We start from the raw sequence: 56,775 nt of genomic DNA, 5'->3' as shown, positions 1-56,775 counted from the left end.
ACACCTTCGCCATCACTGTGGAGACCGTGGTGGTGGGCGACCGGGAGACTGACGAGAAGGTCGGCGCGCTGGTCGCCGCCGCGCGCGAGGCGCTGGTGAACGCGGCCCGGCACGCAGGTGTGCAGACCGTGTCGCTCTACGCCGAGGTGGAGCCCGAACAGGTCAGCGTCTTCGTCCGGGACCGGGGCAAGGGCTTCGATCCGGATACGGTGGAGGACCACCGGCACGGCGTACGCGGTTCGATCATCGGACGGATGAAGCGGCACGGCGGACGGGCCGAGATCCGGTCCGGCCCGGGGGAGGGGACCGAGGTCCGGTTGATCCTGCCGATCTCCCGGGACTCGTCCGCAGCGGAGAGGAACAAATGACCATGGCCGAGCAGCCGATGGAGCACCTCGACCCGGCGACCAGCCGCCCGGAACGCCTGCGGGTGTTCCTGGTGGACGACCACGCGATGTTCCGCGCCGGGGTGCGTGCCGAGCTGGGCGCCCATGTCGAGGTGGTGGGTGAGGCGAGCACGGTGGCCGAGGCGGTCACCCGGATCGCCGCCACCGGCCCGGACGTGGTGCTGCTCGACGTCCACATGCCCGACGGCGGTGGCCGTGCCGTGCTGGAGGCGATGCGGCGCAGCCATCCGCAGGTCAAGTTCCTGGCGCTGAGCGTCTCCGACGCGGCGGAGGACGTGATCGGGTTGATCCGGGCCGGCGCCCGGGGTTATGTCACCAAGACCATCTCCCCGGACGAGCTGGCCGCGGCGATCCGTCGGGTCGCCGACGGTGACGCGGTGTTCAGCCCCCGGCTCGCCGGGTTCGTGCTGGACGCCTTCGCGGCCCGGCCGGACGCCCCGGTGGCCGACCCGGAGCTGGACCAGCTCACCAACCGGGAGCGGGAGGTGCTGCGCCTGCTCGCCCGGGGGTACGCGTACAAGGAGATCGCCAAGGAGCTGTTCATCTCCATCAAGACGGTGGAGACGCACGTGTCGAACGTGCTGCGCAAGCTCCAGATGTCCAACCGGTACGAGCTTTCGCGCTGGGCGGCGGACCGCCGGCTCGTGTGATCTATTCCTCCGCCCCGGCATTTCGGGCAGATGCCACGGATGCCGCTGGGCGGGGCTGACAAACGATCAGCCGTCGTCCCATACTGCCCCGGTCCCGTTTCCGCGCGTGGGTGTCGCATCCCGCGGAAACGACGGCTCACGCGCGTGCCCGCGATGGCGGGTCACCCCTGGGGAAGAGGTACCACTTCGATGTTGGGACAACGAGGACGACACTGGGCGCGGGTCGCCCTGGCGGCTGTCGCCGGCGGCGCCCTGGCGCTCGGCGTGGCGGGCGCCGCCGCCGCGGCCCCGGCCACCGGTGTGGCCAAGGCGGTCGAGGGCAGCCAGGTCACCCTGAAGCTCGACGGCAAGACGCGCACCACGTCTGCGCTCGCTCTGAAGATCGACGGCAAGCTGGTGCCGGCGTTCTGCATCGACTACCACACCAGCGTGAAGCTCGACGGCAAGTACGAGGAGGGCACCTGGGACGAGTCCCAGGTGAAGAACCTCGCCAAGGTGCAGTGGGTGCTGACCCACGGTTACCCGAACGCCGACTCCACCAAGCTCCTCGCCGCCGCCGGCGTGGACACCAAGATCGGCAAGAAGCAGCTCGACAACCTGCTCTACTTCGGCACCCAGACCGCCGTCTGGCACTTCAGTGACGGCATCGAGCTGGGCGCCTGGGAGAAGGGCCTGCAGGCCCCCAACCAGTACGAGGTGATCACGAAGGTCCGTGACTACCTCATCAAGAACGCCACCGACCAGCCGGAGCCGCGTGCCGAGCTGTCGGTCAGCCCGGCCAGCGCCACCGCGACGGTCGGCGGCAAGGCCGGTCCGTTCACGGTCAGTGGTCCGGCGGGCGCCATCACCGTCGCGGCCACCGGCGGCACCGCCGTCGACGCCGAGGGCAAGCCGGTCACCACGACCACCAACGGCGGGCAGTTCTGGCTGGCCGCCGAGGCCGCCGGCACGGTCGACGTGACCCTGACCGCGCAGGACGCCGTCTCCTTCGGCCGGGTGTTCCTGTTCACCGGCCCGAAGAAGGCGCAGAAGCTGATCCTCGGCGGCAGCACCGGCGCCACCGTCACCACCCGGGTCTCGGCCACCTTCACCGCCGTTCCCACGACGCCGCCGGCCACCCCGTCGGCGACCCCGAGCGCGTCGGCCTCGCCGACCACCCCGTCGGCCACGCCGTCGGACTCGGCGCCGCCGGCCAGCCCGGCCCCGTCCACCTCGCCGGCGAGCAACGGTGGCGGCCTGCCGCTGACCGGTTCGCCGATCGCGGCGGCGGCGACCGCCGGTCTGCTGCTGCTCGCCGCGGGTGCGGTCGCCGTCCTTGTGGTGCGTCGTCGCAAGGTCCGCTTCACCGCCTGATCCATCCCCGCCACACCACCGGCCCCGGCCCCGCCTCCAGGCGGCGCCGGGGCCGGTGTCGTCGTAGCCGCCGTGGTCGCCACTTTGATGATCAGAAAAACGCCCGCGGCACCCTCGGCCACCCAGCCGACCATGGTGCCCGTGCAGCCGACGTCGACCTCGTCCGGACGGGCAAAGAAAGTCGAGCCCGCGACAGACGCCGGAACGCGTGGTCGTCAAGCGAAAAACCTCACAGAAGCCGAGCCTGAGCGGGGCGCGAGCGTCCGAGCAGGTCATGTACTTCCAGGTCGGAGACACCCACCCCGACCGTTTTATGATCATTTTTCAAGTATCGGCAACGTGGCGGGCAACTAACGGCTTGATAACGGCACCTTCACGGAAGAGGCCAGTGGGTGTCACAGTGGCAGCACCTCACCCTCGGTGTGTGGCACTCCGTACGGCCCACGACCACGACCTCCGCTGTTCCCGGCGGGTTCGTGGCTGTGTCGCCTGCGTAGGGTCGTGCCTCGTCGGGTGAGGGAGCCCGGCGGATCGGAACATCAGGGGTGTCCCCAAACTTCCCTGTGGTCCCGGCGACCCCCGCCCCGGGGTGGTCGGGCGGTGTCACCCCCAAAACGTGCGTGAAACCCACGACGGAACCAGGTTAGAAAGAGGAGGCCCCTCGGAATGAGAGTCTCGAAGCGGGCGACGAGCGCGATCGCGCTCAGCGCGGCTGCCGCGCTTGTCGCGAGCGGTTGCTCGAGCGGTGACGGCGACGGCGACGCCGCCGCCAGCAAGGATGGCGCGATCGTCATCCACGGCGTCCAGCCGGAGAACCCGCTGGTTCCGTCGAACACCACGGAGACCGGCGGTGGCAAGGTCATCGACTGGCTGTTCACCGGCCTGGTCGAGTACCCCAACGACGGTGGGGCCCCGCGCAACGCGCTGGCCGAGTCCATCGACACCAAGGACTCCAAGGTCTTCACGATCAAGATCAAGAAGGGTACCAAGTTCCACGACGGTACCGAGGTGAAGGCGAAGAACTTCGTCGACGCCTGGAACTGGGCCGCGTACTCGCCGAACGGCGCGCAGAACGGCTCCTTCTTCTCGGACATCGCGGGCTTCGACAAGACCTACACCGAGGACCCGGACGGCCCGGACGGCCCGCAGAAGGCCCCGGCCCCGTCGGCCAAGGAGCTCTCCGGCCTGAAGGTCATCGACGAGCAGACCTTCGAGGTCACCCTCGCCGCGCCGACCGCGGTCTTCCCGACCAAGCTCGGCTACAGCGCCTTCATGCCGCTGCCGGACGCGTTCTTCACCATGAAGCCCGAGGAGTTCGGCAAGAAGCCGATCGGCAACGGCCCGGTCAAGTTCGTGTCGTGGCAGGACAACGTCCTCATCAAGCTGACTCGTTTCGACGACTACAGCCTGCGCGACAAGATGAAGATCAAGGACGTCGACGTCAAGCTGTACCAGGACGAGACGGCGGCCTACGCCGACCTGCTCGCCAACAACCTTGACTTCATGGAGGTCGTCCCCACCTCGGCGCTCGCCGGCGACAAGTGGAAGACCGACCTCGGCGACCGTGGCCTGAACACCGTCACGCCGTCGACCGCGCTGATCGCGTTCCCGATCTACGACAAGCGCTTCCAGAACCCGAAGCTGCGTCGTGCGGTCTCGCTGTCGATCAACCGGCAGGAGATCTCGGACAAGATCTTCTTCGGCACCCGCAAGCCGGCCGACAGCTGGGCGAACCCGCTGACCCCGGGCGCCAAGCCGGGTAACTGCACCGCCTGCAAGTTCGACCCGACCACGGCCAAGCAGCTGCTGACCGAGGCCGGTGGCTTCACGGGCGAGATGGTCTTCTACTACAACTCGGACTCCAGCCACAAGGACTGGATGGACGCGGTTGCGCAGCAGGTCAAGACCAACCTCGGCATCGAGGCTCGCGCCGAGGGCATCCCGACCTTCGCGGTGTTCCGTCAGAACATCAACGCCCACAAGATGACCGGCCCGTACCGTGCCGCCTGGCAGCAGGACTACCCGGACGTGGAGAACTGGGTCAACCCGCTCTACGTCAAGGGTGGCTCGTCCAACGACGGCCTGTACAGCAACCCGGAGGTCGACACCCTGGCCAAGCAGGCCAGCGCTGCTCCGAGCCTGGAGGCTTCGCACGAGGCCTTCGCCAAGGTTCTCGAGAAGGTCGACCAGGACGTCCCGAGCATCCCGATCTACTTCTACGGCCAGCAGTCCGGCCACTCGGAGAAGATCAAGAAGCTCGAGCTGAACAACGTCGGCGAACTCGACATCACCTCGGTCGAGCTCTGATCCGAACGGTCTGACCCCGGGTCGGGCTCGCCACATCCGGTGAGCCCGACCCGGGGCCGTTCCGCGAGTGGATGCCACAGCACTCCACTCGCCACGTTGTCACCACCGTGTCGGCCGTCCGACGCGCCCCCTGTCTGGAGGACCACCCCATGGGCCGTTATCTGTTGAGACGGCTGCTCCAACTCGTGCCCGTCTTCATCGGCTCGACCTTCCTGATCTACTGGCTCGTCTGGTCCGTCCCGGGCGACCCGTTCGCCGGCAAGTGCGGCGAGCGCCGCTGCCCGGACCAGTACGTCGCGTACATGACCGAGAAGTACCACCTGGACCAGAACGTCTTCGTGCAGTACGGCAACTACATGAAGAACCTGCTCCAGGGCGACTTCGGCCAGACGTTCTCCCAGCGCGACATCGGCGACATCATCGCCACGGCGTACCCGAACACCCTGAAGCTGGCCCTGGTCGCGCTCGCCATCGAGGCTGTCATCGGCCTCGGCGCCGGCATCCTGACCGGTCTGCGCCGCAACGGCTTCCTGGACAACCTGGTCCTCGTTTCGACCCTCTTCCTGCTCGCGCTGCCGGTGTTCGTCGTCGGCTTCGTGCTGCAGTGGCTGCTGGGTGTGCAGTGGGGCATCGTCAAGCCGACCGTCTCGTCCGAGATGCGGTTCTCCGAGCTGATCGTGCCGGGCTTCGTGCTCGGTAGCGCATCGGTGGCGTACATCGCCCGGGTGGCCCGAACGAGCATCGCGGAGAACCGCCGTGCCGACTACGTGCGCACCGCCATCGCCAAGGGCCTGCCGATGCGCCGGGTCGTGGGTGTGCACCTGCTGCGCAACTCGCTCATTCCGGTCGTCACCCTGCTCGGCACCGACCTCGGCGCCCTGATGGGCGGCGCGATCGTCACCGAGGGCATCTTCGGCATCAACGGAATCGGGCGCGAGGTCTACCGCGCGATCGTCACCAAGGAAAGCGCTACCGTGGTTGGCATCGTGGTCGTACTGGTGGTCGTCTATCTGTTGATGAACCTGTTGGTCGACCTGCTCTACGCCGCCCTGGACCCGAGGATCCGTTATGAGTGACCCGAGTACCGCTTCGATTGTCAGCACCCCTGCTGCGCAGCCGACCGACACCCCCGCCGCCCCCGGGCCGCAGAGCAACGAGAAGCCCCGTGGTCTGCTCGGTGACGCCTGGCGGGACCTGCGCCGTAAGCCGCTGTTCTGGATCTCGGCGACGATCATCGTCATCTTCCTGTTGATGGCGGCCTTCCCGTCGCTGTTCGCCCCGGGCGACCCGGTCAACGGAGCGCTCTCGCGCAGCCTCAACAAGGCGTCCGGCGACGCGTGGTTCGGGTACGACCTGCAGGGCCGGGACGTCTACGCCCGGGTCATCTACGGCGCGCGTGCCTCCATCGTGGTCGCCGTGCTCTCCGTGGTCGGCACCCTGCTGGTCGGCGGCGCCATGGGCATCATCTCCGGATACCTCGGTGGCTGGGTCGACACGATTCTCAGCCGGGTCGCGGACGTGTTCTTCGGAGTGCCGTTCGTGCTCGGCGCGATCGTCATCCTGACCACGTTCAACGGTTCGGGCAGCAGCAACAGCAAGGCCGAGATCATGGGCCTGGTGATCATCTCGCTGATCGTGCTGAGCTGGCCGGTCGTCATGCGGTTGATGCGCTCCTCGGTGCTCGCCACCAAGGAGGCCGACTACATCGTGGCGGCGCGCGCGCTGGGTGCCGGCAGTGGCCGGATCATCCTCAAGCACCTCCTGCCGAACTGCCTGGCCCCGCTGCTGGTCTACGGCACGATCATGGTCGGCTCGTTCATCGGCGCCGAGGCCACCCTGTCCTTCCTGGGTGTCGGCCTGAAGTCGCCGGTGGTGTCCTGGGGCATCATGATCAGCGAGGGTAAGGATTTCATCCGGGTCGCGCCGGGGCTGGTGTTCTTCCCTGCCGCATTCCTCGTCGCCGCGGTGCTGAGCTTCGTGATGCTCGGTGAAGCGGTCCGCGAGGCCCTCGATCCGAAACTCCGCTAGGGGAGATCCAGTGTCCGACATTCTCGTGTCTGAGCAGTCCGCGCCGGGATCCGGCGGGTCCGGGCGCCCCTCCGGCCGGCTGCTCGAGGTCGACGACCTGCGGGTGGAGTTCCGTACCCGGGACGGCGTCGCAAAGGTCATCAACGGGGTCACGTACCACGTCGACGCGGGGGAGACCCTCGCCGTGCTCGGCGAGTCCGGCTCCGGTAAGAGCGTCACGGCGCAGACGATCATGGGCATCCTCGACACGCCCCCCGGCTTCGTCACCGGTGGGCACGTCCGCTTCCACGGCAAGGACATGCTCCGCATGTCCGCCGAGGAGCGCCGCCGCATCCGCGGTGAGGGCATCGCGATGATCTTCCAGGACGCGCTCTCCGCCCTGAACCCGGTCTTCACCGTCGGGTTCCAGATCGCCGAGCAGTTCCGCGTTCGGCGGGGTCTGGGTCGCGCGGAGGCCAAGAAGCGCGCGATCGAGATGCTCGACCAGGTCAAGATCCCGAACGCCAAGGGCCGGTTCAACAACTATCCGCACCAGTTCTCCGGCGGTATGCGGCAGCGCGCGATGATCGCGATGTCGCTGGCGCTCGACCCCGAGGTGCTGATCGCGGACGAGCCGACCACCGCGCTCGACGTGACGGTGCAGGCCCAGATCATGGACCTGCTCGCGGAGCTCCAGCGTGAGCGGCAGATGGGCATGATCCTGATCACCCACGACCTCGGTGTGGTCGCCGACGTCGCCGATCGGATCGCCGTCATGTACGCGGGCCGGATCGTCGAGGAAGCCGACGTGTACGACCTGTACGCCAAGCCGGCGCACCCGTACACGATGGGTCTGATCGACTCGATCCCGCGTCTGGACGAGAAGGGGCAGCAGCTCCGGACGATCAAGGGCCTCCCGCCGAACCTGATGAACATCCCGCCGGGCTGCCCGTTCAACCCGCGCTGCCCGATGGCGCAGCCGGTGTGCCGGGAGAAGGTCCCCCCGCTGCTCCAGGTGGGCCCCGCCCGGGCCAGCGCCTGCCACTTCGCCGAGGAGCTGGTGAACCGTGTCTGAGAACATCCTCGAGGTCCGTGACCTGGTCAAGCACTACCCCGTCACCCAGGGTGTGGTGTTCAAGAAGACCGTCGGTCAGGTCAAGGCCGTCGACGGGGTCTCGTTCGGTCTGCGGGCCGGCGAGACGCTCGGTGTCGTCGGCGAGTCCGGCTGCGGCAAGTCGACCCTCGCCCGGGTTCTGATGAACCTGGAGAAGCCGACCGCCGGCAGCGTGGTCTACAAGGGCCAGGACATCTCCAAGCTCTCCGGTGGGGCGCTGCGTCGGCTGCGTCGGCAGATCCAGCTGGTCATGCAGGACCCGTACACCTCGCTGAACCCGCGGATGACGGTCGGTGACCTGATCGGGGAGCCGTTCGAGATCCACCCGGAGGTGGCGCCCCGGGGTAGCCGTCGGGCCAAGGTCCGCGAGCTGCTCGACCTGGTCGGGCTCAACCCGGAGCACATCAACCGGTACCCGCACCAGTTCTCCGGCGGTCAGCGTCAGCGCATCGGCATCGCCCGCGCGCTGGCGCTGCGGCCCGAGGTGATCGTCTGCGACGAGCCGGTCTCGGCGCTGGACGTCTCCATCCAGGCCCAGGTGATGAACCTGCTGGAGAAGCTGCAGAGCGAGCTGGGGCTGTCTTACATCTTCATCGCCCACGACCTGTCGGTGGTTCGCCACCTGTCGGACCGGGTGGCGGTGATGTACCTCGGCAAGATCGTTGAAATCGGCACCGAGGACGAGATCTACGAGCGGCCGACCCACCCGTACACCCAGGCGCTGCTCTCGGCGGTGCCGGTGCCGGACCCGACCCAGCGGAACAACAAGACGATCATCCGGCTCACGGGTGACGTGCCGTCGCCGATCAGCCCGCCCTCGGGCTGCCGGTTCCGGACCCGCTGCTGGAAGGCGCAGGAGGTCTGCGCCGAGCAGGTCCCGCTGCTGGAGATCCGGCGCGACTCGGACCACCCGAGCGCCTGCCACTTCGCGGAGCGTCGCGAGATCGTCGCCACCCACGAGGTGTGAGTCACCGGAACCGCCTGCCGACGTCACCACGACGACGGCAGGCGGTTTCGTCTGTCCGGGGTCCGCTGAGCGGGCCGCCGGTGGGGTCACCGACCGGCGGCTCGCCGAGGCGCCTCAGAGCGGCCCGCGGCCCGCGCGCAGCAGCAGCAGCGCCAGTTGGGTGCCGTCGGCGCCGAGCGCGAGCCGGAAGCGCTCCAGGATGTCCCGTTCGCGCGAGAGCACCAGGCGGGTGCCTCCGGAGGCCATCCGGGTCGCCCCGACCTCCTGGGACAGCGCGGCCCGCTCCTGCCAGAGCGCGATCAACGCGTGGTCGATCTCGTCGATCCGTTCTCTGATCTGCACGATCCGCGCAGCGGCGGTCGGCTCCACGGTGCCGGTCCGTGCGTCGGACGGGTCGCCGCCGAGCACCGAAGGCACCACCTCCGGCACGCTCCCGCTCGCCGGGGGCTGTCCCGCCTCCGGCCCGGCCGGGCCACCGTTCTGCTCCACCACGTCTGTCATCATCGGGTACCTCTCGTGCTGTGGTGCCCGGTGCCCGGAACCCGGGACGGAAAAAGCCCCGGACTCCAGGAGCCCGGGGCTTTTCGCAGGTCTGTCGATCAGGCGCGACCTACGGCAGCCGGACTCCCGGTGCCGTAGTAAAAGTAGTAGCGCGCAGCGATCACGCCGTCGAGTATGCCCACGACGGTGGCCGGCGCGCAAGGATTCCGGCGCAAAAGGGCGGCCCCGCTCGGGTGCTTCCGGCGCCGGCACGGCGGCCCGGCCCGACGGACGGCGCGGTCGGGAAGTGTCCGGCTGGCGGCATAGACTTGGCGCGCGATGCATCCTCTCTTCGACATTCCCGCGTCCCCGCCCGCGCCGGAGTCCGCGCCGGCCCGTCCGCACCGGCCCGGGTCGGCCCCCGTCCGCCTCGATCCGCAGCAGCTCCTCGCCGGGCTGAACGGGCCGCAGCGCGACGCCGTCAGCCACGCCGGCTCCCCATTGCTGATCGTGGCCGGCGCCGGGTCCGGCAAGACCCGGGTGCTCACCCACCGGATCGCCCACCTGCTCGCCGCACGGGACGTGCATCCCGGTGAGATCATCGCCATCACCTTCACCAACAAGGCGGCCGGCGAGATGAAGGAGCGGGTCGCCGCGCTGGTCGGCCCGCGGGCCCGACTGATGTGGGTGTCGACGTTCCACTCGGCGTGCGTCCGCATCCTGCGCGCCGAACACGAGCACGCAGGCCTCAAATCGACGTTCTCGATCTACGACGCGGACGACTCCCGCCGCCTGATGCAGCTGGTCACCCGCGAACTGGATCTCGACCCGAAGCGCTACCCGGCGCGTGGTCTGGCCGCCCAGGTCTCCAACCTCAAGAACGAGCTGGTCGACCCGGAGCAGTTCGCCGCACGGGCCAGCGGGCCCAACGAGCGGGCGCTCGCCGAGGCGTACACGCTGTACCAGCGCCGGCTGCGCGAGGCGCACGCGCTGGACTTCGACGACCTGATCATGACGACGGTGCACCTGCTCCAGTCCCACCCGCACGTCGCGGAGAGCTACCGGCGGCGGTTCCGGCACGTCCTCGTCGACGAATACCAGGACACCAACCACGCCCAGTACGTCCTGATCAAGGAGCTGGTCTCCGGCACCGACGGGCTGGAGCCGGCCGAGCTGTGCGTGGTCGGTGACGCCGACCAGTCGATCTACGCCTTCCGGGGCGCGACGATCCGCAACATCCTGGAGTTCGAGCGGGACTTCACCGACGCGCGGACGATCCTGCTGGAGCAGAACTACCGCTCCACCCAGACCATCCTCAACGCGGCCAACGCGGTGATCGACCGGAACACCTCCCGCAAGCCGAAGCGGCTGTGGAGCGAGGCAGGTGACGGCGAGCGGATCGTCGGCTACGTGGCCGACACCGAGCACGCCGAGGCGGACTGGGTGGGCCGGGAGATCGACCGGCTGGTCGACGCCGACGAGACCCGCCCCGGTGACGTCGCGGTCTTCTACCGCACCAACGCGCAGTCCCGCGTCTTCGAGGAGGTGTTCATCCGCGCCGGCCTGCCGTACAAGGTGGTCGGCGGGGTGCGCTTCTACGAGCGCAAGGAGGTCCGCGACGCCCTCGCGTACCTGCGCTCGGTGGTCAACGACGACGACACGGTGAGTCTGCGGCGGGTGCTGAACACCCCCCGCCGGGGCATCGGCGACCGCGCGGAGGCGTGCGTCGAGGCGCTGTCCAGCCGTGATCGGATCTCCTTCGGCGCGGCGCTGCGCCGGGCCCGGGAGGCGCCCGGCATCTCCACCCGGGCGGCCAACGGCATCGCCGACTTCGTGGCGCTGCTCGACGGCGCTCGGGAGCTGGCCGAGACCGGCACCCCGGAGGAGGTGCTGGAGGCCCTGCTGACCCGCTCGGGCTACCTCACCGAGCTGGAGGAGAGCCTGGACCCGCAGGACGCGGGCCGGGTGGACAACCTCCAGGAACTGGTCAGCGTCGCCCGGGAGTACACCGAGCGGATCGAGGCGACCGGCGCCGACGGGGACCGGGCCACCCTGGCGGGCTTCCTGGAGCAGGTCGCGCTGGTGGCCGACGCCGACCAGATCCCCTCCGACGACCCCGACCACCAGGGCGTCGTCACCCTCATGACGCTGCACACCGCCAAGGGCCTGGAGTTCCCGGTGGTCTTTCTGACCGGGCTGGAGGACGGCGTGTTCCCGCACCTGCGCTCGCTGGGCGACACCCGCGAGCTGGAGGAGGAGCGCCGACTGGCGTACGTGGGCATCACCCGCGCTCGGCAGCGGCTCTACCTCTCCCGGGCGGTGACCCGTTCGGCCTGGGGGCAGCCGTCCTACAACCCGCCGTCGCGGTTCCTGGAGGAGCTGCCACCGGAGCTGGTGCGCTGGGAGCGCACCGAGGGGTCGTACACCTCGTGGGTCGGCGGGGGCGGCGGCGTCGGCGGTCGTGCCGATCGTGCGCCCGGCGGCCGCGGCACCTTCACCGGGGGTACGCCGAAGGCGGCGCAGCTGGCCCAGCGGCTCGGCGTGGACGCCAGTCGCCTCACCACGGCCAGCGAGCTGCCGCAGGGGCCGAAGGTGGCCGCCGGCGACCGGGTCAACCACCAGCGCTACGGGCTGGGGCGCGTGCTCGCCGTGGAGGGGCACGGCCCGGGCGCCCGCGCTCAGATCGACTTCGGCGACCAGACCATGTGGCTGGTCCTCCGCCATGCCCCGGTAGACAAGCTGTAACCCGCGCCGATCTTGCAGTTCCGGTCGTCGACATGGGCGGTTGTGCCCTTGATGTCGGGACAGAAAGTGCAAGATCGGCCCGGTGGGGGCGGGGACGGGGGAGCTAGCAGCCCAGGTTGACGCCGTGGGCGCGCATGTACGGCGCGGGGTCGATCTGGTTCCACATGCCCTGGTGCACCTCGAAGTGCAGGTGCGGGCCCGTGGCGTCGCCCGTGGCGCCCTCGTAGCCGATCACCTGACCGGCCTTGACCTTCTGCCCGACGGTGACCGCGATGCGGCTCTGGTGGGCGTAGTGGGTCAGGTAGCCGTTGCCGTGGTCGATGAAGACGGAGTTACCGTACCCGTCCGCGGCGTCGCCGGCCTGGGTGACCGTGCCGGCGGCCGCGGCGTGGATGGGGGTCCCCGAGGGCAGCGCCAGGTCGATCCCGGCGTGCAGGGTGCCCCAGCGCTGGCCGTAGCAGGAGGTGACCGAGGCGCCCGGCATCGGGTCGACCCAGGCGGCCGTCGGCCGGGTGGTCTTCTTCGGCTTCGGCTTGGCGGTGGCCGTCTTCGTCGGTGTCGGGCTGGCGCTTGCCGTCGACGGGCTCACGGTCGGGCTGGCCGACGGAGACGCCGGCGCGCTCGACTCACGGGCCGAGCGGTCGGCCCGGCTGGCGGCCTCGGCGCGGGACTGGGCGTCGAGCGAGACGGCGGTGGGTGCCGGGCGGTCGGGGCCGGAGGTGGCTACGGCGACCCCGCCCAGGCCGAGGGCGACCAGCGCGGCCGCGCCGACCACGATGAGGCGGTTCCGCCGGCGGGCACGTCCCGGCTGCTCGACGGTGGTGTCGGGGGTGTTCTCGTTCTGGACGGGGCTGTCTTCCTGCACGGCGGACCTTCACAGTCGAGGGGCACTTGACCTCGAAATACTGGTGTCGGGCCGAGCTGGACGACCGTCCGGGACCGCGCGTCCGAACCGGGGGCGGCAGGCCGACTGACCTGCTATGCACCGGTCTGACGCGGTCCGTCCGGAAAAGTGATCATGCCGTGCCGTGCTGTCGGTCACAGTCCGTCCTGTGATCCAGCAGACATCAGCCGTGGACCGAGCCGAAAAAACCGCCCGGATCAGCAGATCCGGGCGGTCAACGGGCGGTACGCAGCGTCAGGAACCCGCTACCTCGCTGTAGATTGCCTCGACTTGCAGCTTGATGTCCACTCCGCGCTCCTGCAGGTACGGAACGGGGTCGATCGGGGCGCCCTTGACATGAAGCTCAAGGTGCAGGTGCGTGCCGTAGGCGTGGCCGGTCTGGCCCACCAGGCCAAGCTGGTCGCCGGCCTTGACCTGCTGGCCCTCCTTGACGCTGAGCGCGGAGGAGTGACCGTAGATGGCCTCGCTGCCGTCGGCGTGCTGGACGATCACCGCGTAGCCGTAGCCGCCGAACCAGCCGGCCTTGGTGACCAGGCCATCGTGGACCGCCACGTACGGGGTGCCCTCGGGGACGACCAGGTCGACGCCGGTGTGCAGCTTGCCCCACCGCATGCCGTACGGGGAGTTGAAGTCGTAGCCCTGCAGCGGCAGCATCCAGACCTCGGGCTCGGCCGCTTCCTTCGTGCGGCTGTCCCGGGAGGCGCGCTCGGCGTTGTCCGCACGGGCCGCGACGTCCTGACTGGTGATCGACGCCTGCTTGAGCTCGTCGAGCACGGTCGGGCTGACGTCCTTGGCGTCGGGCAGCGCCGACGCGCCCAGCGCGACGATGCCCGCGCCGACGAAGGCGGTGGTGACGACTGCCGCGTAACGGCTACGCGGGGGGGTGGGTACGCGGCGGCGACCGCGATATCGATCGGGCTCAGACGACAGGCGCTGGCGCACGCACACCCTCCGTTGTCGGGGTTCCGAGGCGGCCGGTGGGACGTCCGTGAAGCTCAGATGAACGTCTGCCGACCGCGTCGTCACCCGTCCATGGACCTGATGACAACCGTGGACACGTTAGCCAACCACCAGGCGACCCACAAGCCGAAGCGCCGAATTGGCGTGTCGATCTGTCCGTTTGCGTCCAAGATTGTCACGCATCGTGCCGTCGAACGGTGCCCCCGTAACCACCCGTTCGTCGCCGAGCGTGACCGATCCGGCGGAGTCGTCCGGCTTGACGCCGGGGCCCGGGCGGGACGGCCTCGATCGACGGTGCCGACGGCGGTGTCCGGGCGCGGCAGAATGTCGGACGGGTTTCCAGCCCCGATTTCCCGGGCCCGGCCGGGCGGGTTACCGTTCGTTCAGGTGAAGGCCGTGGAGCCGGTGAAAGGTGTGCGCTGATGAGCTCTCGTATTCGGGTCGTCGTCGCGAAGCCAGGTCTGGACGGCCACGACCGCGGCGCGAAGGTCGTCGCCCGCGCCCTGCGCGACGCGGGGATGGAGGTCGTCTACACCGGCCTGCACCAGACGCCCGAGCAGATCGTGGAAACGGCCATCCAGGAGGACGCCGACGCGGTGGGTCTCTCCGTACTCTCCGGTGCGCACATGACGCTCTTCCGTCGGGTGCTGGAGCTGTTGACCGAGCGCGACGCCCGGGACATCGTCGTGTTCGGTGGCGGCATCATTCCCAACGGCGACCTCCCCGAGCTGGAGAAGCTGGGCGTCGCGAAGATCTTCACGCCGGGCGCCACCACGCAGGCGATCGTGGAGTGGGTCCGGGAGAACGTCGCGCAGCCGGTCGCCTGAGACAGCGGTCCGCTGCGCCGAGCCGACCACGTCGGTCCACCGCGTCGATTGCGTCGGTCTGCTGCGCCGACCGGATCTGGGCACGGGGGAGGGGCCGGACGCACCCCTCACACGTCCGGCCCCTCTATGCACGATGCCCCGCCGCCACCCCTCGACCGACAGGGCATCGGCCGTATCCCGTCTTTGCGCTGCTCAGCGCGCCGACACCTGACTCAACGACGCCCCGACGGGCGGGTTACGGACCCCCGGCAACATCGTCCGGACGATTGACGCCGCGCACGGCGCGGCCGGAATCCGCCCCACTCGACACGGAGTTGTGCATTACCGCACACCGTGCACCCGCTCGGTTGCCGGCCGTGCCCACCTCGCTAGGCTGCCGCCAATGGCCTGTTTCAACTGATGACAGGCGTCAAACTGTTTTCTGAACGCTGGTGGCGGCGCGACGGCGCGCCGCGGAGACGGGACGGGACGCGCAATCGTGGACCTGTACGAGTACCAGGGGCGGGACCTGTTCGAGCGGCACGGCTTGCCCGTGCTGGCCGGCGGCGTCGCCACTACCCCGGAAGAGGCCCGCGCGATCGCCGAACGTCTTGGCGGCCGTGTGGTCGTCAAGGCGCAGGTAAAGGTCGGCGGCCGAGGTAAGGCCGGCGGCGTCAAGCTGGCCGAGGGCCCGGATGAGGCGGTGGCTCGGGCCACCGACATCCTCGGCATGGACATCAAGGGTCACACCGTCCACAAGGTCATGATCACGGTGACCGCGGACGTGGCCGAGGAGTACTACTTCTCGTACCTGCTCGACCGGGCGAACCGCACCTTCCTCTGCATCGCCAGCGTCGCCGGCGGCATGGACATCGAGCAGGTCGCCGCCGAGACGCCCGACAAGGTCGTCAAGGCCCCGATCGACGCCGTGAAGGGCGTGGACGAGGCCAAGGCCCGCGAGATCGTGACCGCTGCCGGCTTCCCGGCCGAGGTCGCCGACCAGGTGGTCGAGATCGCCGTCGGCCTCTGGCAGGCGTTCGTCGCCGAGGACGCCACGCTGGTCGAGGTCAACCCGCTCGCCAAGAACGGCGACGGCCGGATGCTCCTGCTCGACGCCAAGATCAGCCTGGACGAGAACGCCGGGTTCCGGCACCCGGACCACGAGGCCCTGGTCGACCAGGCTGCCGTGGACCCGCTGGAGCAGGCCGCCAAGGCCAAGGACCTCAACTACGTCAAGCTCGACGGCGAGGTCGGCATCATCGGCAACGGCGCGGGTCTGGTCATGTCGACCCTCGACGTCGTCGCGTACGCCGGTGAGCGGCACGGCAACGTCAAGCCGGCCAACTTCCTCGACATCGGCGGCGGCGCGAGCGCCGCGGTGATGGCGAACGGGCTGGAGATCGTGCTCTCCGACCCGGCCGTGAAGAGCGTCTTCGTCAACGTCTTCGGCGGCATCACCGCCTGCGACGAGGTCGCCAACGGCATCATCCAGGCGCTCGCCCTGCTCGAGCAGCGCGGCGAGCAGGTCACCAAGCCGCTCGTCGTCCGCCTCGACGGCAACAACGCCGAGGCCGGCCGGGCGATCCTGGACGGCGCGAACAACCCGCTCGTGCAGCGGGTGGACACCATGGACGGCGCGGCCGAGCGGGCCGCCGAGCTGGCAGCTGCGGGGGTCTGATCATGGCTATCTGGCTGACCAAGGACTCGAAGGTCATCGTTCAGGGGATGACCGGCTCCGAGGGCTCCAAGCACACCCGGCGGATGCTCGCCGCCGGCACCAACGTGGTGGGCGGCGTCAACCCGCGCAAGGCGGGCCAGAAGGTCGACTTCGACGGCACCGAGCTGCCGGTCTTCGCGTCCGTGGCGGACGCCATGGCCGAGACCGGGGCCGACGTCACCGTCATCTTCGTGCCGCCGCAGTTCACCAAGGCCGCTGTGGTCGAGGCGATCGACGCCGCGATCGGCCTGGCCGTGGTGATCACCGAGGGCGTGCCGGTGCACGACACCGCCGCGTTCTGGGCGTACAACCTCGCGCAGGGCGAGCGGACCCGGATCATCGGGCCGAACTGCCCCGGCATCGCCTCGCCGGGCGCCTCCAACGCCGGCATCATCCCGGCCGACATCACCGGCTCCGGCCGCATCGGCCTGGTCAGCAAGAGCGGCACGCTGACCTACCAGATGATGTACGAGCTGCGCGACATCGGCTTCTCCACCTGCGTCGGCATCGGTGGTGACCCGATCATCGGCACCACGCACATCGACGCCCTCAAGGCGTTCGAGGCCGACCCGGAGACCGACGCCATCGTGATGATCGGTGAGATCGGTGGCGACGCCGAGGAGCGGGCCGCCGAGTTCATCAAGGACAACGTCACCAAGCCGGTGGTCGGTTACATCGCCGGCTTCACCGCGCCTCCCGGCAAGACCATGGGTCACGCCGGGGCGATCATCTCCGGCTCGGCCGGTACCGCCGAGGCGAAGCAGGCGGCGCTCGAAGCCGTCGGCGTCAAGGTCGGCAAGACGCCGACCGAGACCGCGAAGCTGATGCGGGAGATCATGTCCGGCAACTGAGCCGGGACGGCAACACCGAAGGGGTCGACCGGAACCGGTCGGCCCCTTCGTCGTACCGCCGGGTCAGTCGTTGTTCCAGAAAGGGTAGTTGCCGGTGAGACGCAGGATCGCGCCGCCGATGATGTTGATCACGCCGAACACGATGGCGAGGTAGCCGAGAACCGGCGACTGGCCGTTGCGCCGGGCGTCGCGCAGGGACAGGTAGCCGAAGATGATGCCGAGGATGCCGCAACAGATCAGGCCGAGGACGATGCCCAGCACGCCCCAGAGCGTGGTGCGGTCGCGTCCCCTGGCCGGCGGTGGTGGGGGCGGTGGGTATGCGGTCGTCACGGCTACCTCCGGGCGGTCGTGGGCGGCGGACCCCGGGCCGCGACCGGCGAGCGGGACCCGGTTGGCGGCGACGGCCACCCCTCTGGCCCGACGCTAGACCCGACCGGGCGGATCCGGCCCCGGTTCGCCCAACTCGCCGCCCTCCGGGGCGGGTTAACGGACTGCCACCGCCCGCGCGACGTGCCAGAGTAGAGCGGATGCCCCCCGTCACCCCTGACCCACCCAGCCGTGCCGGCGGTGTACGCGCCGACGACCGGCCGGTCGACCGCGCCGCGCCCCGTCGGCGGGTTCCCGCGCCGCGCGCCGGTGGGTCGCCGCGTGGGCGTGCGCCGCTGGCCGTCGCCGCACTGGTGGCCGCGGTCGGGGCGGCTCTCACCTCGTACCTGCCGGTCGCCATCGTGCTCGGCCTGGTCCAGCTCGGCGCCGACTCCACCACGCTGGGCGGCACCCTGCGTACCGCGCTGGCCGGTTGGCTGGTGGGGCACGGGGTGCCGCTGCACACCGAGGCGGGCCCGTTCGGGCTCGCCCCGCTGGCGCTCACCGTGCTCGCGCTCTGGCGACTGACCCGGGCCGGCGTGCACGTGAGCCGCGCGATCGGCGCCCGCGACACCCGCTCACCGCGCCGCGCGCTGATCGCCGCCGCAGCTGTCGGCGTGGCGTACGCGCTCCTCGGCGCGCTCGCCGCGGTGCTGATCGGCGCGGGCGGGCCGCAGGTCTCCCTGGTGCGGGCGGCGGCCACGTTCGCGGTGGTCGGCACGCTCGGCGCGCTGGTCGGCGCGATCCGGATCACCGCCGTGACCCGGCTGCTCGTTACGCGGATACCCGGCCCGCTGCGCGACGGCGTACGCGCCGGGCTGGTGGCCGCGCTCCTCCTGCTCGGGGCGGGCGCCGGCGCGGCCGGCCTGGCCGTGGCCATGGGCGGCGGTGACGCCGCGGACATGATCGGCGCGTACCGGACCGGGGTGGCCGGGCAGGCCGGGATCACCCTGGTCAGCATGGCGTACGCGCCGAACGCAGCGGTCTGGTCGACCAGCTATCTGCTCGGGCCGGGCTTCGCCGTCGGCGTCGACACGGCCGTACGCACCAGTGAGGTGTCGGTCGGCGCGCTGCCGGCCGTACCGTTGCTCGCTGGCCTGCCGCGCGGCCCGGTGGACGGCCTCGGCGCGCTGCTGCTCGCGGTGCCGGTGCTGGCCGGGATGGTCGCCGGCTGGTTGCTCGCCCGTCGGCTGGCCCGGTCAGCAGGGCCGGAGCGGCCGCCGCGGCGCTGGGCCGAACTGTTGGCGCCGGCGGCGCTGGCCGGGCCGGTGGCCGGCGTGCTGCTCGGCGTCGCCGCCGCGGCCTCCGGTGGGCCGCTCGGGGCGGGGCGCCTGGCGCAGCTCGGGCCGGTGGCCTGGCAGGTGGGCGCGGTGGCGGCAGGTGTCGTCGCGGTCGGGGCGCTGCTCGGCGCGGCTGCCACCCGGGTGCTCGCCCGGAGCCCGCGCGCCGCTCAGACCCCGCCGGTGCGCCCCGGAGCCTGATTGGCCGCTGCCGCTGCCGCTGCCGCTGCCGACGCTCGGCACGGCCGATGCGGGGCACGGCCGACGGTGGGGACTACCCACGGGGTGCGGAGACGGCGCGGGGCGCCCCGGACGGATCCGGAGCGCCCCGTCGGGAGCAGGGGGCTGCTCAGGGCTCGGTCGGCAGGTTGACGTTCGCCACGATGCTGATGATGAGCACCAGGATGCCGAGGCCGACGCCGACCGCGCCGCAGATCAGGCCGGTCTTGGCCTGGCCGGCGTTGTTGGCCTGGCCCTGGGCGACCTTCTGCTTCGCGAGGTAACCGGTCACCACGCCCGCGATACCCACCGGGATGCCCAGGTAGAGGCAGCAGATCAGCGGGATCGACGCGATGCCGAGGATCATCGACACCAGGCCGAGGGTGTTGTTCTGGCCCTGCTGCTGGGGGTAACCGGCGTTCGGGTACGTCGGGGCGCCACCGTAGGGCTGCTGCTGGCCGTACGGGGCCTGCGGTGCGCCGTACGGGTCCTGCGGCTGCTGGCCGTACGGGGCGCCGGGCTGCTGACCGTACGGAGCCGCCGGCGGCTGGCCGTACGGCTGGCCCGAGGTGGGCTGACCGTAGGGCTGACCCGAGGTGGGCTGCTGGCCGTACGGGGCGGCCGGCGGCGGGGCGTACGGGTCGTGCGGCGGCTGGGGCGCGGTCGGATCCTGGTTGGGCTGCTGGCCGTACGGGTCCTGACCGGGGTTGCCGGGCTGCATTCGAGAAGCTCCTTGGACTGGTTCCGTCAGTTGCTGCTGTTGTTCCCATCCATGATCGCGGTCAGACCACCTAAGGCACAGCACAGCAGCGTGACGACATACCGCGCATCACCCCCGATACTGGTTTATTTTGCTCGGCGCGCACTGTCACAGATCGGCGAACCGCCCAACCGAGGGGCATCCTGACCTGCCCGATAGGGTGGCCCGGTGACCGAGCCCGCGTCCGCCGCCCGCATCGTCGTCCTCATCTCCGGCTCCGGGAGCAACCTTCAGGCCCTGCTGGACGCCGCCGCCGATCCCGCGTACGGCGCAGAGGTCGTCGCCGTCGGCGCGGACCGCGACGGCATCGCGGGCCTGGAGCGCGCCGAGGCCGCGGGGGTGCCGACCTTCGTCGAGCGGGTCCGCGACCACGACAGCCGCCAGGACTGGGACCGCGCGCTCACCGCGCACGTCGCCAAGCACGAGCCCGACCTGGTCATCTCCGCCGGCTTCCTCAAGTTGGTCGGCCCGCACTTCCTCGCCGCCTTCGGCGACCGCTACCTGAACACCCACAACACCCTGCTGCCGGCGTTCCCCGGCATCCACGGCCCGCGCGACGCCCTCGCCTACGGCGTGAAGCTCACCGGGGCCACGCTCTTCTTCGTCGACGCCGGCATGGACACCGGGCCGATCGTGGCGCAGGTCGCGGTGCCGGTGCTCGACGACGACGACGTGGACGCGCTCACCGAGCGCATCAAGGAAGCCGAGCGGCGTCAGCTCGTCGAGCAGGTCGGCCGTCTGGTCCGCGAAGGCTGGACCATCACCGGAAGGAAGGTCACGGTTCCGTGAGTCCCACTCAGGACGGGCGTCGCCCGATTCGGCGGGCGCTGGTCAGCGTCTACGACAAGACCGGGTTGGTCGAGCTGGCCCAGGCCCTGCACGCGGCCGGTGTGGAGATCGTGTCCACCGGCAGCACGGCGGGCACCATCGCCGCCGCCGGGGTGCCGGTGACGCCGGTGGAGACGGTGACCGGGTTCCCCGAGGTGCTCGACGGCCGGGTGAAGACCCTGCACCCGAAGGTGCACGCCGGTCTCCTCGCCGACCTGCGCAAGGACACGCACGTCGCACAGCTCGACGAGCTGGGAGTGGCCGCGTTCGACCTGCTGGTCTCCAACCTCTACCCGTTCCAGGCGACAGTCGCCTCCGGAGCCGGTGTCGAGGAGTGCGTGGAGCAGATCGACATCGGTGGCCCGGCCATGGTGCGGGCCGCCGCCAAGAACCACGCCTCGGTGGCGGTGCTCACCGATCCGGCCGGCTATCCGGCGCTGCTCGGCGCGCTCGACGAGGGCGGCTTCACGCTGGCCCAGCGTCGCGCGCTCGCCGCCCGCGCGTACGCCGACATCGCCGAGTACGACGTGGCAGTGGCCCAGTGGTGTGCCCGCGAGCTGGCCCCGGCCGACGACTCCTGGCCGGCGTTCGCCGGGTCGGCGCTGCGCAAGTCGACGGTGCTGCGCTACGGGGAGAACCCGCACCAGCCCGCCGCGCTCTACACCGACCCGGACGCCCCGGCGGGGCTGGCCCAGGCCGAGCAGTTGCACGGCAAGGAGATGTCGTACAACAACTACGTCGACGCGGACGCCGCCTGGCGGGCCGCCAACGACTTCGCCGACCAGCCGGCCGTGGCGATCATCAAGCACGCCAACCCGTGCGGTATCGCGGTGGGCGTGGACGTGGCCGAGGCGCACCGCCTGGCGCACGCCTGTGACCCGGTGTCGGCGTTCGGCGGCGTGATCGCTGTCAACCGGCCGGTCTCGGTCGAGTTGGCCCGGCAGGTCGCCGACATCTTCACCGAGGTGGTGGTCGCCCCCGGCTTCGACGAGGGCGCGGTCGAGGTGTTGCAGGGCAAGAAGAACATCCGGCTGCTTCGCGCGCCGGCCTGGAGCCCGGCGAAGCTCGAGTGGCGGCCGGTGACCGGTGGCGTGCTGTCCCAGGTCGCCGACCGGGTGGACGCTCCCGGCGACGACCCGGTCAACTGGCAGTTGGCGACCGGCGAGGCCGCCGACGAGGAGCTGCTGCGCGATCTCGCGTTCGCCTGGCGGGCGGTCCGCGCGGTGAAGAGCAACGCGATCCTGCTCGCCAAGGACGGCGCCACCGTCGGTGTCGGCATGGGTCAGGTCAACCGGGTCGACTCGGCGCAGCTGGCGGTCCAGCGCGCCGGCGCTGACCGGGCGCGGGGCTCGGTGGCCGCCTCGGACGCGTTCTTCCCGTTCGCCGACGGCCCGCAGATCCTCATCGACGCAGGCGTCCGTGCCATCGTCCAGCCCGGTGGCTCGATCCGCGACGAAGAAGTCATCGAAGCGGCCAAAAAAGCCAACGTGACGATGTACCTAACGGGAACCCGCCACTTCTTCCACTGACCGCAAGACCCCATCGATCATGAAGTTATTGCCCTGACACGCCGATGTGCAGGGCAATAACTTCATGATCAACCACCCCGGGCCGGGTGGGGGATCAGGCCGCCGGGGTTGCCGGGCGGAGTTCGGCGAAGTGGCAGGCGGACGGGTGGGGGTCGGCCGCCCTGGGCACGGTCGCCGGGTCCTCTACCGCGCAGATGTCCTGGGCCTTCCAGCAGCGGGTGCGGAAGTGGCAGCCGCTCGGCGGGTCGGCCGGGCTGGGCACGTCGCCGACCAGCCGGATCATGTTGCGCTGGTCGCGTACCTCCGGGTCCGGCACCGGCACGGCCGAGAGCAACGCCTGGGTGTACGGGTGGGTGGCGCGCTCGTAGATCTCGTCCTCGGTGCCGATCTCGACGATCCGACCGAGGTACATGACCGCCACCCGGTCGGCGATGTGCCGCACCACGGACAGGTCGTGCGCGATGAAGATGTACGACAGCCCGAACTCGTCCTGGAGCTGCTCCAGCAGGTTGATCACCTGGGCCTGGATGGAGACGTCCAGCGCGGAGACCGGTTCGTCGCAGACGATCACCTCGGGGCGCAGGGCGAGCGCGCGGGCGATGCCGATGCGCTGACGTTGGCCGCCGGAGAACTGGTGCGGGTACCGGTTGATGTGCTCCGGATTGAGCCCGACGACGTCCAGCAGCTCCTGGACCCGCTTCTGCTTGCTGCCCTTCGGCGCCGCGTCCCGGTGGATCTCGAACGGCTCACCGATGATGTCGCCGACAGTCATCCGCGGGTTCAGCGAGGTGTACGGGTCCTGCATGACCATCTGCATGTTGCGGCGCAGCCGGCGCAGCTCGCCACCGGAGGCCTTGAACAGGTCCCTGCCCTCCAGGGTGGCCCGCCCGGACGTGGGTGTCTCCAGCCGCATGAGCAGCCGGGCGAGGGTGGACTTGCCGCAGCCGGATTCGCCGACCACGCCCAGCGTCTCGCCCCGGCGCAGCTCGAAGCTCACGCCGTCGACGGCCTTGACCGCGCCGATCTGCCGCTGGAACAGCACACCCTGACTGATCGGGAAGTGCTTCACCAGGTTGTCGACGGAGAGGATGGTCTCGCCCCGGACCTTGGTGGAGCTAGCGGGCGCTGTCATCACGAACCTCCTGCGCGAAGTGGCAAGCGCTGGTCCGGCCGTCGCCGAGGACCAGGTCGTGCGGCACCACGTCCACGCAGACCTGCTGGACGTACGGGCACCGGGGGTGGAACGGGCAGCCGGAGGGGATGCGCATCAGGTTCGGTGGCAACCCCTTGATCGTCGACAGTTCCTGGCCGCGGACGTCCATCCGCGGAATCGACTCCAACAAACCCTTGGTGTACGGGTGTGCCGGCGCCTTGTAGAGGGCGCGGACGTCGGCGTGTTCGACGATCCGACCCGCGTACATGACCGCGATCCGGTCCGCGACGCCGGCGACCACACCCAGGTCGTGGGTGATCAGGATCATCGCCATGTTGAGGTCGCGGCGCAGGTCGGCCAGCAGGTCCATGATCTGGGCCTGCACGGTGACGTCGAGCGCGGTGGTGGGCTCGTCGGCGATCAGCACCTTCGGGTCCAGCGCCAGCGCCATCGCGATCATGACGCGTTGCCGCATGCCGCCGGAGAACTGGTGCGGGTAGTCGCCGATCCGCTTGGCGGCACCCGGGATCTTGACCAGGTCCATCAGCTCGACGGCCCGGCGGCGGGCGTCGCCCCGGGACATGCCGGAGCGCTGGCGCAGCGTCTCGCCGATCTGCCAGCCGACCGGGAAGACCGGGTTCAGCGCGGAGAGCGCGTCCTGGAAGATCATCGCGATCTCCTTGCCGCGGACCTGCCGGCGCTGCTCCTCGGATGCCGTGAGCAGGTCCTGACCCCGGTAGAGGATCTGGCCGGAGCGGACGAACGCGGGCGGGGTGTCCAGGATGCCCATGATCGCCTGCGCGGTGACCGACTTGCCCGAGCCGGATTCGCCGAGCACCGCGAGGGTCTCCCCGGCGTCCAGGTGGTACGACACGCCGTTGATGACCTGGGCCACGCCCTCGTTGGTCCGGAACTCGACGTGCAGGTCCTTCAGTTCCAGCAGGTGGCCGCCGTCAGGGGTGGCGGAGGCGGGCGTGGGTTCGACTGTTGCGTGGGTCATGAGGGTGTCACCGCAGCTTCGGGTCGAAGGCGTCACGGATCGCGTCGCCGAGCATGATGAACGCCAGCACGGTCAGCGCGAGGAAGGCCGACGGGACGATCAGCGGCGTCGCCGCCTCCCGCATGTGGATGCGGCCGGTGTCGATGTCCTGGCCCCACGAGATGGTCGGCGCCTTGAGGCCGATGCCCAGGAAGGAGAGCGTCGCCTCGGCGGCGATGAACGAGCCGAGCGCGATGGTCAGCACGACGATGGCCGGGGCCAGCGAGTTCGGCAGGATGTGCCGCCACATGATGCGGCCGTTGCCGGCACCGAGCATCCGGGCCGCCGCCACGTAGTCCTGCTCCTTGGCGGTGATCACCGAGGAGCGCACCACCCGGGCGGCGGTGGTCCAGCCCAGGATGGCCAGCACGAAGATCACCGCGGCGATACGCGCGTTGTCGCTCTCGCTGGACACCCGCTTGAGCAGCACGATCGCGGCCAGCAGCAGCGGGATGCCGAGCACCACGTCGATCACCCGGGAGAGCACGGCGTCGACCCAGCGGCCGAAGTACCCGGCCAGCATGCCGATGACCAGCGCGATGATGCCGGTGCCGAGCGCGGCGAGCGCGCCGACCAGCAGCGAGGCCCGCGTGCCGTAGACCGCCCGGGAGTACGTGTCGCAGCCCTGGAAGTCGTACCCGAAGATGGCCCCGCCGGACGGCCCGGCGTGCTGTCGGGACAGCAGGCAGTCGTTCGGGCTGTTGGCGGTGAACACGCCGGGGGCCAGCGCCATCAGGGTGAAGATGACGACCAGCGCCAGCGAGATCCAGAAGATCGGGTTGCGGCGCAGGTCGCGCCACGCGTCTCCGGCCAGGCTGCGGGGCTTGTTCGGGGCCCCGACCTGGTTGGGCGTGCCCGGCTCGCCCGAGGGGCCACGTCGTGCAGCCTGGTTCTCGGTGGCCGCCACAGTCTCGAAGTCACTCATGCCGGCACCTCGCTGCGCTCACTCGTGCCGCCGCCTCGCTGCGCTCGGCGCCGGCACGAGAGGCCAAGCACGCTGCGCTGATGATTCGTTCGCTGCGCTCACTCATAGCGGATCCTCGGGTCGAGTACGGCGTACAGGACGTCCACCACCAGGTTCGAGACCAGGTAGACCACGACGAGCACGCTGACGATGCCCACCACCAGGGGGCCGTCTTCGGTGCGGATGCCGCGGAAGAGGTTGAAGCCCACGCCGGGGATGTTGAAGACGCCCTCGGTGATGATCGCGCCGCTCATCAGGTTGCCCAGTTCCACACCGAGGAAGGTGACCACCGGGATGAGCGAGTTGCGCAGCACGTGGACGGTGACGATGCGGCGCTTGACCAGGCCCTTGGACCGGGCGGTCCGGACGTAGTCGGCGCGCAGGTTCTCGGCCACCGAGGTGCGGGTCAGCCGCAGCGCGGTTGCCAGCGACAGTGAGCCGAGCACGATGCCCGGCAGCAGCAGCGCGTAGAACGTCGGCTGGGAGCCGGCGGTGGGCGGGAAGAGCTGCCACTTGACGCCCAGGAAGTACTGGGCGATCGGCGCCAGCACGATGGTCGGGATGCCGAGCACGAGCAGGGTCAGCACCAGCGTCGAGTTGTCGAAGATGCTGGCCCGGCGGATACCGGCGACCACGCCGGCGCTGACTCCGAAGATGATCGCCACGGCGAGCGCGATGAGCGCGAGCTTGAGGGTGACCGGCCAGGCCGCCTGCAGGATGTCACCGATCTGGCGGCCGGTCAGGGACTGGCCGAGGTCACCCTGGAGCAGGCTCTTGACGTAGTCGAAGTAGCGGTAGAAGAAACCGCCGACGCCTGTCGCGTCGAGGTGGTACTTCTCCGTCAGGTAGGCCCGTTGGGCCGGCGTCACCGGGCGTTCGCCCGCGAGGGCCTGGATGGGGTCGCCCTGGCCGGCGAACATCAGCGCGTAGACGATCAGGGTGGTCCCGAAGAACGCCAGGACCATCTGCAGTAGGCGCCGCAAGATGTAGCGGAACATGCTTAGCAGTCTCTCCGGAAATGTGCGAAAGGGTCGCAGGACGGCATCTCTGGTCGTACCCGAAATATCTCCAGACGTGCCGTCCGGCCCGGGGGAGGCCGGCGCCACCGACTCCGGGCCCGCGTGCGGCCCGCGCCGGATAGCGCGGTCCGGGCCACCCGGGCGTCGCCGCCCGGATGGCCCGCAACCGTTGGTCAGCTCAGCTGGCCGCTTCGATCTTGACGAGGTTGACCCGCTGGAACAGGTCCATCTCGACGTTCTTGACCTTGGACGAGTGGCCGAACACGTTCTCGCCGAAGCGGAGCGGGATCACCGGCATGTCCTTGGCCAGGATGTCCTCCGCCTGCTGGTACTTGGCGATCGCCTCGTCCTGCGTCTTGGCGGCGGAGCCCTCCTTGACGAGCTTGTCGAACTCCGGGTTGCTGTAGCCGTAGTAGTTCGACGAGCCGTTCGTGCTGTACAGCGGGCCGAGGTAGTCCTCCATGGTCGGGTAGTCCATGACCCAACCCATCCGGAAGGCGCCCACCGGCTCCTTCTTCTCGACCTTGGTCAGCAGGTCGGCGAACTTCGGCTCGGCCACGCCGACGGCGTCGACACCCAGGTTGGCCTTGAGCTGGTTGACCGTGGCGTCGACCCAGTCCTTGTGACCGCCGTCGCCGTTGTAGGAGATGACGATCTTCGACGGGCCGCCGGCGGCCTGGTAGAGCTTCTTGGCCTCGGTCGGGTTGAACTCGCCCGCCGCGCCCGCGGTGTTCTCCCGGTAGCCCGGCAGGACCGGCGAGACGAAGGAGCGTGCCGACTGCTGCGAGCCCTTGAAGACCGACTTGGTGATCTCGTCACGGTCGATCGCCATCGAGATGGCCTTACGCACGTCCGGCTTGCTGTAGTCCTTGTCGAACGTCGGGAACGCCAGGAACTGGAACGAGGACATCGGGCTGGTCTGGTACCGGTCGCCCAGGTCGGACGGCGCGGTGCTCAGGCTCTCGGTCGGGATCGTCGGCAGCACGTCCAGGTTGTCCGCCTGGACGTCCGCGTAGGCCGCGGTCAGCTGCTGGTAGATCCGGAACTCGATGTTCTGCACCTTGGGCTTCTCGCCCGGGTACGCGTCGTAGCGCTCGACGTCGATCTTACTGTCGTGCTGCCAGGTGCCCTTCATCTTGAAGGGGCCCTGCCCGATCGGAGCCTGCTCGTAGGAGTCCTTGACCACGCCCGGCGCCGAGAACGCGGCGTCCGGCATCGGGTAGAACGCGGTGTAACCGAGCATCGTGCGGAAGTCGATGTACGGCTCGGAGAGCGTCACGGTGAAGGTCAGGTCGTCGACCTTCTTCAGCCCGGACATCTCCTTGGCCTTCGGCTCCTTGCCCTGCAGGTCCGCGTAACCAGCGATCTTCTCGAAGAAGAAGTTGCTGTCCTGACCGTTGGGGGCGTACGCGCCGTAGTTCCACGCGTTGATGTAGTCCTCGGACGTGACCTTCTCACCGTTGTGGAAGGTGTAGCCGTCCTTGAGCTTGATCGTCCAGACCTTGTTGTCGGACGAAGTCACCGACTGCGCGGCGACCTCGTACGGCTTGTTCTGGGCGTCGTAGTCGACGAGCGGGCTGAACAGGCCGGTGAGGACCTGCGCGCCGGACGTCTCGGTGGTGTTGGTGGGAACCAGGTGCTTCGGCTCGCCGATCTGGATGCTGACGGCCGAGGTGCTGCTGCCACCGGATCCACCGTCTCCGCCGCTGCCGCAGGCCGCGAGGCCCAGCGTCACCGCGAGCGGGAGGGCGGTCCAGGCGGCGAGTCTACGAACTCGCATAGAGCCTCCTCATCTCCTCACGCTGCGCAGTCAGGCCCGACGCTGGGTTTACGCTGCGCAACAAGCGGTAACGGTAGGTCGCCTACCGGCCGTCGACAACGGCAAGGTTGCGGGCGCGTAACGGTCCGAGGACGCATTCCTTGCGGGGTGCGGCCATGCGTGCTACCCCAAACCGGACGCACGTTGCTGAGCTGAGCATTCGTCCATGAGGACGGAGGGTTCTGTCGCCTCCTGCAACGGACTCGACCGCCTTCGGCGGCTTGTCCGGTCCCGGCCCGCGTCCCGGGTTCCGGCCATTTTCGCGGTGACGGGTTGCACAAAGCGTCACTCACAGTGATGAGCGACACGTAACTCATCGTTACCGTTGGCGGAGTGGCGGGGGCCTCGGTGGCCGGCCACGCTGAGGTCTCCGGAACGGCAGGTGCCGGACATGAGACGATCTGGTGGTGACGGCGACGCTTCTGGACGGCAAGGCGACCGCAGCGGAGATCAAGGACGAGCTGCGGATCCGGGTGAAGGCTCTCGCGGAGCGCGGCATCACCCCCGGGCTCGGCACGGTCCTGGTCGGGGCCGACCCGGGCAGCCAGGCGTACGTCAACGGCAAGCACCGTGACTGCGCCGAGGTGGGTATCGCCTCGATCCGCCGGGAGCTGCCGGCCGACGCCACCCAGCAGCAGGTCGACGACGTCCTGGCCGAGCTGAATGCCGACCCGGCGTGCCACGGCTACATCGTCCAGCTGCCGCTGCCCGCCCACCTGGACACCCAGCGCGTGCTGGAGCTGATCGACCCCGACAAGGACGCCGACGGCCTGCACCCGGTCAACCTGGGTCGTCTCGTCCTCGGCTACGACGGCCCGCTGCCCTGCACCCCGCGCGGCATCGTCGAGCTGCTCCGCCGCCACGACGTCGCGCTGCGCGGCGCCACCGTGGCGGTCGTCGGCCGGGGCAACACCGTCGGCCGTCCGCTCGGGCTGCTGCTCACCCGTCGCAGCGAGAACGCCACAGTCACCCTGTGCCACACCGGCACCCTCGACCTCGCCTCGCACACCCGGGCCGCCGACATCGTCATCGTCGCGGCCGGCGTACCGGGGCTGCTGACCGCCGACATGATCAACCCGGGCGCGGTGGTCGTGGACGTCGGCATCACCCGGGTGATCGGCCCGGACGGCAAGGGCCGCTACACCGGCGACGTCGACCCGGAGGTGGCCGAGACGGCCGGCGCGCTCGTTCCGATGCCCGGCGGCGTCGGTCCGATGACCCGCGCCATGCTGCTGACCAACGTCGTGGAGCGCGCCGAGCGCGGCTGACGCGTCGACGGTGTCCCACGAGTGCCGTTCGCGTCTGTCCGGTCATAACTGTCCGCCCCTGGCCGGATCGGTGCCAGGATGGCTGATACGGTCCGGAAAACCGACTGGTATCAGGGAGTGGGACGACCATGGGTAAGAAGGTCACTGTCGTCGGGGCTGGCTTCTACGGCTCCACCACCGCACAGCGCCTGGCCGAGTACGACGTCTTCGACACCGTTGTGATCACCGACATCGTGGAGGGCAAGCCCGCGGGCCTCGCGCTCGACCTCAACCAGTCGCGGGCCATCGAGGGCTTCGAGACCAAGGTCGTCGGCGTGACCACCGGCCCGAACGGCGAGGGCTACGAGGCCATCGAGGGCTCCGACGTCGTCGTCATCACCGCTGGCCTGCCCCGCAAGCCGGGCATGAGCCGGATGGACCTGCTGGAGACCAACGCCAAGATCGTGCGGCAGGTCGCCGAGAACGTGGCCAAGTACGCCCCCAGCGCCGTCGTCATCGTCGTCTCCAACCCGCTTGACGAGATGACCGCCCTGGCGCAGATCGCCACCCAGTTCCCCAAGAACCGGGTGCTCGGCCAGGCCGGCATGCTCGACACCGCCCGGTTCAGCAACTTCGTCGCCGAGGCGCTCAACGTGCCGGTGGCGTCGGTGAAGACGCTGACCCTGGGCTCGCACGGCGACACCATGGTCCCGGTGCCGTCCAAGAGCACCGTCAACGGCAAGCCGCTGCGTGAGGCGATGCCGGCCGAGCAGATCGAGGAGCTGGTCGTCAAGACCCGCAACGGTGGCGCCGAGGTGGTCGCGCTGCTCAAGACCGGTTCGGCGTACTACGCCCCGTCCGCCGCGGCGGCTCGGATGGCGAAGGCCGTGGCCGAGGACTCCGGCGACGTCATGCCGGTCTGCGCCTGGGTCGACGGCGAGTACGGCATCTCCGGCGTCTACCTGGGTGTCGAGGCCGAGATCGGGGCCGAGGGTGTCCGTCGGGTCGTCGAGACCGACCTGGACGCCGACGAGCGGGCCAGCCTCCTGGCCGCCGCCGAGGCCGTCCGCGCCAAGCAGGGCGACATCTCCAGCATGTGAAACACCAGAGCAACCCGAGGGGGCGCGTCGGCTTCGCCAACGCGCCCCCTCGCCTATCCCCACCCCCCATCCCCGGTGATCAAGAGCTTTGCGTCACCACGACCGCGATCCCCGACCCAAACCTCTTGATCAACACGGCTCACCGGCCCGGCGGGGCGGGGGCGGGGGCGGGGTGGGGGTGGGGGTGAACGGGGTCGAGAGGTGGGGGGTGGCCAGGACGGTGGGGGAGTGGGTGTGCAGGACCGCCAGGCGGGAGGCGCGCGCCTCGTCGGGGTCCACCTCGTGGGCGTACGCCAGGGTGGGGTCGATCAGCTGCACCAGGTGCACCAGGAGGTCGCCGGTGAGCAGCATCCGTTCGTCGGCAGCCGTCAGGAGCACCGACTGGTGGCCGGGGGTGTGCCCGGGAGTGGGCAGCAGTCGTACCGCAGGGGTCAGGGTTGCCTCGCCGTCGACCACCCGGAGCTGGCCGGCGGCGCGCAACGGCGCGAGCAGCCCGGCCGGCAGCCCCGGGTTGATCGTCTCCGCCGCCTCCAGTTCGGTGCGCTGGAGCAGGTAGCTGGCGTTCGGGAAGTACGGGCGGCCAGGTGTGCCGGTGACCGCCCAGCCGATGTGGTCGCTGTGCAGGTGGGTCAGGACGACCGTGTCGACGTCGGCGGGGTCGATGCCGGCGGCGGCCAGTTCGGCGGGCAGCCGGCCGGGCACCGGCGCCCAGCTCGCGGCGGGCGCGTCGGTCGGGCCGATCCCGGCGTCGACGAGGGTGACCGGCCCGTCGCCGGAGCGGATCGCGAAGCTGCGAAACGGTAGCCACCATCGCCCGTCGGCGGTGACCGAGGCGGGGTCGCGGCGGTCGGCCTCCTCCCACTGGGCTGCCGTGGCGTGCGGAAACGCCTCTTCGCGGGGCTGGAAGAAGGCGCCCTCGCCGTCGGTGATCGCGGTAACCGTGATAGACCCGAGGGTGCGGCTAAATGGCATCGAGCGATGGTGTCAGGGAACTGCTGTGCCATGCAGCCCGGTTTTCACCTGCCGGCGAGGCCGGTCGAGGGCTGCCGGCCCAATTGCAGTACGCTCGTACTGCTTGAGCACGTGTCCCCCGAGAGGAGCGCCGGCCGATGGCGAAGATCAAGGTAAACAACCCGGTCGTGGAGCTCGACGGCGACGAGATGACCCGGATCATCTGGAAGCAGATCCGGGAGCAGCTGATCCTGCCCTACCTCGACGTCGACCTGCACTACTACGACCTGTCGATCCAGTACCGCGACGAGACCGACGACCAGGTCACCATTGACGCCGCCAACGCCATCAAGGAGCACGGCGTCGGCGTCAAGTGCGCGACCATCACCCCGGACGAGGCCCGGGTCGAGGAGTTCGGCCTGAAGAAGATGTGGCGGTCGCCCAACGGCACCATCCGCAACATCCTCGGCGGCGTCGTCTTCCGTGAGCCGATCATCATGTCCAACGTGCCGCGGCTGGTCCCCGGCTGGACCAAGCCGATCATCATCGGCCGGCACGCCCACGGTGACCAGTACAAGGCCACCGACTTCGTCGTCCCCGGCCCGGGCACGGTGACCATCACCTACACCCCGGCCGACGGCGGCACCCCGATGGAGATGGAGGTCGCCAAGTTCCCCGGTGGCGGCATCGCCATGGGCATGTACAACTACGACGAGTCGATCCGGGACTTCGCCCGGGCCTCGTTCCGGTACGGCCTGGACCGCAACTACCCGGTCTACATGTCGACCAAGAACACCATCCTCAAGGCGTACGACGGCCGGTTCAAGGACATCTTCGCCGAGGTGTTCGAGACCGAGTTCAAGGCGGAGTTCGACGCCGCCGGCCTCACCTACGAGCACCGGCTCATCGACGACATGGTCGCCGCCGCGCTCAAGTGGGAGGGCGGGTACGTCTGGGCCTGCAAGAACTACGACGGTGACGTGCAGTCCGACACCGTGGCGCAGGGCTTCGGCTCGCTGGGTCTGATGACCTCGGTCCTGCTCTCCCCGGACGGCCGTACCGTCGAGGCCGAGGCCGCGCACGGCACTGTCACCCGGCACTACCGGCAGTACCAGAAGGGCGAGAAGACCTCGACCAACCCGATCGCGTCGATCTACGCCTGGACCCGGGGCCTGGCCCACCGGGGCAAGCTGGACGGCACGCCGGCGGTGACCGAGTTCGCCAACACCCTGGAGCAGGTCATCATCGACACCGTCGAGGGTGGCCAGATGACCAAGGACCTCGCGCTGCTCATCTCGCGCGACGCCCCGTGGCTGACCACCGACGAGTTCATGAACGCGCTCGACGAGAACCTGGCCCGCAGGCTCGCCGCCTGATTCGACCGCACCGCACCGGAGCCCGTCGGCACCCGCCGGCGGGCTCCGGCGTGTCTGCCGGCTGACACACCCGCGGCGTCACCCCGGCCTGGCACGCCTCGTTGACCAGGGTGGACGAGATGCCAGTCGCGTCCAAGGAAGGTTGACCGCGGTCGACCGCGGATGCGTGCCGATCAGCCAGCCTTCCCGGCTGTGACGTGCACAGCCAGCCGTCCCTTCCCTGCGGGGGGCCCTGTCCCGGGCCCCCCGCGCCCTGTTCCCCCGTCAGGCCCCGCCGCTGGTCCTGCCCGTCCGCCGGGCTCAGGCGGCCCGGAGCAGCTCGGCGGCGCGCTCGGGCGAGATGTCGTTGATGAAGACGCCCATCCCCGACTCGGAACCGGCCAGGTACTTCAACTTGTCCTTCGCCCGCCGGATGCTGAACAGCTGAAGGTGCAGGTGGCCCAGCTCGCGGTCGATCCGTACAGGCGCCTGGTGCCACGCCGCGATGTAGGGCATCGGCATGTCGAACAGGCCGTCGAAGCGGCGCAGCAGATCCAGGTAGAGCGGCCCGAAGGCGTCCCGCTCGCTGTCGTCGAGCGCCGGGATGTCCGGCACCACGCGCCGCGGCGCGACATGCACCTCGAACGGCCAGCGGGCCGCCGCCGGGACGAACGCCGTCCAGTGGTCGTTCTCGGTGACCACCCGCTCGCCGGTCGCGCGTTCGGCGGCCAGCACGTCCGCGTACAGGTTGCCTCCGCCGGTCCGCTCGGCGTGCCGGCGGGCCGCGGCCAGCAGCGCCCGGGTGCGCGGCGTCACGAATGGGTACGCGTAGATCTGCCCGTGCGGGTGGTGCAGGGTGACGCCGATCTCGACGCCACGGTTCTCGAAGCAGAACACCTGCTCCACCCCGGGCAGCTCGCCGAGCACCGCGGTCCGGTCGGCGAGCGCGTCCAGAACGGTACGGACGCGACGCGGCGGGAGGCTGGCGAAGGAGGCGTTGTGGTCAGAGGTGAAGCAGACCACCTCGCACCGGCCCACGCCCGGCCGGACCGGCGTGAAGGGGGTGATCTCCCCGGGCTCGTCGGCGACCCGGCCGCTCAGCGAGGGGAACCGGTTCTCGAAGACCACCACGTCGTAGTCCGGCGCGGGGATCTCGGTCAGCCGGTCGCCCACCGACGGGTCGAGGGGGCACTCGTTCGCCGGCGGCAGGAAGATGCGGGTCTGCCGGTGCACGGCCACGGCCACCCACTCGTCGGTCAGCGGGTCGTAGCGCAGTTGCGACGCGGGTGGCGGTGGCGGCAGGTCCCGGCGGTCCGGCTGATCGCGGACGGCGTCGTCGTTCTCGTCGAAGTAGATCAGCTCCCGGCCGTCGGCCAGGTCGATCGCGGTGCGCTTCACGTCGCCGTCTCCTCACTCGTCGGCGTGCGCGTCGCGCGGCCCGCCCTTGTTGCCTTCACCATGATCAGTTCGCCCACCTGTTCGCCGAGTACCCGTCGTGCGGGCGGAGGCAACGCCTCGTCGCTGACCAGCACGTGGGCTGCTGCCAGCTCGACGATCGAGGAGATGCCCACGGTGCCCCACTTCGTGTGGTCGGCGAGCACCACCAGCCGGTCCGCCGCGGCCACCAGCGCCCGGTCGATCTCCGCCTCCATGAGGTTCGGGGTGGTGAAGCCGGCCCGCTCGGTGATCCCGTGGACGCCGAGGAAGAGCAGGTCCAGGTGCAGCCGCCGGACGGCGCCGACCGCGAGCGGGCCGACCAGCGCGTCCGAAGGTGTCCGTACGCCGCCGGTGAGCACCACCGTCTGGTCGGGCCGGCCTCCGCCGTGCAGGATCTCGGCCACCGGCAGCGAGTTGGTCACCACGGTCAGGCCGGGAACGTCCACCAGGCGGCGGGCCAGTTCGGCGGTGGTGGTGCCGGCGGAGAGGGCGACCGCCGCGCCGGGCCGGACGAGTTGCGCCGCCCGGTCCGCGATAGCGGCCTTCTCCGGCAGTTGACGAACCGACTTGGCGTGGAAGCCCGGCTCGTCGGTCGAGCTGGGGCCGGCCGCGGTGGCGCCGCCGTGCACCTTGGCCAGCAGGCCGCGCTCGTGCAGAGCCTCCAGGTCGCGGCGGATGGTCATGTCGGAGACGCCGAACTCGGTAGCCAGGTCGGTCACCCGGACGCCACCGGAGGACCGGACCCGATCCAGGATCGCCGACTGCCGCTGCTGAGCGAGCATCCGCCGTGCCTCCCAAGGGTCCACGTACTCTCACGCGGTCGAACGTGTTCCAACAAAGATGAACACTAGCGCGTGCCTGGAACCGGCGGAAGGAAAGGGGTGGACCGACGCGTCAGGCCGACTGGATCTTCAACTCCACCCAGCCGCTCTCGGTCAGGTGGTGCAGCACGGCCTGCACCGCGTCCGCGACGCTCAGGTGGGTGGTGTCGAGCACCAGGTCCGCGTCCGTCGGCTCCTCGTACGGGTCGTCGATGCCTGTCATGCCGGTGAGCAGACCGGCGCGGGCACGGGCGTACAGGCCCTTGCGGTCCCGCTGCTCGCACACCTCCAGCGGCGTCGCCACGTGCACCAGCACGAAGCCCGCCCCGGCGGACAGGGCCATCTCCCGTGCCGTCGCCCGGGCCGCCGCGTACGGGGCGATCGGGCAACAGATGCCCACACCGTGGTGCCGGGCTATCTCGGCCGCCACCCAGCCGATGCGGCGGACGTTGAGATCCCGGTCGGCCTTGCTGAAGCCCAGCCCGGCGGAGAGCTCCCGACGTACCACGTCACCGTCGAGCAGGGTCACCGTCCGGTCACCGCTCTCGCGCAGCGCGTCGGCCAGCCCTCGGGCGATTGTGGACTTGCCGGAGCCGGAGAGGCCGGTCAGGAAGACCACCAGCCCTCGGTGCCGGCGCGGTGGCCGGGAGCGGGCCAACTCCTTCGCCACCGCCGGAGGCGTGTGCCACTCGGGCAGCGGGAAACCCCGGTCGAGCAGGTCGTCGATCTCGTCCTGGGTGAGCGCGAGGCGCCGGTTACGCGGCGGGATGTCCTCCCGCCAGCGCCACTGCCCGTCCCGGTTGTCGTACGCCAGCTCGCGCGGCACCAGCACCCGCAGCCCCGAGCCGGAGAGCATGTCCCCGGTCGAGAGCAGGTGGGTGACCCCGTACGCGGCGGAGACGCGCGCACGCAGCAGAGCGTCGCTGATCTCCTCCCGGCGGTGCGACAGCGGCACGGCCACCAGGGTGGCCGGGGGCATCCGGTCCCGGGCGGCGAAGATCGTACGCACCAGCGCCTCCGGCGCGAGCCCGCCGACACCACCCTCACCGACCGGGATCATCACCAGCAGGTGCGCGGCCAGGGTGCGGGCGGCGTGCGCGATCTGGGCGAGCTGCGGTCGGTGCAGCGGACGGTCGGCGATGACCCCGAGCACCCGGCCCGGGGGCAGCAGCGCGCGGACCTCCTCGGGGCTGCGCCGCAACCGCTGGAACGGGCCGTGACCGGCCTCGCCGAGCCGGCGGAGCTGGCCACCCAGTCCCGCCACGCCCTCGCGTACCGGCCAGACGTCCGCGACGTCCAGAGCGGCGACCGGGGCCCCCTCGCCGTCGGTCAGGACCAGGGCCCGGCGGGCCGGATCGCGCGGGTCGAAGCCCTGCGCCAGCGCGGCCGGCACCTGCAGGGTCACCGGAACCTGCCACGGCGTGCCGTCGGCCAGCCGGCCGCGTCGGCTCACCGACACCAGGTCGGCACGGGTCATGAAGCCGGTCAGGGGGGCGTACGCGCCGGTCAGCAGCAGCTCCAGATCCGCGAGCTCACCGGGACGCGGCGTGTACGCCGGCGCGTCCCGGAGCACCTCGTCGGGCAGCACCCAGCCGTTGCTCATCCACACCCCCCACTCGCTGACCGGCACACAGTTTCGCAGCCGACCGCCGATCGGTCGAGGCCGCCACTCCACGATCCGGACGGTCGGGTCAGCGGCGGACCCCGGCGACCCACCGCCGACCGCAGCCAGTTCCGGAGTTTGCGCTCGTCGCGGATCCGCGGAGGTTCGTCGTTGCCGTCGGCGGACCTTAGGGGTGGGCCGCCGCGAGGATCAGGGGAGGGCCGGGGGCGTGCCGGTGTCGTTGGGGGGCATCGACTCCCTACGCTGGCGTCGTGACACTGATCGCGACCCAGTCGCTCACCAAGACGTACGGAGGTCGGGTCACCGCGCTCACCGACCTCACCGTCGCCGTCGAGCCCGGGATCATCGGCCTGGTGGGCGCGAACGGCGCCGGCAAATCCACCTTGATCAAGATTCTGCTCGGCCTGATCGCCCCGACCAGCGGTCAGGTCTCGGTGCTCGACATCGACCCGACCACCGAACCGGCGGCGGTCCGTGCCCGCGTCGGCTACATGCCCGAGCACGACTGCCTCCCACCGGACCTGTCCGCCGCCGAGCTGGTGACCCACCTCGGCCGGATGAGTGGCCTGCCGCGTACCGCGGCCCGCGAGCGCGCCTCGGAGGCGCTGCGCCACGTCGGGCTCTACGAGGAGCGCTACCGCCCGGTCGGCGGCTACTCCACCGGCATGAAGCAGCGGGTCAAGCTGGCCCAGGCGCTGGTGCACGACCCGGACCTGCTGCTGCTCGACGAGCCGACCAACGGGCTGGACCCGGCCGGCCGCGACGCCATGCTGGCCCTGGTGCACCGGATCGGCACCGAGTTCGGCATCTCCGTGCTGGTCTGTTCGCACCTGCTCGGCGAGGTGGAGCGGATCTGCGACACGCTGATCGCCATCGACGGCGGCCGGCTGCTGCGCGCCGACAACATCTCCGCGATGACCTCCGCCACCGACGTGCTCGCCGTCGAGGTCAGCGAGGGCACCGAGGAGCTCGCCGCCCGACTCGCCGAGCTGAAACTGCCTGTCGCGCGGGACGGGCGACTGCTCCTCGTGCCGCTCGCCGACGACGGCACCTACGACCTGATCCTCGGCGCGGTCGCCGAACTGGACCTGCCACTGCACCGACTGGACCAGCGCCGGCACCGGGTGGCCGAACTCTTCGCGACGAGGGAGCTCTCCCATGCCTGAGCCGACCGCAGCCGCCGTGCGCCAAGCGCCGACAGGCGTCATCCACGACATCGGCTACCAGCGCTACCAGGGCCCGAGGCTGGGCCGCCGCCAGGTCTTCGGCGCCCTCTACCTGCACGGGCTGCGCACCGCGTTCGGGTTCGGGCGCAGCGCCAAGGCCAAGATCTTCCCGTGGCTGGTGGTCGGCATCGTCTCCCTGGTCGCGGTGGCCCTGGCCGCGGTACGCAGCCAGATCGGCGAGCCGGTCGCCACGTACGCCCAGTTCGCCGACGCGATGAGCTGGCTGGTCATCTTCTTCGTCGCGGTGGTCGCTCCGGAGCTGGTCTCCCGGGACCTGCGCAGCGGTGTGCTGCCGCTGTACTTCTCCCGGCCGCTGCCGCGCTCCGACTACGCGCTGGCCAAGCTGCTGGCGCTGGTCACCGCCCTCTGGCTGCTGCTCGGCGGGCCGCAGCTGCTGATGTTCCTGGGTGCCGCGTTCACCACCAAGCAGGGCATGCGCGGGGTGTGGAACGAGCTGCTCGACCTGCTGCCCGGGCTGCTCTACGCCGGGCTGTGGGCGCTGGTCTTCGCCTCGGTCGGTCTGCTGGTCGCCTCGCTGACCGGCAAGCGCGCCTTCGCCGCCGGTGGGGTGGTGGCGGTCTTTTTGATGACCACCCCGATCGTCGGGGTGCTGAGCATCCTGCCGTCGCGCGCCGCCAACGAGCTGGCCGGGCTCGCCTCGCCCTCCACGCTGGTGCAGGGGGTGGGCATCTGGTCGCTGGGTGACCTGCTGGTCGAGGGCGATCCGGGCGAGATGATGATCGGCGGGTTCGGCCCGGTCTACGCGCTGGCCGCGGTGCTGTTGGTCGCCGGCGCGACGGCCCTCCTGCTCGCCCGCTACCGGAAGGTCGCCTCCTGATGAGCACGCTGAGCCTGACCGGGGTGTCCCGGTGGTACGGCAACGTGGTGGCCGTCAACGACATCAGCATGGCCCTGGGGCCGGGCGTGACCGGCCTGCTCGGTCCGAACGGCGCCGGCAAGACCACGCTGCTGCACATGATGGCCGGGTTCCTCGCCCCGTCGCGCGGCACGGTGACCCTCGACGACGAGCCGACCTGGCGCAACCCCGACGTCTACCGGCGGCTGGGGCTGGTCAGCGAGCGGGAGGCGGTGCAGGGCTTCCTCACCGCGTACGAGTTCGTGCTCGCCAGCGCGAAGCTGCACCGGCTGCCCGATCCGGCGGCGGCGGCACGACGGGCGATCGACCTGGTGGAGCTGGAGTCGGCGCAGGACCGCCGGATCGGCACGTACTCCAAGGGCATGCGCCAGCGGGCCCGGGTGGCCGCGGCGCTGGTGCACGACCCGCAGGTGCTGCTGCTCGACGAGCCGTTCAACGGCATGGACCCGCGCCAGCGGCTGCACATGATGCAGCTGCTGCACACCCTGGGTGACGCCGGCCGGACGATCCTGTTCAGCTCGCACATCCTGGAGGAGGTCGAGCAGGTCTCCGGAACGGTGCAGGTGATGGTGGCCGGGCGGTTGGCGGCCTCCGGCGACTTCCGGACCATCCGTCGGTTGATGACCAACCGCCCGCACGTCTTCGCGGTGCGGTCGACCAACGACCGGGCGCTGGCCGTCGCGCTGATCGCCGAGCCGTCGGTAAGTGGGGTCGAGTTGGACCCCACCGGCCTGACCGTGCGGGCCGGTGACTACGGCGCCTTCACCCGGGCGCTGCCCCGGATCGCGCTCAAGCAAGGCATCCGGGTGCGCCAGCTGGTGCCGTCCGACGAGTCCCTGGAGAGCGTCTTCTCCTACCTGGTGGAGGCCTGACATGTCGACAGTTACCTGGATCACCGCGCGCGGGCTGTTCGGCCGGCGTCGGTTCCTGCTGCTGCTCCCGCTGCCGTTGGTGCTGCTCGGACTGGCCATCCTCTGCCGGTCGCTGGGCGTGGACCCGGGCGAGTGGGGGCCGCCGGTGCTTGTCGGTCTCGGGCTGGCAGTGGTGCTGCCGGTGGTGGCGCTGATCATCGGCACGGGCGTGCTGGGCGCCGAGATCGACGACGGCACCGTCGTGCACATCCTGACCAAGCCGCTGCCGCGCTGGCAGATCGTGCTGCCGAAGCTCGCGGTGGCCGCCGGGGTCACCGCGGTCACCGTCGCGGTGCCGCTCTACGTCGCGGGCGTGCTCGCCGATTCGGTACGCCTCGGACTGGCCCTGGCGTTCGCGGCGGCGCTCGGGGCGCTGGCGTACTCGGCGCTGTTCCTCGCGCTCAGCCTCGTCACCCGGCGTCCGGTGCTGCTCGGCCTCGTCTACGTGCTCATCTGGGAGGGGCTGCTGGGCAACTTCGTCAGCGGCACGAAGGTGCTCTCCATCCAGCAGTACGTGATCGCCCTCGCCGACCGGCTCGCCCCCAGCGGGCTGCTGGAGACCAGCGTGTCGGTGCCGGTCGCCTCCGTGATGACCGCTCTGGTCAGTGTCGGCTTCACCGTGCTGGCGATCGACCGCCTGCGCTCGTTCAGCGTGGCCGGCGAGACGAGCTGAGGTAGGTGCGGGGTACGGTTCCGGCCAGCCCCCCACGACGGGTAGGGCTGGCCGGATGGACCCGACGGGGTGCCGAAGCCCAGGCTAATTGGTGTGAGCGTCGAAGCGGAGTGGACATCGTTGGCTGAGCCGTACTCCCGGAGCAGCCGGCCGTGGCTCACCAGCCTGGCGGTCGCCGGCCTGGCGTGCGCGACTGTCGCGACGGCCGCCCAGGGCAGCGGCCGGTTCCACTGGTGGGCCGTCTTCATCCTGATCCCGGCCGCGCTGATCGCGGCCAGCGGCGGGCCGTTGCTGGCCCGGGGTGGCGGCCGGGCCTTCGCCGGGTACGTCATCGCCTGCGTCGGCACGCTGGTGTTCGTGGTGGGCGCGTTGCTGATGTTCGGGGCGATGGGGAAGGGCTGGCCGCTGCTGGTGGTGCTGCCCTGCCTGGCGGTCGCCGGCACGTACGGCTGGCGGGCCGCCCACCCGCTGGCCCGTGGCCTGCACCGCGCGGTGGGGCTGCTCGCGCTCACCGGCGCGCTGCTCGGTGTGACCCTGCAACTGATCCACATCCGTCTCGTCCACCTGGAGACGGGCTGGTGGGGCGTGTTCCTGATGCTGGCCGGGGCGATCGTGCTGGGTAACGCGGGCGAGCTGACCCGGCATCGGATGCCGTACCGGCTCCAGGCGATCACCCTGCTGGTCGGGCCGGCCGTGGCGGCCATCCTGCTCGGCCTGCGCTTCCTGCGCGGCTGGTGAACGACAGTCCGCCGCCGCGCGTGTGTGCGGGCGGCGGCGGACGCCGGTCAGAACGCGCAGGCGATGACGAGTTCCGGGGTACGGTCGGGCAGCAGGTCGAGTTTGCCGATCCGGCCCGCCGCCCGTAGGTCGTCGGCGACCAGGGTGAGCTGCTCCAGCAGCGCCGCCGGGCCCAGCGCCTCGGCCAGCGGCACCTCCGCCTTCATGGACAGCTTCCGCTCCGACTTGGCCCGCCGCACCTGGCCCAGCGCGTCACCGGCGAGCCGCAGTAGCGCCGGATCTCCCGTCCCCTCGATCGTCCGGGCCACCTCGTGGGTGGTGGGCCACGGCGCCCGGTGCACCGACCCGTACCGCCACCACGACCAGACCTCGTCGGTGACGTACGGCAGCACCGGCGCGAACAGCCGGAGCTGCACCGACAGCGCGCAGGCCAGCGCGGCCCGCGCCGAGTCGGCCGCCGCCCCCGTGCCGTACGCCCGCTCCTTGACCAACTCGATGTAGTCGTCGCAGAAGCGCCAGAAGAACGCCTCGGTGACCTGCAACGCGGCCGTGTGGTCGTACGAGTCGAAGGCGGTGCTCGCGGCGCTGACCACGGTGCCCAGTTCGGCGAGCATGGCCCGGTCCAGCGGGGCGGTCGCCACCGCCCGCAACGCGTCCCCCGCGCCCAGGCCGAGCGCGAACTTCGACGCGTTGAGCAGCTTGGTGGCCAGCCGCCGGCCGACCTTGATCTGCGCCGGGTCGAAGGCCAGGTCCATGCCGGGCTTGCCGCTTGCCGCCCAGTAGCGCACCGCGTCCGAGCCGTGCTGTTCCAGCAGCGCCAACGGTGTGACCACGTTGCCCTTGGACTTGGCCATCTTCTTGTGGTCCGGGTCGAGGATCCAGCCCGACAGCACGGTGTCCCGCCAGGGCAGCACCCCGTGCTCGAAGTGCGAGCGGACCACGCTGTCGAACAGCCAGGTCCGGATGATCTCCTGACCCTGCGGGCGCAGGTCCATCGGAAAGACCTGCGCGAACAGGGCCGGGTCGGTCTCCCAGCCACCGACGATCTGCGGGGTCAGCGACGAGGTGGCCCAGGTGTCCAGCACGTCCGGGTCACCGAGGAAACCACCCGGCTGGCCGCGCTGCGACTCCTCGTAGCCGGGCGCCGGATCGCTGGACGGGTCGACTGGCAGCGCGGACTCGTCGGGCGTGAGAGGGTGGGACCAGTCCGGCTCGCCAGCGTCGTCGAGCCGGTACCACACCGGCACCGGCACCCCGAAGAAGCGCTGCCGGCTGACCAGCCAGTCCCCGGTCAGGCCGCCCACCCAGTTGTCGTAGCGGTGCTTCATGTGCGCCGGCACCCAGTGCAGCTCCGCGCCCCGGGCCAGCAGCGTCGCCCGCAGGTCGGCGTCCCGCCCGCCGTTGCGCAGATACCACTGGCGGGTCGAGACGATCTCCAGTGGCCGGTCGCCGCGTTCGTAGAACTTCACCGGGTGGGTGATCGGACGCGGCTCGCCGATCAGGTCACCGGCGTCGGCGAGCATCGCGACGATCTCCCGGCGGGCGCCGTTGACGCTCTGCCCGGCCAGCGCCGCGTACGGCGCCGCGGGCACCCCGGCCGGCGGCTCCGGCACCAGCCGGCCGTTGCGGCCGATGACCACCCGCGTGTCGAGGTCGAGATCCCGCCACCAGGTCACGTCGGCGAGGTCGCCGAACGTGCAGACCATGGCGATGCCGGTGCCCTTCGCGGGGTCGGCGAGCGGGTGGGCGCGCACCGGCACCTCGACGCCGAACAGCGGGCTGCGCACGGTCGCGTCCACCAGGTCGGCGTACCGCTCGTCGTCGGGGTGGCAGACCAGCGCGACGCAGGCCGGCAACAGCTCCGGCCGGGTGGTGTCGATGAGCACCTCGCGTCCGCCCGGCCCGGTGAACCGCAGCCGGTGGTAGGCGCCGGGGCGCTCCCGGTCCTCCAACTCGGCCTGGGCGACAGCTGTGGCGTAGCCGACATCCCACAGCGTCGGCGCCTCCGCCTGGTACGCCTCACCCCGGCGCAGGTTGCGCACGAACGCCCGCTGGCTGGTGGCGCGGGCCACCCGACCGATCGTCGTGTACGTCAGGGACCAGTCCACCGAGAGCCCGAGCCGCCGCCAGAGGGCCTCGAAGACCTGCTCGTCGGCGACCGTCAGCCGCTCGCACAGCTCGATGAAGTTGCGCCGCGAGATCGGGGTGGGGTTGCGGCGCGCGGCTTCGTCGACAGGGGTGGCCGGGGGCCGCCACACCGGGTCGTACGCCAGGGCCGGGTCGCAGCGCACCCCGTACACGTTCTGCACCCGACGCTCGGTGGGCAGGCCGTTGTCGTCCCAGCCCATCGGGTAGAACACGGCCTTGCCGCGCATCCGCTGGTAGCGGGCGACGGTGTCGGTGTGCGTGTACGAGAAGACGTGCCCCATGTGCAGCTCGCCCGATACGGTCGGCGGCGGGGTGTCGATGGAGTACACGTCCTTCCGCTCCCGGGAGCTGTCGAACGCGTACGTGCCCTCCTCCTGCCAGCGACGCGCCCAGCTCTCCTCGAGCCCGTCCAGGGTCGGACGCTCGGGGACGCCGGCGCGGGCGGTCCTCGCCGTATCGGTCATCTGCCGATCGTAGGCATCAGCAGGGTGTCGAGCCACGGACTTGCGCATCGCCGGTTCTACACGAGCGAGTCGCGCCACTGCCGGTGCAGGGCCGCGTAGCGGCCGTCGGTGGCGACCAGCACCGCGGGTGGGCCGTCCTCGACGACCTGCCCGCCGTCGATGACGAGCACCCGGTCGGCGGTCTCCACAGTGGACAGCCGGTGTGCGATCACCAGCGCGGTCCGGTCCCGCAGGATGGTGCCGAGCGCCCGCTGCACGAGCCGTTCGGTCGGCACGTCAAGTGACGACGTCGCCTCGTCGAGGATCAGCACTGTCGGGTCGGCCAGGAACGCCCGGGCGAACGCGACAAGTTGCCGCTGCCCGGCGGAGAGCCGGCCGCCGCGCCGGTGCACCTGCGTGGCGTACCCGTCGGGGAGCGCGGCGATGAAGTCGTGCGCGCCGATCGCCTCGGCGGCGGCCCGCACGGCGGCGTCGTCGGCGTCCGGACGGCCGAACCGGATGTTCTCCGCCACCGTGCCGCTGAAGAGGTGGTTCTCCTGGGTCACCAGCACGACCGCGCGGCGCAGGTCGGCGTCGGCCACCTCGCGCAGGTCGATCCCGTCCAGCAGTACCGCGCCGGCGTCCGGGTCGTGGAACCGGGCGACCAGCTTGGCGATCGTCGACTTGCCCGCGCCGGTCGGCCCGATCAGCGCCACCGTCTGCCCGGCCGGCACGGTCAGGTCCAGCCCGGCGAGGATGGGCGTGCCGGCGCGGTAGCCGAAGGAGACGCCCCGGAAGGTCAGCGCGCCGTGACCGGGGCCGGTCGGCAGCGGCACCGGCCGGGCGGGTTCGGCCACGGCGGGCCGCTCGTCGAGCACCCCGGCCAGCTTCTCCAGCGCCGCCGTCGCCGACTGCAACGAGTTGTAGAACTGGCTCAGCTCCTGCATCGGCTCGAAGAAGCGGCGCAGGTAGAGCAGGAACGCGGCGAGCACTCCGACCTCGGTCCGACCGCCGAGCACCCGCCATCCGCCGTAGCAGAGCACGACCGCGACCGTGACGTTGCCGATCAGCTTGATCGCCGGCGAGTACGTGGCGATCAGCCGGAACGCGTGCAGGCTCGTGCGCCGGTAGTCGTCCCCGAGCGCCACGAAGATCCGCTGGTTGCGGGGCTCCCGGCGGAACGTCTGCACCGCGCGGATGCCCCGCATCGACTCGACGAAGTGCACGATGACCAGGGCCACGGCCTCCCGGGTCCGCCGGTACGCGCCGGCCGAGGCCCGCGCGAACCAGCGGGAGAGGTAGAAGAGGAACGGGAACGCGAACAGCGTCACCGCCGCCAGCGGCAGGTCCAGCCAGAGCAGGATGGCGGCCACCGACAGGATCGACAACGCGGCCAGCACCAGGCTGTCGATCCCGCCGTCGACCAGTTCGGCGATCGAGTCCAGGTCGCTGGTGAGTCGGGACACCATCCGGCCCGACGTGTACCGCTCGTGAAAGCCCACCGACAGTCGCAGGAAGTGCCCGAACACCCGCTGTCGCAGGTCGAGGAGGACCGCCTGGCCGATCCGGGCGGAGAGGGTGAGGAAACCGCGGCGGGCCGCGTACTCGGTCACGGCGGCGGCGGCGAACGCGCCGGCGACGGCGGCCAGCGGGGCCGCGTTCCCGGCGCGCAGCGGCGCGATGGCCCGGTCGATGCCGACCATGACCAGGTAGGGACCGGCCATCGCGGCCGCGTTCTGCGCCAGCAGCAGGCCGACCGCCGCGGTGAGCCGCCCCCGGTGCGGGCGGAGCAGGTCGGCCAGCAGGGCCCGGCTGTGCCGGCGCAGCCGGGCCACCGCCTCCGGTGTGGTCTCCTCGGCCCGGCTCCGGTCGGCCTCCGGGTCGGTGGCCGTCCCCCGCCAGCGGGTCAGCTCCGGCTCCTCGGCGGGAGGCGGGTCGACCTGCTGGGGGGAGTTCACGAGCGCACCAGCCCCCAACCGTCCGGGGTGGACGCGCCCGGCCCCGCCGGCCCGGTACGCCCCGGTTCCGGGCCGGTGGCCCCGGCCGTCTGCGTGGGCGGCGGCTCGGCGGCGAGCAACGCCCGGTAGGCGGGCACGCCGGCCAGCAGTTCCGAGTGCCGACCGATCGCGGTTATCCGTCCACCGTCGAGCAGGGCGACGCGGTCGGCCAGCGCGATGGTCGACGGCCGGTGCACCACCAGGAGCGCGGTGCTGGCCCGCAGGACCTGCCGTAGCGCCGCCTCCACCAGCGCCTCGGTGTGCACGTCGAGGGCGGACAGGGGGTCGTCGAGCACCAGCAGCGCCGGTCGGCCGAGGACCGCCCGCGCCAGCGCCAACCGTTGCCGCTGGCCGCCGGAGAGGGACAACCCCTGCTCACCCACCCGGGTGGCCAGACCCCACGGCAGGTCGTACGCGAAATCGGCCTGGGCCAGCGCGAGGGCCGCCCGGACCTCGTCGGCGTCGGCGTCCGGACGACCCAGGGTGAGGTTCTCCCACACCGACATGGAAAAGAGCGTGGGCTCCTCGAACGCCACCCCGACCAGTCGGCGCAGCGAGGCGAGTCGCAGCCCACGCAGGTCGTGCCCGTCCAGGGTGATCCGGCCGCCGGTCACCTCGTGCAGCCGGGGCACCAGGGAGAGCAGCGTGCTCTTGCCGCAGCCGGTGGCCCCGACCAGGGCCACCGTCTCGCCCGGCTCGATGGTCAGGTCGATCCCGTGCAGTACGGCTGTGGTGGCGCCCGGGTAGCGGAAGTCGACCCGTTCGAAGCGGAGCCGGCCGTGGACGGCGTCGCGGGCCAGCGTGCGCGCGTCCGGAGCGTCCACGATCTGCGGCGGAGTGTCCAGCACCTCCTGGATACGGTCCGCGGCGGTCGCCGCCTCCTGACCGTTGGCGATGATCCAGCCCAGCGACTGCACCGGCCAGATGAGCATCAGCTGGAGGCTGGCGAACGCCACCAGCTCGCCGATGGTGAGCACGCCCCGCGCGGCGGCGGCGGCCCCGGCCACCAGCACCACGCCCAGGGTCACGTTGGGCACCAGGTCGAGCAGCGCCGCGGTGTTCGCCAGCAGCCGGCCCTTGCCCACGCCGGTGTCGTGCAGCGTCCGGGTCCCGGCGGCGAAGCGGGCCGCCAGCTCGGGCCCCCGGCCGTACGCCTTCATGGTGCGCAGACCCTGCGCGGTCTCCTCGACCAGGGTCGCCACGTCGCCCTGCTGGTCCTGCATCCGGCGGGACGCGGTGTGGTAGTGCCTGCCGAAACGACGGGTGATCAGCAGCAGTGGCACCGCGCTGGCGGCGACCAGCAGCCCGAGCGCCGCGTGCAGGTGGATCAGCAGCAGCACCACCACCACGTAGGTGGTCAGGTTGAGCACCAGGAAGAAGACACCGAACGAGAGGAACCGGCGGATCACCGACAGGTCGCTGGTGATCCGGGAGAGCAGTTGGCCGGACTGCCAGCGGTCGTGGAAGCTGGCCGGGAGCCGTTGCAGGTGCGCGTAGACATCGGCGCGCAGCGCCGCCTCCATGCCCACCGCCGAGGAGGACTGCACCCACCGCCTGATGAAGATGAGCACCGCCTCGACCACGCCGAGCAGCAACGCCAGGCCACCGAGCTGGAGCAGGCCGGCGGGCTCGTGCCGGGCCACCGGCCCGTCCACCACCCGCTGCACCACGAGCGGTACGGCGATCCCGGCGGCCGTGCCGGCGAGGCCCGCGACCAGCAGCCAGGCGAATTCGGCGGCGTACGGGCGCAGGTAGCGGCGCAGCCGCCAGAGGTTGTGCACGGGGTGGCGGCCCGCGGCGACCGGGGCGGCCCGGTCGCCGTCGCTCTCCACAGGCACTACCCGACGGTAGCGTCAATAGGTGTCGATGCTCCTGTCAGCTTGCCGTCACCCGCCGCTCGTGACCGAGAAGCCACTTCTTCACGTCGAGCCCCCAGCGGTAGCCGCCGAGCGTGCCGTCGGTGCGCAGCACCCGGTGGCAGGGTACGAAGAGCGCCGCCGCGTTGCGGGCGCAGGCCGCCGCAGCGGCGCGCACCGCCGGTGGCCGGCCGGCCAGCGCCGCGTACCCGGTGTAGGTCACCGGGGTCCCCGGCGGAACCTCCCGCAGCACCTGCCAGGCGTGCGCCATGAACTCGCCGCCGGTGTGCTGCCGTACCGGCACCGAGTCGATGGCGGTGAGGTCGCCGTCCAGGTAGGACCGGACGGCCACGGTCGCCGGTCCGAGGTCGGCGCGTTGCCGCAGCGGCGCCTGCAGGGTCGGGTGGATCAGGGGCAGCAGCGCCGCCGGGTCCGGGGTGAAACCGGCCGCCAGGACCTCGCCGTCGGCGCCGGCGAGGATGCTCAGCGGGCCGGTCGGGGTGGTCAGCACGGTGCTGTCGATGCTCATGCCGCTCTCCAGAGTCTGATCGTGGCGTAGGAACGCCAGGGGCGCCACCGTTCGGCGTGCGCCGTGAGGGTCGTGTCGGGCAGGCCGAGCGCTGCTGCGCCGCGGCGGATCGCGAGGTCGGTGTCGAGGAGGACGTCCGGGTCGCCGAGGGCGCGCATGGCGAGGTACCTGGCGGTCCACGGGCCGATGCCGGGCAGCGCGAGCAGCCGCCGTACGGTCTCCTCCCGGTCACCACCCGGCGCCAGGTCCACCGTCCCGTCCGCCACGGCGAGGGCGAGCCCCCGAATGGTCTCCCGCCGCCGAAGAGGCATCCCGAACGCGCCGTCCGGCAGTGCCAGAACCTCCTCGGGGCTGAGGAAACCCCGCAGGTCGGTCCGTTGATCATGAAGTTGTTGCCGCGACACGGCGTCGTCGGGAGCTTCATGATCAACACGGGCGGCCAGGAGGCGGGTGAGGGTTGTTCTCGCCGAGGTGACCGAGACCTGCTGGCCGATGATCGCGCGGACGGCCATCTCGAAACCGTCGACCGCGCGCGGGACGCGGATGCCGGGCTCGGCGGCCACCACCGGGGCCAGCGCCGGGTCCGCCGCGAGCGTGGCGTCGACCGCGACCGGGTCCGCGTCCAGATCGAGCAGGCGTCGGCAGCGGGCCACCGCCGGCGCGAGGTCGCGCAGGTCGGCCAGGCGCAGCGTCGCCGCCACGTGCCCGTCCGCCGGGGTCAGCGCCACCTGGCCGGGGCCGTGCGGCAACCGCAACCCCCGGTGGTACGTCCCGTCGCGAACCTCCTCCACGCCGGGCAGCGCGCGCACCGCGAGGAAGTCCAGCAGCGCCCGGGCGTGCAGCGGCGGACGGTACGCCAGCCGGAGCGTGATGGTTCCCGCCCCGACCGCCGCCAGGTGCCGACCACGGGCCGTCCGCAGCTCGGACGGCGCGCTCGCGTACACCTCGCGGACCGTGTCGTTGAACTGCCGCACGCTGCCGAACCCGGCGGCGAACGCGATCTCGGCCATGCCGAGGCCGGTCGTCTCGATCAGGATCCGGGCGGTCTGCGCCCGCTGGGCCCGGGCCAGCGCGAGCGGCCCGGCACCCATCTCGGCGCGCAACATCCGGTGCAGGTGCCGTTCGGTGTAGCCCAGACGGGCGGCCAGCCCCGGCACACCGTCCCGGTCGACCACCCCGTCGGCGATCAGACGCATCGCCCGACCGACCACGTCGGCGCGGACGTCCCACTGGGGCGAGCCGGGTGCGGCGTCCGGCCGGCAGCGGCGGCAGGCGCGCAACCCGGCGCCCTGCGCGGCGGCTGCCGACGGAAAGAACCGGACGTTCTGCCGCTTGGGGGTGGTCGCCGGGCAGGACGGCCGGCAGTAGATCCCGGTCGACGTCACGCCGGTGTAGAACCAGCCGTCGAATCGCTGGTCACGGCTGTCCACCGCCCGGTAGCACCGCTCGAAGTCCATCTCCACGTCACCCATGGTGCCCCGCTGGTCGGGCCCTCGGCTGGCGGGAATCGGACCTGGGTGTGCGCGGCTGGCCGGGGACCCTCAGCGGCGGCGGCGGTGCGGCTGCCCGGACCGCTGCCCGGAGCGGGTGGGTTGGCCGGACCGGTTCGACTGCCCCGACCGGGTGGCCTGGCCGGTGAGCAGGGGTGAGCGGAACACGCCGTCCGGGTCGTACCGCTTCCACAGCCGGCGCACCCGGGCGCCGGTCTCGCCCGGGTAGATCCGGGCGAACGCGGCCGGGTCCGGTCGGCTCTCGAAGTTGACGTACTCGCCGTCGGCCCGCGCGCCGACGGGCCGCCAGACGGCGTCCAACGCCGCGCCGCCCTGCGGTGGGAACGTCGAGGCGATGACCAGGGTGTTCTGGTGCCGGTGCGGGTAGGCCGTCGCGTCGGCGGCGACGTCGTTGACCGCCCCGCCGACCGAGCGCAGTTGGATGACCGCCCGGCCCGGAGCGGTGGTCGCCCGCGTGACCGCTCGCGCCGCGCCCGCGTCCAGCTCGGTGAACAGGCCGTTGGTGGTCGTACCCCGTTGCTGCCCGACGTTCGGGTGCAGGTGCGCGGTCGGCACCAGCGTCGGGTAGGGCAGCAGGTCGCTGCGGTGTTCGAGCACCTTCCCGATGGCCAGCAGCGGCTCCACGACGGGCCGGACCCGGCGCAGGCTCTCCGCGGCCACCACCGCGGTGACGGACATGAGCGTCGAGCGGCCGTCGGCGAACAGCACGGCGGCGGCGGACAACTCCCGAGGGGCCTGCGCCAGACAGCTCGCCCACTCGCGCACGGTACGGCCGTCCGGGTGCGCCTCGACGACCAGCTGCGCCACGCCGACGTTGCGCTGCTCGGCGGCCTCGATCTCGAACGCCACCACGACACCGGCCCCCGCGCCGGCACCCCGGACCAGCCAGAACAGCTCCGGTTCGTGCTCGGCGTCGGCGCGTACCAGCGTTCCGTCCGCGAGCACGACCTCCACCGCGCGGACGCGGTCGATGGTGAGGCCGTGGGCGCGTACCAGCCAGCCGACACCGCCGCCGGTGGCCAACCCGCCGACGCCGACACCGCCGTAGTCGCCCGAGCTGACCACCAGGCCGTACGGGGCGAGCGCCGTCGCGACGTTCGCCCAGCGGGCACCGGCCTCCACCCGGACCAGCCCGGCCCGTTCGTCGAGCACGCGCACCCGGTTGAGCATGGACAGGTCGATCACCACGCCGCCGTTGTTGGAGGAGGCTCCGGACAGGCCGTGCCCGCCGCTGCGCACCGCGATCGGCAGTCGCTGCTCCCGCGCGTACCGGATCGCGTCGATCACCTGCGCGGTGGTCTTGGGCAGCAGGACGGCGGCCGGCGAGGCTGTCGTCGTGTACGTCGAGCGCAGCTGCGCGTACCGGCGGTCGCCCGGCGTGACGATCTGCCCCCGCAGGGAGTCGGGCACCCGAGCCATGGCGGTGGTCATCGCTGGCCCTGGACCGCGCGGCAGTCGTGGTCGGTCATGGCCCAAGAGTGGGGCGGTGGCGTCGGCGTTGGCAAACCTCGGGTCGGCCACCAACCATTGGTAAGTGGGCAATCAGCGCCCGGCGGTGACAAGTGTCCGGTCGTAGTGACCGGAATCTCCGCCGGCGGGGGCGTTCGGGCCGGTCCGACCGAGGTGTGGAGATCAGCTCGGTCGGACCGGACCCGATCACCTCGCGGGGCTGGGCACCGCGATCGGCCCGGACGGGGACGGCTTGATCGTCGGGGAGGTCGGCGGAGCCGGAACCCCCGGAGCGCCACCCGTGTTCGGCCCCGGCTGGCCCGGCTGGCCCGGCTCGCCCGGCTCGCCCGGCTGGCCCGGCTGGCCCGGGACACCCGGTGGGGCGGGCTGGTCCGGCCTGCCCGGCACGCCGGGGGGTCCCGGCTCGTTCGAGGTCGCCGGCAACGGTCCCGTAGCCGGTGGGTTGGGCCGGCTCGGCACGCCGGGTGGCGCCCCGGACGGGTCGGGTACGGCTGCCGGGCCCGCTGGGCTCGGCACGGCCGGCGGAGGCCCGTCCGAGCCGCTGGCCGCCAGGGCGATCGGAGCCGCGATCAGGATCGCCGCGAGCGTGCCCACCGCCCCCATCGTCACCGTGGCGCGGCGTCTGTTGCGCACCCGCCGTTCCGCTCGGTTCAACTGGTCATGCACGATCGGTGCCTCCTCGGCCAGGTCGGTGAGGGTGGATCGGATGAGGCTCTCGAGGGGATCGGTCATCGCCGTACCTCCAGCAACTCGACCTCCGGCAGCAGCTCGCGCAGCCGCTGGACCGCCCGGTGCGTACGACTGCGGACGGTGCCCACCGAACAGCCGAGCAGCTCGGCGACCCGGGCTTCGGGCAGGTCCTCGTAGTAGCGCAGGACCACCACCGTCCGCTGTGCCGGTGGCAGCTGGCGCAGCGCGGCACGCATCGCCAGCCGTACGTCGGAGCCACCGCTCGGGTCCGCGCCGACCGGCTCGTCGGCCGGGTGGAGCGGTGTCTCCCGCCGTCGGCGGAGTCGCCGCCACCAGCTGACCTGCTCGCGGTACATCACCACGCGGAGATACCCCTCGGGGTCGGCGTGCCGGATGGTCTCCCACTTCGGGATGGTCCGCGCCAACGCCGACTGGAACAGGTCCTCGGCGGCGTTGCGGTCCCCGGTCAGCAGGTACGCGACCCGCATCAGCGCCGGTGTCCGGCTGCCGACGAACTCGGCCAGCCGAGCGCGTTCGTCCTCGTCCACCCACCACCCCCGTTTCGTTGTCACAGATACAGACGCCCCGGGCCATCGTCGCTATCCACGATCCTGGGTGTTTTCCGACCGGAAGTGTCGGTCGTGACGTGTACCGTCCGGCCACCAACTGAAGAAGGGGATGGGGGACATGACGAGCGTGGCGGGTTGGGCGGCGGCGTCGACACCTGGCGCGTTCCCGCCGCTGCCCCGTGCGGTGGCGCAGTCCTTCTACCGCCGGATGCGGGCCGTCGCGCCGGCCGCCGTCGGCGCCATCGAACGGGACCGGGCGGCCGACCCCGAGCAGGCCTTCGCCGACACCGCCTGCGGCCGGTTGGTCGGCTCACTCGACGACGCGGGCGTGCGCGCACTCGGGATGTGGACCCACCACTGGTGCATGCGTTTCTACGACGACGACACCCGCGTCGGTCGGCGGTTGGTGCGCGAGATCGCCGCGCGGGCCGGGTTGGGCTGGACTGCCGACGAGGTGCGTTGGATGCTGCGCGAGTCGTTCTCGGCCGGCCCGGCCGCCGCCGACCGGTTCACCCTGCCCCGGGCCGCCGCGGCGCAACTGCCCCCGGCCGACCGGCCGCCCGCGGACGACTGGCCCGAGGTCGAGGTGCCCCGCCAGCGCAGCGGCCGACACCTGGGGGCGTGACCGGCCGCCCCGTGGCTGCGGCAGGATGAGGCGGTACCGCCCCGACGGAAGGATGTCCGATGCCCGCCAGCGAGCCGACCATCATCGCCACCAGCATGGGCTTCTTCCGGGGCGGCCGCGGGCCGTACGACATGCGTCCCAGCCCTGTCTTCGAGCTGGCGGCGGAGCTGGCCGAGGCCGGTCCGCAGCCGCGCATCTGCTACCTCGGGCAGGCCGTCGGCGACCAGCCCACCACGCTGGCCGCCGTCTACGGCGCGTTTGCAGCCACCCGGTTCCGACTGTCGCACCTTGCCCTCTTTCCGATGCCCAACGTCGACGACGTCCGCGCTCACCTGCTCGCCCAGGACGTGATCTGGGTCGACGGCGGCAGCGTGGCCAACCTCGTCGCGGTCTGGCGGGTGCACGGGCTCGACGAGATCCTGCACGAGTGCTGGCAGGCCGGCGTGGTGCTGGCCGGCGTCTCGGCCGGCTCGATCTGCTGGCACGTGGGCGGCGCCACCGACAGCTTCGGACCCCGCCTGCGCGGGTTCACCGAGGCGTTGGGCTGGCTGCCGTACGGCAACGGCGTGCACTACGACAGCGAGGGCCAGCGTCGACCGCTGATGCACGAGCTGGTCGGCGACGGCACGTTGCCGACCAGCCACTGCACCGACGACGGCGTCGGCCTGGTCTACCGGGGGACCCGGCTGGTCGAGGCGGTAGCCGACCGCGAGGGCGTCTCGGCGTACGAGGTGAGCCGCGGCGCGGACGGCACTGTGCGGGAGACGGTCATCGCGCCCCGCCTGCTCGGTTGAGCGCCGGTCAGACCCGATCCTCGAACGCGGCGCACACGGTCGCCCGCACCTGCGGCCCTTCGATCGATCGCAGCAGCTCCCGGGCGAGGGCGATCTGGTGCGACTCGTCGACAGTCCGGTCCATCGGGGTCAGCTCCACCCGCCACCGGAAGTAGAGGTAGTCGTCCTCGTCGGTGGCGGCGAGCCGCGGGTCGGCGTCCTCGTTGGGGTTGATCTCCAGCAGGTTGCCCCGGACGTCCACCGAGTCCCGGCGGTAGGGCACCGCGTCGGGCAGCCGGGTGCGGATCAGGTCGAGCAGCTCCGCCGCCGTCAGCGGGCCGTCGACCATGATGAGGAACTGCAACGTCGTCTGCACGTCTGCCACCTTGCCAGATGCGGAGCCGCTCAATCGAGCGGGAGGAACGGGCCGTTGTCGAACTTGCCGCCCCGGCGTAGCACGGAGAACTGCACCTTGTGCGGCACGTGCGTGTCCATGAGTTCACGGCGCAGGTGGGTGAAATCGGTGCCCAGGTCGAAGCTGGCGAGCTGACCGTTCTCGTTGATCCGGCGCAGCATCGTCTTGCGCAGCCGGGTCCCGTCCGGCGCCCGGGACAGGGAGCGTTCGGCCAGGTCGAAGAAGGTCTTGTCGTCGACGATGAGCGCCACGTCGATGTCGGAGTCCGGGCGGGCGGTGCCCTTCACCCGGCTGCCGTGAGCCACCAGGTCCCCGTCGGGCAGCCCGGCCTGCCGTTGGGTCTGCCGGGCACCCCGGGCGAACCGGGTCCACTGCCGTTCGGTGAACCCCTGCGGGATCTGCCGGGCGGCCCGGGTGGTCGCCGCCTGGGCCGTCTCGCCCGCCACGTCGTCGGCCCGTCGCATCATGCTCCGGGCGGCCTGCGCCACGATGCCCCGGGCGGCCGTCGTGGCGCCGTCCGGCAGGTCCCGTCGACGGCCGGTCATTCCAGCCCGCCGGACTGGCGGCGGCGCAGCACGGCGTCGAAGACCTGCGCCAGTTCGGCGGCGTCCTCGCCGGCGTGGTGGGTGTGCGGTACGTCGTGCAGACCCAGCTCGTGCTTGATCTTGCCCTTGCGGGTCTGGACCCACTCGCTGCCGGTCAGCCCCATCCAGTAGCTGCGCAGGTCGACGCCGGAACCGGTGGCGCCGAACGGGCTGTGACCGACGAAGCGTACGAAGTACCAGTGCACGAACATGCCGTCCCAGACAGCGGGAGCGGCGAGGAAGACCGGGCGGCCGATCCGGCGCAGCCCGTTGACCCAGGCCGCCGCCGCTGCCATCGCCTCCGACGCGGTGGGCGCCTCGCGGAGCAGACGGTCGCGGTCCAGACCCGACACGGCCAGCGCGGCCGGCACGAACTCGTCGGAGATGGGCCGCAGCTCGGTGTAGAAGGTCAGATCCGGGCGACCGGCCACGGCCATCCCCAACGAGATCATGCTGTTCGGCCCGGGGATCGGCCCGTCCGCCTCCACGTCGACGCCGACGTACAACTCGGGCAGGGGAGAGGTCATCCGAGCACCACCCCGATGGCCTGGTCGATCAGCATGTTCAGGACGATGTCGGTGAGCTTCTTGAAGACGGGGATCTCCAGCAGCGAGGCCCCGAACGTCGGAGCGGCAGTCGCGATCGCCTGGATGATCTGCACCAGCAGGATGACCAGCTGGACGATCACGTTGATCTTCAGGGCGAGGACGATCAGCGCGCACACGAAGAGCGTCGCCGCCACCATCTGTGCGCCGGTGCCGCCGTCCCGCAGCACCGACATCGCCGAACCGTCGGACTCCCAGCGCTCCTGGAACGCGGTCAACGCATCGCCCTGGTTGCCGGTCAGCACCCGCTGCGCGGCCGCCGTACCCTCCGCCGCCGCGTTGTGCAGCGAGTCGGCCATCTCCATCCACATCTGACCCAGCTCGAACATCTTTGTCTCGTCCGACTTGGGCCAGGTGTAACCCAGCTCGTTCAACAGGCCGGCGAGCTCACCGGGCAGCATGATCCCCATCGACCCGCCTACCAGCTCATCGTCGTGAACTGGGCGTCGTTGTCCTGCTCAACCGAGTCGTACTGGTCGGCCATCAGGCCCAACCCGGCACCGAAGCCGCGCAGCCCGTCCACGACCGACCCGAGGCACTCCGCCGCGATCTCCTCGGCCACCTGGTACGACATGCCAATCAGGCCGCCCACGTCGTCGTCCCCGAAGATGTCGCCCATCGAGGCCGTCCGCGCGCGCAGCGCCTCCCACTGCGCGGCCAGTTGCTCGGCCACAGTCGTCAGGTGGCCGCCGCCCTGTCGCAGCGCGGGCGGGTGCACCTGAAGGTCCTCGCGCATGACATCACCTCGCTGCCTGCTGGATGCGCCGCACCGCGTCGGTGAGCGCATCGGTCATCGCCGCCATGCTGCGCACCGATTCGTTCTGCAACTCGTCGAGCTGCTGGCCCAGCGCCACCGGGTCGACCGCTGGCGCGTCCGCGGCCTCGCCGGCCGCGAGGCGCAGGTCATCCAGCGCGGCGTTGACCGCCATGGTGATCTGCTCGCCCAGCATCTCGGCGCCCATCCGAAGCGCGCGCGGATCCACGGTCACCGACTGGACATGCTGGCCGACCGCCACGACCTCGATCTGACCGCCCGCCGCAGACCCGGTGCCCCGTGCCGGCTCGACGTCCAGGCCGTCGGGGGCCTGCCCGGTCGAACGCATCGACGCCAGTGCCTGTCGGGTCTGCTGGAACAGTCTGTCGAATTCGGTCACCTGGTCCACAACGCCCCCTCACGCCGCACCCGACATCGAGAGGGTAGCAACGGGACACCAGCGCCCGGACCCGCCGATGCGCGAGGGGACGCAGCGTCCGACCCGGTGGAATCGGAGCCGCCTGGACCGGCACCTCCGGCACCGGCGTAAGCTGGCCCGTCGTGAGTCTCACCATCGGCATCGTCGGCCTGCCCAACGTCGC

The 56,775-nt window shown here is 71.2% G+C and carries 52 protein-coding genes and 2 pseudogenes (1 of these 54 only partly in view); 25 read left to right on the top strand and 29 right to left on the bottom strand.

Translation table 11 applies throughout. From position 1 onward, the window contains the following. From ACLQ27_RS09065 to ACLQ27_RS09030, 8 genes are all read left to right on the top strand, one after another. On the top strand, positions 1–368 hold the 3' portion of the coding sequence (locus tag ACLQ27_RS09065; protein ID WP_234590204.1) for an ATP-binding protein. 898 nt of this gene lie to the left of the window's left edge; the window shows 368 of its 1,266 coding nt (coding positions 899–1,266); its start codon lies beyond the left edge, outside the window; the stop codon is at positions 366–368. A gap of 2 nt (positions 369–370) precedes the next feature. Continuing rightward, complete coding sequence (locus tag ACLQ27_RS09060; RefSeq protein ID WP_039906898.1) at positions 371–1,057, top strand: response regulator; 687 nt, start codon at positions 371–373, stop codon at positions 1,055–1,057. Positions 1,058–1,246: 189 nt separating this feature from the next. Continuing rightward, the gene (locus ACLQ27_RS09055) at positions 1,247–2,410 is read left to right on the top strand and encodes a thioester domain-containing protein (RefSeq protein ID WP_357494384.1); all 1,164 of its coding nucleotides are present in this window, start codon (positions 1,247–1,249) and stop codon (positions 2,408–2,410) included. Positions 2,411–3,076: 666 nt separating this feature from the next. After that, a complete protein-coding gene (locus tag ACLQ27_RS09050; protein WP_357494382.1) occupies positions 3,077–4,717 on the top strand; it encodes a peptide ABC transporter substrate-binding protein in 1,641 nt (546 codons plus the stop codon). A gap of 149 nt (positions 4,718–4,866) precedes the next feature. Further along, positions 4,867–5,793: an ABC transporter permease gene (locus ACLQ27_RS09045; protein ID WP_007465043.1), complete on the top strand. Its 927-nt coding sequence runs from the start codon at positions 4,867–4,869 to the stop codon at positions 5,791–5,793. After that, entirely contained in the window at positions 5,786–6,745 is a 960-nt protein-coding gene (locus tag ACLQ27_RS09040; RefSeq protein ID WP_234590197.1) for an ABC transporter permease, read from the top strand. The genes ACLQ27_RS09045 and ACLQ27_RS09040 overlap by 8 nt, the downstream gene beginning before the upstream one ends. A gap of 25 nt (positions 6,746–6,770) precedes the next feature. Then, positions 6,771–7,799: an ABC transporter ATP-binding protein gene (locus ACLQ27_RS09035; RefSeq protein ID WP_234590213.1), complete on the top strand. Its 1,029-nt coding sequence runs from the start codon at positions 6,771–6,773 to the stop codon at positions 7,797–7,799. Further along, the gene (locus ACLQ27_RS09030; RefSeq protein WP_308195420.1) at positions 7,792–8,805 is read left to right on the top strand and encodes an ABC transporter ATP-binding protein; all 1,014 of its coding nucleotides are present in this window, start codon (positions 7,792–7,794) and stop codon (positions 8,803–8,805) included. Before ACLQ27_RS09035 ends, ACLQ27_RS09030 begins: the two co-directional genes overlap by 8 nt. 114 nt (positions 8,806–8,919) lie before the next feature. On the opposite strand, the gene ACLQ27_RS09025 is transcribed toward ACLQ27_RS09030, so the two are convergent. Beyond that, the gene (locus tag ACLQ27_RS09025; protein ID WP_425866320.1) at positions 8,920–9,309 is read right to left on the bottom strand and encodes a chorismate mutase; all 390 of its coding nucleotides are present in this window, start codon (positions 9,307–9,309) and stop codon (positions 8,920–8,922) included. 315 nt (positions 9,310–9,624) lie between these two features. On the opposite strand from ACLQ27_RS09025, the gene pcrA reads away from it, so the two are divergent. Further along, entirely contained in the window at positions 9,625–12,030 is a 2,406-nt protein-coding gene (gene pcrA, locus ACLQ27_RS09020) for a DNA helicase PcrA (protein ID WP_425866318.1), read from the top strand. Positions 12,031–12,133: 103 nt separating this feature from the next. Here pcrA and ACLQ27_RS09015 read toward each other — a convergent pair whose 3' ends face one another. Then, entirely contained in the window at positions 12,134–12,895 is a 762-nt protein-coding gene (locus ACLQ27_RS09015; protein ID WP_425866316.1) for a M23 family metallopeptidase, read from the bottom strand. 273 nt (positions 12,896–13,168) lie between these two features. Continuing rightward, positions 13,169–13,876 (bottom strand): M23 family metallopeptidase, encoded by a 708-nt coding sequence (locus ACLQ27_RS09010; RefSeq protein WP_234590189.1) that lies wholly within the window; start codon positions 13,874–13,876, stop codon positions 13,169–13,171. Positions 13,877–14,316: 440 nt separating this feature from the next. Here ACLQ27_RS09010 and ACLQ27_RS09005 point away from each other — a divergent pair, with 440 nt between their 5' ends. The 3 genes from ACLQ27_RS09005 (at position 14,317) to sucD (ending at position 17,268) form a co-directional block, all read left to right on the top strand. Next, on the top strand, positions 14,317–14,721 hold the full coding sequence (locus ACLQ27_RS09005; RefSeq protein WP_234590185.1) for a cobalamin B12-binding domain-containing protein: 405 nt from the start codon (positions 14,317–14,319) through the stop codon (positions 14,719–14,721). 478 nt (positions 14,722–15,199) lie between these two features. Next, a complete protein-coding gene (sucC, locus tag ACLQ27_RS09000) occupies positions 15,200–16,378 on the top strand; it encodes an ADP-forming succinate--CoA ligase subunit beta (protein WP_425866313.1) in 1,179 nt (392 codons plus the stop codon). A gap of 2 nt (positions 16,379–16,380) precedes the next feature. Continuing rightward, positions 16,381–17,268 (top strand): succinate--CoA ligase subunit alpha, encoded by an 888-nt coding sequence (gene sucD, locus ACLQ27_RS08995; protein WP_357494372.1) that lies wholly within the window; start codon positions 16,381–16,383, stop codon positions 17,266–17,268. Positions 17,269–17,331: 63 nt separating this feature from the next. Here the strand turns inward: sucD and ACLQ27_RS08990 are convergent, their stop codons facing one another. Further along, a complete protein-coding gene (locus tag ACLQ27_RS08990; protein WP_234590178.1) occupies positions 17,332–17,598 on the bottom strand; it encodes a DUF4190 domain-containing protein in 267 nt (88 codons plus the stop codon). Between the two features lie 197 nt (positions 17,599–17,795). On the opposite strand from ACLQ27_RS08990, the gene ACLQ27_RS08985 reads away from it, so the two are divergent. Beyond that, positions 17,796–19,115 (top strand): DUF6350 family protein, encoded by a 1,320-nt coding sequence (locus ACLQ27_RS08985; protein WP_425866310.1) that lies wholly within the window; start codon positions 17,796–17,798, stop codon positions 19,113–19,115. Between the two features lie 148 nt (positions 19,116–19,263). Here ACLQ27_RS08985 and ACLQ27_RS08980 read toward each other — a convergent pair whose 3' ends face one another. Continuing rightward, complete coding sequence (locus tag ACLQ27_RS08980) at positions 19,264–19,854, bottom strand: DUF4190 domain-containing protein (RefSeq protein WP_425866308.1); 591 nt, start codon at positions 19,852–19,854, stop codon at positions 19,264–19,266. 207 nt (positions 19,855–20,061) lie between these two features. On the opposite strand from ACLQ27_RS08980, the gene purN reads away from it, so the two are divergent. Together purN and purH are read left to right on the top strand one after the other, a co-directional pair. Next, positions 20,062–20,682: a phosphoribosylglycinamide formyltransferase gene (gene purN, locus ACLQ27_RS08975; RefSeq protein WP_357494366.1), complete on the top strand. Its 621-nt coding sequence runs from the start codon at positions 20,062–20,064 to the stop codon at positions 20,680–20,682. Next, positions 20,679–22,250: a bifunctional phosphoribosylaminoimidazolecarboxamide formyltransferase/IMP cyclohydrolase gene (purH, locus tag ACLQ27_RS08970; protein WP_425866306.1), complete on the top strand. Its 1,572-nt coding sequence runs from the start codon at positions 20,679–20,681 to the stop codon at positions 22,248–22,250. Before purN ends, purH begins: the two co-directional genes overlap by 4 nt. 94 nt (positions 22,251–22,344) lie before the next feature. On the opposite strand, the gene ACLQ27_RS08965 is transcribed toward purH, so the two are convergent. From ACLQ27_RS08965 to ACLQ27_RS08945, 5 genes are all read right to left on the bottom strand, one after another. Next, entirely contained in the window at positions 22,345–23,382 is a 1,038-nt protein-coding gene (locus ACLQ27_RS08965; protein ID WP_357574611.1) for an ABC transporter ATP-binding protein, read from the bottom strand. Then, complete coding sequence (locus ACLQ27_RS08960) at positions 23,366–24,403, bottom strand: ABC transporter ATP-binding protein (protein WP_234583899.1); 1,038 nt, start codon at positions 24,401–24,403, stop codon at positions 23,366–23,368. Before ACLQ27_RS08960 ends, ACLQ27_RS08965 begins: the two co-directional genes overlap by 17 nt. Before the next feature lie 7 nt (positions 24,404–24,410). Further along, positions 24,411–25,367: an ABC transporter permease gene (locus tag ACLQ27_RS08955; protein WP_234583898.1), complete on the bottom strand. Its 957-nt coding sequence runs from the start codon at positions 25,365–25,367 to the stop codon at positions 24,411–24,413. A 98-nt stretch (positions 25,368–25,465) separates the two neighbouring features. Next, positions 25,466–26,404, bottom strand: a complete 939-nt coding sequence (locus ACLQ27_RS08950) for an ABC transporter permease (RefSeq protein ID WP_234583897.1) — start codon at positions 26,402–26,404, stop codon at positions 25,466–25,468. Between the two features lie 199 nt (positions 26,405–26,603). Beyond that, the gene (locus ACLQ27_RS08945) at positions 26,604–28,205 is read right to left on the bottom strand and encodes a peptide ABC transporter substrate-binding protein (RefSeq protein ID WP_234583895.1); all 1,602 of its coding nucleotides are present in this window, start codon (positions 28,203–28,205) and stop codon (positions 26,604–26,606) included. Between the two features lie 446 nt (positions 28,206–28,651). Here ACLQ27_RS08945 and ACLQ27_RS08940 point away from each other — a divergent pair, with 446 nt between their 5' ends. Both ACLQ27_RS08940 and ACLQ27_RS08935 read left to right on the top strand, forming a co-directional pair. Continuing rightward, complete coding sequence (locus ACLQ27_RS08940) at positions 28,652–29,512, top strand: bifunctional methylenetetrahydrofolate dehydrogenase/methenyltetrahydrofolate cyclohydrolase (RefSeq protein WP_234583894.1); 861 nt, start codon at positions 28,652–28,654, stop codon at positions 29,510–29,512. Positions 29,513–29,640: 128 nt separating this feature from the next. Beyond that, positions 29,641–30,591 carry a malate dehydrogenase gene (locus ACLQ27_RS08935; protein ID WP_234583893.1) on the top strand — a complete coding sequence of 317 codons (951 nt, stop codon included), beginning with the start codon at positions 29,641–29,643 and terminating at the stop codon, positions 30,589–30,591. A gap of 129 nt (positions 30,592–30,720) precedes the next feature. On the opposite strand, the gene ACLQ27_RS08930 is transcribed toward ACLQ27_RS08935, so the two are convergent. Next, a complete protein-coding gene (locus ACLQ27_RS08930) occupies positions 30,721–31,563 on the bottom strand; it encodes an MBL fold metallo-hydrolase (RefSeq protein ID WP_425866301.1) in 843 nt (280 codons plus the stop codon). Positions 31,564–31,700: 137 nt separating this feature from the next. On the opposite strand from ACLQ27_RS08930, the gene ACLQ27_RS08925 reads away from it, so the two are divergent. Continuing rightward, positions 31,701–32,918 carry an NADP-dependent isocitrate dehydrogenase gene (locus tag ACLQ27_RS08925; protein WP_425866299.1) on the top strand — a complete coding sequence of 406 codons (1,218 nt, stop codon included), beginning with the start codon at positions 31,701–31,703 and terminating at the stop codon, positions 32,916–32,918. Positions 32,919–33,218: 300 nt separating this feature from the next. Here ACLQ27_RS08925 and galT read toward each other — a convergent pair whose 3' ends face one another. The 3 genes from galT to cysC form a co-directional block, all read right to left on the bottom strand. Further along, a complete protein-coding gene (gene galT / locus ACLQ27_RS08920) occupies positions 33,219–34,295 on the bottom strand; it encodes a galactose-1-phosphate uridylyltransferase (protein WP_425866297.1) in 1,077 nt (358 codons plus the stop codon). After that, complete coding sequence (locus ACLQ27_RS08915; protein WP_234583887.1) at positions 34,292–35,116, bottom strand: DeoR/GlpR family DNA-binding transcription regulator; 825 nt, start codon at positions 35,114–35,116, stop codon at positions 34,292–34,294. Before ACLQ27_RS08915 ends, galT begins: the two co-directional genes overlap by 4 nt. A gap of 112 nt (positions 35,117–35,228) precedes the next feature. Further along, the gene (gene cysC / locus ACLQ27_RS08910; RefSeq protein WP_357494351.1) at positions 35,229–36,758 is read right to left on the bottom strand and encodes an adenylyl-sulfate kinase; all 1,530 of its coding nucleotides are present in this window, start codon (positions 36,756–36,758) and stop codon (positions 35,229–35,231) included. Between the two features lie 272 nt (positions 36,759–37,030). Here cysC and ACLQ27_RS08905 point away from each other — a divergent pair, with 272 nt between their 5' ends. The 5 genes from ACLQ27_RS08905 to ACLQ27_RS08885 all read left to right on the top strand — a co-directional run bounded on the left by ACLQ27_RS08905 (position 37,031) and on the right by ACLQ27_RS08885 (position 41,204). Next, positions 37,031–37,945: an ABC transporter ATP-binding protein gene (locus ACLQ27_RS08905; RefSeq protein ID WP_234583884.1), complete on the top strand. Its 915-nt coding sequence runs from the start codon at positions 37,031–37,033 to the stop codon at positions 37,943–37,945. Then, a complete protein-coding gene (locus tag ACLQ27_RS08900; protein WP_234583883.1) occupies positions 37,938–38,843 on the top strand; it encodes an ABC transporter permease in 906 nt (301 codons plus the stop codon). Before ACLQ27_RS08905 ends, ACLQ27_RS08900 begins: the two co-directional genes overlap by 8 nt. Continuing rightward, positions 38,843–39,754 (top strand): ABC transporter ATP-binding protein, encoded by a 912-nt coding sequence (locus tag ACLQ27_RS08895; protein WP_234583881.1) that lies wholly within the window; start codon positions 38,843–38,845, stop codon positions 39,752–39,754. Before ACLQ27_RS08900 ends, ACLQ27_RS08895 begins: the two co-directional genes overlap by 1 nt. A 1-nt stretch (position 39,755) precedes the next feature. Further along, a complete protein-coding gene (locus ACLQ27_RS08890; RefSeq protein ID WP_234583880.1) occupies positions 39,756–40,466 on the top strand; it encodes an ABC transporter permease subunit in 711 nt (236 codons plus the stop codon). 93 nt (positions 40,467–40,559) lie between these two features. Next, positions 40,560–41,204, top strand: coding sequence for a hypothetical protein (locus ACLQ27_RS08885; protein ID WP_234583879.1), 645 nt, complete (start codon positions 40,560–40,562; stop codon positions 41,202–41,204). 47 nt (positions 41,205–41,251) lie between these two features. Here the strand turns inward: ACLQ27_RS08885 and valS are convergent, their stop codons facing one another. From valS to ACLQ27_RS08840, 9 genes and pseudogenes are all read right to left on the bottom strand, one after another. After that, positions 41,252–43,816, bottom strand: coding sequence for a valine--tRNA ligase (gene valS / locus ACLQ27_RS08880; protein WP_425866292.1), 2,565 nt, complete (start codon positions 43,814–43,816; stop codon positions 41,252–41,254). A 56-nt stretch (positions 43,817–43,872) separates the two neighbouring features. Next, the gene (locus tag ACLQ27_RS08875) at positions 43,873–45,753 is read right to left on the bottom strand and encodes an ABC transporter ATP-binding protein (protein WP_425866290.1); all 1,881 of its coding nucleotides are present in this window, start codon (positions 45,751–45,753) and stop codon (positions 43,873–43,875) included. Further along, positions 45,750–47,630, bottom strand: a complete 1,881-nt coding sequence (locus ACLQ27_RS08870; protein ID WP_425866288.1) for an ABC transporter ATP-binding protein — start codon at positions 47,628–47,630, stop codon at positions 45,750–45,752. The genes ACLQ27_RS08875 and ACLQ27_RS08870 overlap by 4 nt, the downstream gene beginning before the upstream one ends. Positions 47,631–47,667: 37 nt before the next feature. Then, on the bottom strand, positions 47,668–48,177 hold the full coding sequence (locus tag ACLQ27_RS08865; protein ID WP_393301481.1) for a methylated-DNA--[protein]-cysteine S-methyltransferase: 510 nt from the start codon (positions 48,175–48,177) through the stop codon (positions 47,668–47,670). Continuing rightward, positions 48,174–48,530, bottom strand: a pseudogene (locus tag ACLQ27_RS08860) (DNA-3-methyladenine glycosylase family protein); the annotation flags it as partial. The pseudogene ACLQ27_RS08860 and the gene ACLQ27_RS08865, both read right to left, overlap by 4 nt. A gap of 86 nt (positions 48,531–48,616) precedes the next feature. After that, positions 48,617–49,640, bottom strand: a pseudogene (locus ACLQ27_RS08855) (bifunctional transcriptional activator/DNA repair enzyme AdaA); the annotation flags it as partial. A 78-nt stretch (positions 49,641–49,718) separates the two neighbouring features. Further along, on the bottom strand, positions 49,719–51,119 hold the full coding sequence (locus tag ACLQ27_RS08850) for an FAD-binding oxidoreductase (RefSeq protein WP_425866286.1): 1,401 nt from the start codon (positions 51,117–51,119) through the stop codon (positions 49,719–49,721). Positions 51,120–51,344: 225 nt separating this feature from the next. After that, a complete protein-coding gene (locus ACLQ27_RS08845) occupies positions 51,345–51,890 on the bottom strand; it encodes a hypothetical protein (RefSeq protein ID WP_425866284.1) in 546 nt (181 codons plus the stop codon). Beyond that, complete coding sequence (locus ACLQ27_RS08840; protein WP_357574623.1) at positions 51,887–52,396, bottom strand: SigE family RNA polymerase sigma factor; 510 nt, start codon at positions 52,394–52,396, stop codon at positions 51,887–51,889. The genes ACLQ27_RS08845 and ACLQ27_RS08840 overlap by 4 nt, the downstream gene beginning before the upstream one ends. A 139-nt stretch (positions 52,397–52,535) precedes the next feature. Between ACLQ27_RS08840 and ACLQ27_RS08835 the strand changes: the two genes are divergently transcribed. Then, the gene (locus ACLQ27_RS08835) at positions 52,536–53,042 is read left to right on the top strand and encodes a hypothetical protein (RefSeq protein ID WP_234583869.1); all 507 of its coding nucleotides are present in this window, start codon (positions 52,536–52,538) and stop codon (positions 53,040–53,042) included. 59 nt (positions 53,043–53,101) lie between these two features. Continuing rightward, positions 53,102–53,836 (top strand): Type 1 glutamine amidotransferase-like domain-containing protein, encoded by a 735-nt coding sequence (locus ACLQ27_RS08830; RefSeq protein WP_425866282.1) that lies wholly within the window; start codon positions 53,102–53,104, stop codon positions 53,834–53,836. 7 nt (positions 53,837–53,843) lie between these two features. On the opposite strand, the gene ACLQ27_RS08825 is transcribed toward ACLQ27_RS08830, so the two are convergent. The 6 genes from ACLQ27_RS08825 to ACLQ27_RS08800 are packed head-to-tail and all read right to left on the bottom strand — an operon-like array spanning position 53,844 to position 56,582. Beyond that, positions 53,844–54,191, bottom strand: a complete 348-nt coding sequence (locus tag ACLQ27_RS08825) for a hypothetical protein (protein ID WP_357574625.1) — start codon at positions 54,189–54,191, stop codon at positions 53,844–53,846. Between the two features lie 29 nt (positions 54,192–54,220). After that, positions 54,221–54,775: a nucleotidyltransferase domain-containing protein gene (locus tag ACLQ27_RS08820; RefSeq protein ID WP_234583866.1), complete on the bottom strand. Its 555-nt coding sequence runs from the start codon at positions 54,773–54,775 to the stop codon at positions 54,221–54,223. Continuing rightward, a complete protein-coding gene (locus tag ACLQ27_RS08815; RefSeq protein WP_425866279.1) occupies positions 54,772–55,341 on the bottom strand; it encodes an exonuclease in 570 nt (189 codons plus the stop codon). The genes ACLQ27_RS08820 and ACLQ27_RS08815 overlap by 4 nt, the downstream gene beginning before the upstream one ends. Continuing rightward, positions 55,338–55,829, bottom strand: a complete 492-nt coding sequence (locus ACLQ27_RS08810) for a hypothetical protein (RefSeq protein ID WP_357494326.1) — start codon at positions 55,827–55,829, stop codon at positions 55,338–55,340. Before ACLQ27_RS08810 ends, ACLQ27_RS08815 begins: the two co-directional genes overlap by 4 nt. A gap of 8 nt (positions 55,830–55,837) precedes the next feature. After that, positions 55,838–56,155 carry a hypothetical protein gene (locus ACLQ27_RS08805; RefSeq protein ID WP_234583862.1) on the bottom strand — a complete coding sequence of 106 codons (318 nt, stop codon included), beginning with the start codon at positions 56,153–56,155 and terminating at the stop codon, positions 55,838–55,840. 4 nt (positions 56,156–56,159) lie between these two features. Continuing rightward, a complete protein-coding gene (locus ACLQ27_RS08800) occupies positions 56,160–56,582 on the bottom strand; it encodes a YbaB/EbfC family nucleoid-associated protein (protein ID WP_425866276.1) in 423 nt (140 codons plus the stop codon). Between the last annotated feature and the right edge of the window lie 193 nt (positions 56,583–56,775).

Source organism: Micromonospora sp. DT63 (assembly GCF_049841615.1).
Classification (GTDB): Bacteria; Actinomycetota; Actinomycetes; order Mycobacteriales; family Micromonosporaceae; genus Micromonospora.
This window is presented reverse-complemented; position numbering and strand designations above follow the sequence as displayed.

Coding starts and splice junctions, on each gene's coding strand:
- ACLQ27_RS09060 (WP_039906898.1), top strand. CDS start 371: ATGGCCGAGCAGCCGATGGAGCACCTCGACCCGGCGACCAGCCGCCCG.
- ACLQ27_RS09055 (WP_357494384.1), top strand. CDS start 1,247: ATGTTGGGACAACGAGGACGACACTGGGCGCGGGTCGCCCTGGCGGCT.
- ACLQ27_RS09050 (WP_357494382.1), top strand. CDS start 3,077: ATGAGAGTCTCGAAGCGGGCGACGAGCGCGATCGCGCTCAGCGCGGCT.
- ACLQ27_RS09045 (WP_007465043.1), top strand. CDS start 4,867: ATGGGCCGTTATCTGTTGAGACGGCTGCTCCAACTCGTGCCCGTCTTC.
- ACLQ27_RS09040 (WP_234590197.1), top strand. CDS start 5,786: ATGAGTGACCCGAGTACCGCTTCGATTGTCAGCACCCCTGCTGCGCAG.
- ACLQ27_RS09025 (WP_425866320.1), bottom strand. CDS start 9,309: ATGATGACAGACGTGGTGGAGCAGAACGGTGGCCCGGCCGGGCCGGAG.
- pcrA (WP_425866318.1), top strand. CDS start 9,625: ATGCATCCTCTCTTCGACATTCCCGCGTCCCCGCCCGCGCCGGAGTCC.
- ACLQ27_RS09005 (WP_234590185.1), top strand. CDS start 14,317: ATGAGCTCTCGTATTCGGGTCGTCGTCGCGAAGCCAGGTCTGGACGGC.
- sucD (WP_357494372.1), top strand. CDS start 16,381: ATGGCTATCTGGCTGACCAAGGACTCGAAGGTCATCGTTCAGGGGATG.
- ACLQ27_RS08985 (WP_425866310.1), top strand. CDS start 17,796: ATGCCCCCCGTCACCCCTGACCCACCCAGCCGTGCCGGCGGTGTACGC.
- ACLQ27_RS08980 (WP_425866308.1), bottom strand. CDS start 19,854: ATGCAGCCCGGCAACCCCGGTCAGGACCCGTACGGCCAGCAGCCCAAC.
- ACLQ27_RS08965 (WP_357574611.1), bottom strand. CDS start 23,382: ATGACAGCGCCCGCTAGCTCCACCAAGGTCCGGGGCGAGACCATCCTC.
- ACLQ27_RS08960 (WP_234583899.1), bottom strand. CDS start 24,403: ATGACCCACGCAACAGTCGAACCCACGCCCGCCTCCGCCACCCCTGAC.
- ACLQ27_RS08955 (WP_234583898.1), bottom strand. CDS start 25,367: ATGAGTGACTTCGAGACTGTGGCGGCCACCGAGAACCAGGCTGCACGA.
- ACLQ27_RS08950 (WP_234583897.1), bottom strand. CDS start 26,404: ATGTTCCGCTACATCTTGCGGCGCCTACTGCAGATGGTCCTGGCGTTC.
- ACLQ27_RS08945 (WP_234583895.1), bottom strand. CDS start 28,205: ATGCGAGTTCGTAGACTCGCCGCCTGGACCGCCCTCCCGCTCGCGGTG.
- ACLQ27_RS08935 (WP_234583893.1), top strand. CDS start 29,641: ATGGGTAAGAAGGTCACTGTCGTCGGGGCTGGCTTCTACGGCTCCACC.
- ACLQ27_RS08930 (WP_425866301.1), bottom strand. CDS start 31,563: ATGCCATTTAGCCGCACCCTCGGGTCTATCACGGTTACCGCGATCACC.
- ACLQ27_RS08925 (WP_425866299.1), top strand. CDS start 31,701: ATGGCGAAGATCAAGGTAAACAACCCGGTCGTGGAGCTCGACGGCGAC.
- ACLQ27_RS08915 (WP_234583887.1), bottom strand. CDS start 35,116: ATGCTCGCTCAGCAGCGGCAGTCGGCGATCCTGGATCGGGTCCGGTCC.
- cysC (WP_357494351.1), bottom strand. CDS start 36,758: ATGAGCAACGGCTGGGTGCTGCCCGACGAGGTGCTCCGGGACGCGCCG.
- ACLQ27_RS08900 (WP_234583883.1), top strand. CDS start 37,938: ATGCCTGAGCCGACCGCAGCCGCCGTGCGCCAAGCGCCGACAGGCGTC.
- ACLQ27_RS08895 (WP_234583881.1), top strand. CDS start 38,843: ATGAGCACGCTGAGCCTGACCGGGGTGTCCCGGTGGTACGGCAACGTG.
- ACLQ27_RS08890 (WP_234583880.1), top strand. CDS start 39,756: ATGTCGACAGTTACCTGGATCACCGCGCGCGGGCTGTTCGGCCGGCGT.
- valS (WP_425866292.1), bottom strand. CDS start 43,816: ATGACCGATACGGCGAGGACCGCCCGCGCCGGCGTCCCCGAGCGTCCG.
- ACLQ27_RS08865 (WP_393301481.1), bottom strand. CDS start 48,177: ATGAGCATCGACAGCACCGTGCTGACCACCCCGACCGGCCCGCTGAGC.
- ACLQ27_RS08850 (WP_425866286.1), bottom strand. CDS start 51,119: ATGACCACCGCCATGGCTCGGGTGCCCGACTCCCTGCGGGGGCAGATC.
- ACLQ27_RS08845 (WP_425866284.1), bottom strand. CDS start 51,890: ATGACCGATCCCCTCGAGAGCCTCATCCGATCCACCCTCACCGACCTG.
- ACLQ27_RS08835 (WP_234583869.1), top strand. CDS start 52,536: ATGACGAGCGTGGCGGGTTGGGCGGCGGCGTCGACACCTGGCGCGTTC.
- ACLQ27_RS08830 (WP_425866282.1), top strand. CDS start 53,102: ATGCCCGCCAGCGAGCCGACCATCATCGCCACCAGCATGGGCTTCTTC.
- ACLQ27_RS08820 (WP_234583866.1), bottom strand. CDS start 54,775: ATGACCGGCCGTCGACGGGACCTGCCGGACGGCGCCACGACGGCCGCC.
- ACLQ27_RS08815 (WP_425866279.1), bottom strand. CDS start 55,341: ATGACCTCTCCCCTGCCCGAGTTGTACGTCGGCGTCGACGTGGAGGCG.
- ACLQ27_RS08810 (WP_357494326.1), bottom strand. CDS start 55,829: ATGGGGATCATGCTGCCCGGTGAGCTCGCCGGCCTGTTGAACGAGCTG.
- ACLQ27_RS08805 (WP_234583862.1), bottom strand. CDS start 56,155: ATGCGCGAGGACCTTCAGGTGCACCCGCCCGCGCTGCGACAGGGCGGC.